The organism is Bacillus basilensis, assembly GCF_050630465.1.
GTDB lineage: Bacteria > Bacillota > Bacilli > Bacillales > Bacillaceae_G > Bacillus_A > Bacillus_A basilensis.
Map to the genome: position 1 here is coordinate 1 of NZ_JBNTQO010000019.1, position 57,671 is coordinate 57,671.

General features: G+C 37.0%; 55 protein-coding genes, 2 tRNA genes, 1 pseudogene and 2 other annotated features (1 of these 60 running past the window's edge). Of the genes and pseudogenes, 8 read left to right on the top strand and 50 right to left on the bottom strand.

Annotated elements, in window-relative coordinates; all coding sequences use genetic code 11:
* The 4 genes and pseudogenes from exsA to nadB all read right to left on the bottom strand — a co-directional run.
* A pseudogene (exsA, locus tag ACQVV1_RS24775) lies at positions 1-887 on the bottom strand (spore coat assembly protein ExsA); the annotation flags it as partial.
* Between the two features lie 226 nt (positions 888-1,113).
* Positions 1,114-2,220 carry a quinolinate synthase NadA gene (nadA, locus tag ACQVV1_RS24780; protein WP_242252629.1) on the bottom strand — a complete coding sequence of 369 codons (1,107 nt, stop codon included), beginning with the start codon at positions 2,218-2,220 and terminating at the stop codon, positions 1,114-1,116.
* 30 nt (positions 2,221-2,250) lie between these two features.
* The gene (gene nadC, locus ACQVV1_RS24785) at positions 2,251-3,084 is read right to left on the bottom strand and encodes a carboxylating nicotinate-nucleotide diphosphorylase (protein WP_431169663.1); all 834 of its coding nucleotides are present in this window, start codon (positions 3,082-3,084) and stop codon (positions 2,251-2,253) included.
* A gap of 19 nt (positions 3,085-3,103) precedes the next feature.
* Entirely contained in the window at positions 3,104-4,633 is a 1,530-nt protein-coding gene (gene nadB / locus ACQVV1_RS24790) for an L-aspartate oxidase (RefSeq protein ID WP_242252627.1), read from the bottom strand.
* A gap of 152 nt (positions 4,634-4,785) precedes the next feature.
* Between nadB and ACQVV1_RS24795 the strand changes: the two genes are divergently transcribed.
* The 3 genes from ACQVV1_RS24795 to ACQVV1_RS24805 all read left to right on the top strand — a co-directional run bounded on the left by ACQVV1_RS24795 (position 4,786) and on the right by ACQVV1_RS24805 (position 7,202).
* Positions 4,786-5,928, top strand: a complete 1,143-nt coding sequence (locus tag ACQVV1_RS24795; RefSeq protein WP_242252626.1) for an IscS subfamily cysteine desulfurase — start codon at positions 4,786-4,788, stop codon at positions 5,926-5,928.
* Positions 5,928-6,470 (top strand): transcription repressor NadR, encoded by a 543-nt coding sequence (locus tag ACQVV1_RS24800; RefSeq protein WP_000812240.1) that lies wholly within the window; start codon positions 5,928-5,930, stop codon positions 6,468-6,470. Before ACQVV1_RS24795 ends, ACQVV1_RS24800 begins: the two co-directional genes overlap by 1 nt.
* Positions 6,471-6,554: 84 nt before the next feature.
* Positions 6,555-7,202, top strand: a complete 648-nt coding sequence (locus ACQVV1_RS24805; RefSeq protein WP_063224849.1) for an MOSC domain-containing protein — start codon at positions 6,555-6,557, stop codon at positions 7,200-7,202.
* Between the two features lie 92 nt (positions 7,203-7,294).
* Here ACQVV1_RS24805 and pheA read toward each other — a convergent pair whose 3' ends face one another.
* From pheA to hemA, 32 genes are all read right to left on the bottom strand, one after another.
* Positions 7,295-8,146, bottom strand: coding sequence for a prephenate dehydratase (gene pheA / locus ACQVV1_RS24810; protein ID WP_431169664.1), 852 nt, complete (start codon positions 8,144-8,146; stop codon positions 7,295-7,297).
* A gap of 96 nt (positions 8,147-8,242) precedes the next feature.
* On the bottom strand, positions 8,243-10,156 hold the full coding sequence (locus ACQVV1_RS24815; RefSeq protein WP_242252622.1) for an ABC transporter permease: 1,914 nt from the start codon (positions 10,154-10,156) through the stop codon (positions 8,243-8,245).
* Positions 10,157-10,205: 49 nt separating this feature from the next.
* Positions 10,206-12,128, bottom strand: coding sequence for an ABC transporter permease (locus tag ACQVV1_RS24820; protein WP_242252621.1), 1,923 nt, complete (start codon positions 12,126-12,128; stop codon positions 10,206-10,208).
* The gene (locus ACQVV1_RS24825; protein ID WP_242252620.1) at positions 12,103-12,879 is read right to left on the bottom strand and encodes an ABC transporter ATP-binding protein; all 777 of its coding nucleotides are present in this window, start codon (positions 12,877-12,879) and stop codon (positions 12,103-12,105) included. The genes ACQVV1_RS24820 and ACQVV1_RS24825 overlap by 26 nt, the downstream gene beginning before the upstream one ends.
* Positions 12,880-12,972: 93 nt before the next feature.
* Positions 12,973-14,055 (bottom strand): HAMP domain-containing histidine kinase, encoded by a 1,083-nt coding sequence (locus ACQVV1_RS24830; RefSeq protein ID WP_252209175.1) that lies wholly within the window; start codon positions 14,053-14,055, stop codon positions 12,973-12,975.
* Positions 14,045-14,752, bottom strand: a complete 708-nt coding sequence (locus ACQVV1_RS24835) for a response regulator transcription factor (RefSeq protein WP_000276717.1) — start codon at positions 14,750-14,752, stop codon at positions 14,045-14,047. Before ACQVV1_RS24835 ends, ACQVV1_RS24830 begins: the two co-directional genes overlap by 11 nt.
* Before the next feature lie 138 nt (positions 14,753-14,890).
* Positions 14,891-16,177, bottom strand: a complete 1,287-nt coding sequence (obgE, locus tag ACQVV1_RS24840; RefSeq protein ID WP_063224843.1) for a GTPase ObgE — start codon at positions 16,175-16,177, stop codon at positions 14,891-14,893.
* Positions 16,177-16,725: a sporulation initiation phosphotransferase B gene (locus tag ACQVV1_RS24845; protein ID WP_001003579.1), complete on the bottom strand. Its 549-nt coding sequence runs from the start codon at positions 16,723-16,725 to the stop codon at positions 16,177-16,179. Before ACQVV1_RS24845 ends, obgE begins: the two co-directional genes overlap by 1 nt.
* A 63-nt stretch (positions 16,726-16,788) precedes the next feature.
* A complete protein-coding gene (gene rpmA, locus ACQVV1_RS24850) occupies positions 16,789-17,079 on the bottom strand; it encodes a 50S ribosomal protein L27 (protein ID WP_000944957.1) in 291 nt (96 codons plus the stop codon).
* Between the two features lie 3 nt (positions 17,080-17,082).
* The gene (locus tag ACQVV1_RS24855) at positions 17,083-17,427 is read right to left on the bottom strand and encodes a ribosomal-processing cysteine protease Prp (RefSeq protein ID WP_001973720.1); all 345 of its coding nucleotides are present in this window, start codon (positions 17,425-17,427) and stop codon (positions 17,083-17,085) included.
* A gap of 11 nt (positions 17,428-17,438) precedes the next feature.
* Positions 17,439-17,747 (bottom strand): 50S ribosomal protein L21, encoded by a 309-nt coding sequence (gene rplU / locus ACQVV1_RS24860; protein ID WP_000270907.1) that lies wholly within the window; start codon positions 17,745-17,747, stop codon positions 17,439-17,441.
* A 14-nt stretch (positions 17,748-17,761) separates the two neighbouring features.
* Positions 17,762-17,839, bottom strand: a sequence feature (ribosomal protein L21 leader region).
* 77 nt (positions 17,840-17,916) lie between these two features.
* The gene (locus ACQVV1_RS24865; protein WP_242252618.1) at positions 17,917-19,305 is read right to left on the bottom strand and encodes an Rne/Rng family ribonuclease; all 1,389 of its coding nucleotides are present in this window, start codon (positions 19,303-19,305) and stop codon (positions 17,917-17,919) included.
* Between the two features lie 67 nt (positions 19,306-19,372).
* Entirely contained in the window at positions 19,373-20,233 is an 861-nt protein-coding gene (spoIVFB, locus tag ACQVV1_RS24870; RefSeq protein WP_063224840.1) for a stage IV sporulation intramembrane metalloprotease SpoIVFB, read from the bottom strand.
* Positions 20,226-20,972 carry a stage IV sporulation protein SpoIVFA gene (spoIVFA, locus tag ACQVV1_RS24875; protein ID WP_060632402.1) on the bottom strand — a complete coding sequence of 249 codons (747 nt, stop codon included), beginning with the start codon at positions 20,970-20,972 and terminating at the stop codon, positions 20,226-20,228. The genes spoIVFB and spoIVFA overlap by 8 nt, the downstream gene beginning before the upstream one ends.
* Positions 20,973-21,105: 133 nt before the next feature.
* Positions 21,106-21,903 (bottom strand): septum site-determining protein MinD, encoded by a 798-nt coding sequence (minD, locus tag ACQVV1_RS24880; protein ID WP_000503310.1) that lies wholly within the window; start codon positions 21,901-21,903, stop codon positions 21,106-21,108.
* A 2-nt stretch (positions 21,904-21,905) separates the two neighbouring features.
* A complete protein-coding gene (gene minC / locus ACQVV1_RS24885; protein ID WP_063224839.1) occupies positions 21,906-22,592 on the bottom strand; it encodes a septum site-determining protein MinC in 687 nt (228 codons plus the stop codon).
* Between the two features lie 35 nt (positions 22,593-22,627).
* Positions 22,628-23,173 (bottom strand): rod shape-determining protein MreD, encoded by a 546-nt coding sequence (mreD, locus tag ACQVV1_RS24890; RefSeq protein WP_060632404.1) that lies wholly within the window; start codon positions 23,171-23,173, stop codon positions 22,628-22,630.
* A 14-nt stretch (positions 23,174-23,187) separates the two neighbouring features.
* Positions 23,188-24,039 carry a rod shape-determining protein MreC gene (gene mreC / locus ACQVV1_RS24895; protein ID WP_242252617.1) on the bottom strand — a complete coding sequence of 284 codons (852 nt, stop codon included), beginning with the start codon at positions 24,037-24,039 and terminating at the stop codon, positions 23,188-23,190.
* A gap of 41 nt (positions 24,040-24,080) precedes the next feature.
* Positions 24,081-25,100, bottom strand: coding sequence for a cell shape-determining protein MreB (gene mreB, locus ACQVV1_RS24900; protein ID WP_000466737.1), 1,020 nt, complete (start codon positions 25,098-25,100; stop codon positions 24,081-24,083).
* 157 nt (positions 25,101-25,257) lie between these two features.
* Entirely contained in the window at positions 25,258-25,935 is a 678-nt protein-coding gene (radC, locus tag ACQVV1_RS24905; protein WP_060632406.1) for a DNA repair protein RadC, read from the bottom strand.
* Between the two features lie 46 nt (positions 25,936-25,981).
* Positions 25,982-26,557 carry a Maf family protein gene (locus tag ACQVV1_RS24910; RefSeq protein WP_242252613.1) on the bottom strand — a complete coding sequence of 192 codons (576 nt, stop codon included), beginning with the start codon at positions 26,555-26,557 and terminating at the stop codon, positions 25,982-25,984.
* Positions 26,558-26,778: 221 nt separating this feature from the next.
* Complete coding sequence (locus tag ACQVV1_RS24915; RefSeq protein ID WP_431169666.1) at positions 26,779-27,741, bottom strand: stage II sporulation protein B; 963 nt, start codon at positions 27,739-27,741, stop codon at positions 26,779-26,781.
* A gap of 165 nt (positions 27,742-27,906) precedes the next feature.
* A complete protein-coding gene (locus ACQVV1_RS24920) occupies positions 27,907-29,208 on the bottom strand; it encodes a bifunctional folylpolyglutamate synthase/dihydrofolate synthase (protein WP_431169667.1) in 1,302 nt (433 codons plus the stop codon).
* A gap of 92 nt (positions 29,209-29,300) precedes the next feature.
* Positions 29,301-31,946, bottom strand: coding sequence for a valine--tRNA ligase (locus ACQVV1_RS24925; protein WP_242252606.1), 2,646 nt, complete (start codon positions 31,944-31,946; stop codon positions 29,301-29,303).
* A 37-nt stretch (positions 31,947-31,983) separates the two neighbouring features.
* Positions 31,984-32,216, bottom strand: a binding site (T-box leader).
* Positions 32,217-32,486: 270 nt separating this feature from the next.
* Positions 32,487-33,512, bottom strand: a complete 1,026-nt coding sequence (gene ysxE / locus ACQVV1_RS24930) for a spore coat protein YsxE (RefSeq protein ID WP_242252604.1) — start codon at positions 33,510-33,512, stop codon at positions 32,487-32,489.
* A 66-nt stretch (positions 33,513-33,578) separates the two neighbouring features.
* Positions 33,579-34,592 carry a stage VI sporulation protein D gene (gene spoVID, locus ACQVV1_RS24935; protein WP_242252603.1) on the bottom strand — a complete coding sequence of 338 codons (1,014 nt, stop codon included), beginning with the start codon at positions 34,590-34,592 and terminating at the stop codon, positions 33,579-33,581.
* A gap of 79 nt (positions 34,593-34,671) precedes the next feature.
* A complete protein-coding gene (hemL, locus tag ACQVV1_RS24940; RefSeq protein WP_431169668.1) occupies positions 34,672-35,961 on the bottom strand; it encodes a glutamate-1-semialdehyde 2,1-aminomutase in 1,290 nt (429 codons plus the stop codon).
* Positions 35,961-36,950: a porphobilinogen synthase gene (gene hemB / locus ACQVV1_RS24945; RefSeq protein WP_242252601.1), complete on the bottom strand. Its 990-nt coding sequence runs from the start codon at positions 36,948-36,950 to the stop codon at positions 35,961-35,963. The genes hemL and hemB overlap by 1 nt, the downstream gene beginning before the upstream one ends.
* Positions 36,951-36,970: 20 nt before the next feature.
* The gene (gene hemD, locus ACQVV1_RS24950; protein ID WP_242252600.1) at positions 36,971-37,723 is read right to left on the bottom strand and encodes a uroporphyrinogen-III synthase; all 753 of its coding nucleotides are present in this window, start codon (positions 37,721-37,723) and stop codon (positions 36,971-36,973) included.
* A gap of 2 nt (positions 37,724-37,725) precedes the next feature.
* Positions 37,726-38,655 carry a hydroxymethylbilane synthase gene (gene hemC / locus ACQVV1_RS24955; RefSeq protein ID WP_242252599.1) on the bottom strand — a complete coding sequence of 310 codons (930 nt, stop codon included), beginning with the start codon at positions 38,653-38,655 and terminating at the stop codon, positions 37,726-37,728.
* A gap of 15 nt (positions 38,656-38,670) precedes the next feature.
* A complete protein-coding gene (locus ACQVV1_RS24960) occupies positions 38,671-39,504 on the bottom strand; it encodes a cytochrome C assembly family protein (protein ID WP_000008996.1) in 834 nt (277 codons plus the stop codon).
* A gap of 17 nt (positions 39,505-39,521) precedes the next feature.
* Complete coding sequence (gene hemA / locus ACQVV1_RS24965) at positions 39,522-40,856, bottom strand: glutamyl-tRNA reductase (protein WP_242252598.1); 1,335 nt, start codon at positions 40,854-40,856, stop codon at positions 39,522-39,524.
* Positions 40,857-41,272: 416 nt separating this feature from the next.
* On the opposite strand from hemA, the gene ACQVV1_RS24970 reads away from it, so the two are divergent.
* Entirely contained in the window at positions 41,273-41,725 is a 453-nt protein-coding gene (locus ACQVV1_RS24970; protein ID WP_242252597.1) for a MarR family winged helix-turn-helix transcriptional regulator, read from the top strand.
* 2 nt (positions 41,726-41,727) lie between these two features.
* Positions 41,728-42,144 carry an organic hydroperoxide resistance protein gene (locus ACQVV1_RS24975; protein WP_242252595.1) on the top strand — a complete coding sequence of 139 codons (417 nt, stop codon included), beginning with the start codon at positions 41,728-41,730 and terminating at the stop codon, positions 42,142-42,144.
* A gap of 32 nt (positions 42,145-42,176) precedes the next feature.
* Here ACQVV1_RS24975 and ysxC read toward each other — a convergent pair whose 3' ends face one another.
* The 7 genes from ysxC to ACQVV1_RS25010 all read right to left on the bottom strand — a co-directional run bounded on the left by ysxC (position 42,177) and on the right by ACQVV1_RS25010 (position 51,615).
* The gene (gene ysxC / locus ACQVV1_RS24980; RefSeq protein ID WP_000869114.1) at positions 42,177-42,773 is read right to left on the bottom strand and encodes a ribosome biogenesis GTP-binding protein YsxC; all 597 of its coding nucleotides are present in this window, start codon (positions 42,771-42,773) and stop codon (positions 42,177-42,179) included.
* Entirely contained in the window at positions 42,770-45,100 is a 2,331-nt protein-coding gene (lon, locus tag ACQVV1_RS24985) for an endopeptidase La (RefSeq protein ID WP_242252593.1), read from the bottom strand. The genes ysxC and lon overlap by 4 nt, the downstream gene beginning before the upstream one ends.
* A 182-nt stretch (positions 45,101-45,282) precedes the next feature.
* Positions 45,283-46,953, bottom strand: a complete 1,671-nt coding sequence (gene lonB, locus ACQVV1_RS24990) for an ATP-dependent protease LonB (RefSeq protein WP_063224858.1) — start codon at positions 46,951-46,953, stop codon at positions 45,283-45,285.
* A gap of 106 nt (positions 46,954-47,059) precedes the next feature.
* The gene (gene clpX, locus ACQVV1_RS24995; protein WP_000472281.1) at positions 47,060-48,319 is read right to left on the bottom strand and encodes an ATP-dependent protease ATP-binding subunit ClpX; all 1,260 of its coding nucleotides are present in this window, start codon (positions 48,317-48,319) and stop codon (positions 47,060-47,062) included.
* A 264-nt stretch (positions 48,320-48,583) separates the two neighbouring features.
* Entirely contained in the window at positions 48,584-49,861 is a 1,278-nt protein-coding gene (gene tig / locus ACQVV1_RS25000; RefSeq protein WP_242252591.1) for a trigger factor, read from the bottom strand.
* Positions 49,862-50,170: 309 nt separating this feature from the next.
* A complete protein-coding gene (locus ACQVV1_RS25005) occupies positions 50,171-51,169 on the bottom strand; it encodes a hypothetical protein (protein WP_242252590.1) in 999 nt (332 codons plus the stop codon).
* Positions 51,170-51,366: 197 nt separating this feature from the next.
* Positions 51,367-51,615 (bottom strand): hypothetical protein, encoded by a 249-nt coding sequence (locus ACQVV1_RS25010; protein WP_060632422.1) that lies wholly within the window; start codon positions 51,613-51,615, stop codon positions 51,367-51,369.
* A gap of 518 nt (positions 51,616-52,133) precedes the next feature.
* Between ACQVV1_RS25010 and ACQVV1_RS25015 the strand changes: the two genes are divergently transcribed.
* Positions 52,134-52,748, top strand: coding sequence for a PH domain-containing protein (locus tag ACQVV1_RS25015; protein ID WP_000473867.1), 615 nt, complete (start codon positions 52,134-52,136; stop codon positions 52,746-52,748).
* 93 nt (positions 52,749-52,841) lie between these two features.
* Here ACQVV1_RS25015 and ACQVV1_RS25020 read toward each other — a convergent pair whose 3' ends face one another.
* Positions 52,842-53,042: a hypothetical protein gene (locus ACQVV1_RS25020; RefSeq protein ID WP_000090056.1), complete on the bottom strand. Its 201-nt coding sequence runs from the start codon at positions 53,040-53,042 to the stop codon at positions 52,842-52,844.
* A gap of 581 nt (positions 53,043-53,623) precedes the next feature.
* On the opposite strand from ACQVV1_RS25020, the gene ACQVV1_RS25025 reads away from it, so the two are divergent.
* Positions 53,624-53,887 (top strand): hypothetical protein, encoded by a 264-nt coding sequence (locus ACQVV1_RS25025; RefSeq protein ID WP_242252589.1) that lies wholly within the window; start codon positions 53,624-53,626, stop codon positions 53,885-53,887.
* Between the two features lie 65 nt (positions 53,888-53,952).
* Complete coding sequence (locus ACQVV1_RS25030) at positions 53,953-54,312, top strand: DUF6572 domain-containing protein (protein WP_242252588.1); 360 nt, start codon at positions 53,953-53,955, stop codon at positions 54,310-54,312.
* Positions 54,313-54,470: 158 nt separating this feature from the next.
* On the opposite strand, the gene ACQVV1_RS25035 is transcribed toward ACQVV1_RS25030, so the two are convergent.
* From ACQVV1_RS25035 to gerM, 6 genes are all read right to left on the bottom strand, one after another.
* Positions 54,471-54,544 (bottom strand) — tRNA-Arg (locus ACQVV1_RS25035).
* Between the two features lies 1 nt (position 54,545).
* Positions 54,546-54,619: transfer RNA gene (locus ACQVV1_RS25040), tRNA-Gly, on the bottom strand.
* 109 nt (positions 54,620-54,728) lie between these two features.
* Positions 54,729-55,232: a metallophosphoesterase gene (locus ACQVV1_RS25045; RefSeq protein ID WP_000645495.1), complete on the bottom strand. Its 504-nt coding sequence runs from the start codon at positions 55,230-55,232 to the stop codon at positions 54,729-54,731.
* A 13-nt stretch (positions 55,233-55,245) separates the two neighbouring features.
* Positions 55,246-55,854 (bottom strand): XTP/dITP diphosphatase, encoded by a 609-nt coding sequence (locus ACQVV1_RS25050; protein WP_242252587.1) that lies wholly within the window; start codon positions 55,852-55,854, stop codon positions 55,246-55,248.
* Positions 55,855-55,865: 11 nt separating this feature from the next.
* Positions 55,866-56,603 (bottom strand): ribonuclease PH, encoded by a 738-nt coding sequence (gene rph, locus ACQVV1_RS25055; RefSeq protein WP_001261765.1) that lies wholly within the window; start codon positions 56,601-56,603, stop codon positions 55,866-55,868.
* A gap of 128 nt (positions 56,604-56,731) precedes the next feature.
* Positions 56,732-57,671 carry the 3' portion of a spore germination protein GerM gene (gerM, locus tag ACQVV1_RS25060; RefSeq protein ID WP_063224815.1) on the bottom strand. The gene runs 110 nt beyond the window's last position, so only the last 940 of its 1,050 coding nucleotides appear in the window; the start codon falls outside the window, past its right edge; the stop codon is at positions 56,732-56,734.

The following is a 57,671-nucleotide window of genomic DNA, read 5'->3' on the forward strand; positions in this document are numbered from 1 at the left end:
ACTATGTTCCCTACATTTTCTTTCTTTACTTGCGGTGACACTATGTTCCCTACATTTTCTTTCTTTACTTGCGGTGATACTATGTTCCCTACATTTTCTTTCTTTACTTGCGGTGACACTATGTTCCCTACATTTTCTTTCTTTACTTGCGGTGACACGATATTATCTTTTTTCGTTTGAGGAGAAATGATGTTATTAGGTTTCATTTTAGTAATTTGAGGAGCAATTAACTCGCTTCCTTTTTTAATGACGTCTGAAATTTTATATTCTTTTTTCGCTTTTATTGGTGGCTGCGGTGGCTGTGGTAACACATTCACCGAAAACTTCGTATTGTCTTTCTCTGCTGGTTTTTGTTTTTCTATAACAGGTGGTTTTTGAATAACAGACGGTTTTTCAACTGGTTTTTCTATTTGAATTGGTTTTTCTTTTTGCACTTCTTTTTGAGGCTTTACCTGTACTTCTTTTTGCGGTGTCACTTGCATTTCCTTCTGTGGTTTTACCTGTACTTCTTTTTGTGGTTTCACTTGCATTTCCTTCTGCGGTTTTACTTGCACTTCTTTTTGTGTTTGTTGCATAGCAGGCTGCTGTGTAATTGGAGCTGATTGATACGTAACTTCTTCTTCATCTTCTATTCCAAGCGGCGTTGGCGTTGCTGCAAATTCTTTTTGTTGCACTTCTTTTACGTATTGTTTTGGCGGTGCTGAGCCTGCACCAGCATGTTGTTTCACGTGAACGCCGTTTGATGGCACTTTAATTTTCATACCTGGCATGATTAAATCTGGATTACTAAGTTGTGTATTTGTTTGTTTCAGCGTATCAAAATCCACTCCGTACTTTTTCGCAATTTTCCAAAGGGTATCCCCTTTTTGCACGATATGAATTTTCAAATTTTCCCCCTCCTGTATAACTTATCTATAAGTAACAAATCTCATGAAGTAACTCTTTCTACATAACGTTAACTTCTTTTCACTTTCATCACTTCTTCAATTTTCAATATCATTTGAAGTGGAATAAGCATAAAAAAATCGCAATGATTTCTTCACAACAATGTATGCCCATTTCGTTCTCGTTATGATTATGTGTATGAAAAAAAGCAACGGGAATCCCGCTGCTTCATACACGCTCTAACATACGATTTAATGCAAGAACCGCTTCTTCAGTCACTTGTTTATCTACGCTAATAACGTTAATTTCTTCTCCTCTTTCTATCGTTTCAAGCGCCCATAATAAGTGCGGCAGATCAATTCGGTTCATCGTTAAACATGGACACATAAAGGGGTTAAGTGAAACAATCTCTTTATCTGGATGTTGTTGAATAATTCGGTTCACTAAATTCATTTCTGTACCAATCGCCCATTTACTTCCAGATGGAGCCGATTCAATCATATCAATAATATATTTCGTTGACCCTGCGTAATCCGAAGCTGCTACAACTTCGTAGCAACATTCCGGATGTACAATAATATTCATATCCGGATGATTCTTCCGTACATTTTCAATATTTTTCACTGTAAAGTTTTGATGAACCGAACAATGACCTTTCCATAAAATCACTTGAATTTCTTCTATATCTCCATCGTACTCTAATGAATCTGTATACGGGTCCCATACTGCCATTTTATCTAACGGGATGCCTAAATCGTAAGCTGTATTTCTCCCTAAATGTTGATCCGGTAAAAAGACAAGCCGTTCTTTTTGTGTAAACGCCCAAGATACCATTTGTTTTGCATTAGAAGAAGTTACTGTCGCTCCTCCATTGCGACCACAAAATGCTTTAATGGCAGCTGTAGAGTTGACATATGTTAATGGAATCATCGTATCTCCAAATAATTTCGTGAGCTCTTTCCACGCTCTTTCTGTTTGTTCGATATCTGCCATATCTGCCATCGAACAACCTGCGCGCATATCTGGCAAAATAACGATTTGATCAGCTGTCGTTAACATATCAGCTGTTTCTGCCATAAAGTGTACACCACAAAACACAATATATTTTGCTTCTTTATTGCTCGCTGCAACTTGCGCAAGCTGAAGTGAATCTCCTGCCGCATCAGAAAATTGTACCACTTCATCCTTTTGGTAATGATGTCCTGGAATAAATAATGCTCTTCCCATTTTTTCTTTAATTTCACGAACCCGCTTTTCCATAACTTCTGTTGACATCGTGTGATAACGCTCCGGTAACATCGTTTCAATCGGTTGCACTTTTTCTAAAATACTCATATTTCTTTCTCCCCCTCTAAGCCACTTTCCTTACGCCTCAATATTGAAACTAATATCAAGTGCTTTCACTGAATGTGTTAACGCTCCAAGTGAAATATAATCTACCCCTGTTTTTCCGTATTTCGATAAATCTTTAATTGTAATGCCTCCCGATGCTTCCGTAACGACGGCACTCGGTACAATCTTTGAAAACTCCCGAATCTCATCTGGCGTACGGTTATCAAACATAATAATATCCGCACCAGCAGCTACAGCCTCTCTCACTTGCTCCTCTGTTTCTGCTTCCACTTCCACTTTCACCATATGCCCTAATTTTTCTTTCACCGATGTAACAGCTTTCGTAATAGAACCAGCAAAAGCAATATGATTGTCTTTGATCATGACACCATCATATAAACCGAAACGGTGATTAAATCCGCCTCCGCATACGACTGCATACTTATCAAACATACGTAGCCCTGGCATCGTTTTTCGCGTATCACAAATTCGTGTATGGCTGCTATCTAAAGCAAGAACAGCTTTATGTGTCATTGTCGCTATCCCACTCATGCGCTGGATAACGTTTAATATAACGCGCTCTGCCGTTAATAACGATGCGATTGGGCCTTGGACAGTTGCGATTATTTCGCCTTTTTCTACAAGATCTCCATCTTTTTTATGAAGCTCCACTTCAATTCTCTCATCAATTAATTTAAACCCTTCTTCAATTACTAACCGTCCCGCAAAGACCCCTGTATCCTTCGCAAGAAACGTTCCTTTTGAAAGTAAATTATCTGGAAAAATAAGCTGAGATGTTACATCTCTTTCTCCTATATCTTCTAGAAAAAATCGATTTAACGCTTCTTTAACCTTTATCGTATTCATAAAGCCCCTCTTCCCCTCATTACACAAGTTGTAGTTTTCTTTTCACTCGAACGATCTCTTTTTTTACGCTATTTCTATCTGGATAATCACTTCGATAATGGCCACCAATGCTTTCTTCTCTTTGCAAAGCTGATACGACTATAAGCTCACAAACTGTTAACATATTAATAAGCGTTATCTCTTCATTTGTAAGAGCATCATGTTGTAATATCATATTTCGAACACCGTACTTACTAAGCCATCTCTTTGCATAAGATAAACTTTGCTCTGTTCGTACAATCCCAACATATTTCATCATGCATTCTTGTATTTCTTCTTTCGTCGGCAAATGATTCAGAACGATAAATTTCTTTTCCTTCTCAGCGAAGTTGTTCAATCTGTCTTTTGTCGCTTTAGTTAAAATATGTTGTCCTATTCTTTTTCCAAACACAAGACCTTCTAACAATGAATTACTTGCTAACCTATTTGCTCCATGAACACCATTACAAGCTACTTCACCGACTGCATATAAATTTGGAATGGACGTCTCTCCATCACAGTTCGTTTTCACACCGCCCATATGAAAATGAGCACCTGGTACGACTGGAATGCGTTTTTCATTTATATCAACACCATTCTTTTTACACAATGATGATACAGTCGGAAAACGTTCTTCGAAATTTTGGATAGACTCAATATTCAAATACACTTTTTCACCCGCCAACAGCTGTTCATGAATCGCTCTTGCCACTACATCACGCGGTGCGAGATCATAATCAGGGTGTATATCCATCATAAAACGCTGTCCTTTTCCATTTATAAGGACAGCTCCTTCACCGCGAACAGCTTCAGAAACGAGGCCACTGCATCGCTCGCTCGCATATAACATCGTCGGATGAAATTGTACAAACTCTAAATCTACGAGCTCCCCACCTGCGCGGTATACCATCGCAAGTCCATCACCCGTAATTGTCTTGTCATTAGAAGTAAAGGCATATAGACCGCCAATCCCTCCTGTTGCTAACACCGTATAATCTGCAACGTAACGCTTCAGCTTCCCTTCACTATTTCTTGTTAAAACTCCAACACATTTATCATTTTCTATAATAAAATCGAGCACCATTTCCTGTTCCACTACCGTAACGTGCGGCGCTACTTCTTGAATGAAATGCTCTAATAAATTCTTTCCTGTTGCATCGCCACCTGCATGTAAAATGCGACGCTTTCGATGTGCACCTTCTTTTCCAAGATGGGGACCTGTTTCATCTCCATCGAATTTCATTCCATTTTCAATGAGATTATTTATTTCTTTCGGCCCTTCCTCAACTAAATAACGGACCACGTCTTCATTGTTATAATGACATCCTGCTACTAACGTATCTTCCAAATGTTCATTTGGATTGTCATATGTAGCAACCGCTGCGGCAATTCCACCTTGCGCTAAATGTGTATTATTATTACGATTCGTTTCCTTTGTGATAATAATCACATTCTTTTCGTGACAAATCTCTTTCGCAACACGAAGTGCCGCAACACCACTTCCAATAATTAAGACATCTGCACTTGGCATAATTGTTGCCTCCTACTTTACACTTTTCAACTGTCTTGACACCTATATTTACATAGTTTTAAAATAATGACAAGAGTTTTTTTATAATTCTTATTTTCACTACCATTAAAAAAATAAAAGAAATGTAACTCTTACTAGAGAGAGGACCTTACATGATGATATATCTTGACTATGCAGCTACTACACCTATGAGTGAAGAAGCGTTACAAACATATATGAAAGCAGCATCGCAATACTTCGGAAATGAACAAAGTTTACATGATATTGGAGGAACAGCCTCTTCTTTATTACAAGTTTGCAGAAAAACATTTGCTGAAATGATTGGTGGAAAAGAACAAGGGGTATTCTTCACAAGCGGCGGCTCGGAATCCAACTACCTTGCGATTCAATCCCTTCTAAATGCCCGAAATAAGAAGCATATTATTACAACACCTATGGAACATGCATCCATTCGAAGTTATTTTCAATCTCTAAAATCACAAGGCTATACGATTACTGAAATTCCTGTTGATAAAAGTGGACTCATTCGTTTAGTAGATTTAGAAGCAGCTATTACAGAAGATACTGTTCTAGCAAGCATACAGCACGGAAACTCTGAAATTGGAACCGTTCAAAATATCACAGAGATTGGGAAACTCTTAAAAAAATATAACGTTTTATTCCATTCAGATTGTGTGCAAACATTTGGTAAACTTCCTATCCATGTTTTTGAGATGGGGATTGATAGTCTTTCTGTTTCAGCACATAAACTATACGGACCAAAAGGTGTTGGCGCTTGCTATATAAACCCGCAAGTTCGCTGGATACAAATTTTCCCAGGAACCTCTCACGAAAAAGGTTTTCGTCCAGGCACAGTAAACGTTCCTGGCATCGCATCTTTTTTAACGGCTGCTGAGAATATATTAAAAAATCAACAGGAAGAAAACTTACGTTTTAAGGCGTTACGATCCTACTTTTTAGAGCAATTACACACAATTCCGCTAGAAATTGAAGTAGAAGGTCATTCTACTTCTTGTTTACCACATATTATTGGGGTTACAATAAAAGGAATAGAAGGTCAGTATACAATGCTAGAATGTAATCGCCGCGGTATTGCCATTTCTACGGGAAGTGCTTGCCAAGTCGGTAAACAAGAACCTTCGAAAACAATGCTTGCAATTGGAAAAACGTATGAAGAGGCAAAACAATATGTTCGCTTCTCTTTCGGACAACAAACAACGAAAGATCAAATTGATACTACTATTCATGCACTACACACAATCGGAAATCAATTTTATAGAGGTGTTAAATCATAATGAAACAAAATGACCAAAAAAAGATTTTAGGTGAAGAAAGACGACAACTTATCCTTCAGTGGCTTCTTGCTGCAAATGAACCGTTATCGGGGAATGAACTATCTAAAAAGACGAACGTAAGTAGACAAGTTATTGTGCAAGATATTTCCTTGCTTAAAGCAAGAAACGAACCGATTATCGCGACTGCTCAAGGCTATTTATATTTAAAGCCACAAGAAAAGCAACAAGCTTTCGAACGCGTAATTGTATGCCAACATAAACCAGCAGAAGTACGTCAAGAACTTACAATGCTTGTTGACCACGGTGTTACGATTAAAGATGTAAAAGTTGAGCATCCTGTATACGGTGACTTAACAGCATCTATTATGGTAAGTAATCGCTTTGATGTAGAGCAATATTTACAAAAAATCGAAAACACAAATGCTTCCTATTTATCGCAATTAACAGATGGTATTCACTTACATACAATTGAAGCAGATTCAAAAGAAAAGTTAGATGCTGCTTGTGAGGCACTAGATAAAGCAGGGTTTCTCGTTTATTAATTAATGTAAAGCACAGGTTTTTTTATCATTCTCTGTGCTTTTTTAATGCTATAATACTGTAATCAATCGTAAAGGAGATCAACTATGGGAATTGAACTCGTTCACTTTAGCATTGGCAAACCGAAACAAATGAAATATAACGAAGATAAAGAAATGATTACTGGTATATGTAAAGAGCTTACAGAAGAAGCTTTCCTCTCAAAAGATGGCTTCATTGGTGATGATGTAGCAGATTTAAAACACCATGGGGGACCTGATCGCGCCGTTTGTGTGTACTCACACGAGCATTACGCACTATGGGAAGAGGAATTTCAAACTACGCTTCCAGCTTCCACATTCGGTGAAAACATTACTGTAACAAATATGTTAGAGCGTGATGTTTGCATCGGAGATACATATCAACTAGGTGAAGCAATCATTCAAGTGACACAAGCAAGAGTACCTTGCAGCACTATTTCAAAACGTCTCGGTATTCCTGGCATACTGCCTCGCATTGTAGCAACTGGATTTACTGGCTACCTATGCCGCGTTCTTCAGGAAGGTACTGTACGTAAAGATTCTAAAATTACATTACTAGATCGTCCATCAAACAATGTATCTGTTTTATTCTCTAACGAAATTTATTTTCATAATAGAAAAGATAAAGATGGCATTGAAAAGATTCTTGCTGTAAAAGAGCTAGCCGATATTTGGCGTGATCAGTTAGAGGATCGTCTTGCGAAGCTAAAATAAAGAATCCCACCATTATAGGTGGGATTTTATTTATCTATCAGACGGTCTAATAGCGACTGAAATTATATCGAATTAACTACTAATACTCCCCTTTACAACCAATAAGAAGAATAACTCCCCAGCACAGTAACAGAAAAGCCGAGTGCTTCGAGTTCCATCGTTACACCTGGCAACAATACATCATCGTACGCTTTATCAACATCGATTAAGAAAAAGTAATTTCCAAGACCTGTTTTCATCGGACGCGATTCGATTTTTGATAAGTTTAATTTTCTCCATGCGAAAGCTGATAACACTTGATATAGTGCCCCTGCATAATCAGCAGGTAACGTTATCATAAGCGTCGTTTTCTCTCCACGGTTTTCTCCGTTATTTGGGAGTACAGCTTTCTTTTTTTTATGCAGAATGAGGAAACGTGTATGATTGTTTTTATGCGTATGAATGCTACGTCTTACGATCGTTAATCCGTATTTTTCTGCAGCTGCTTCATTTGCAATGGCGGCAATTTTTTCTTCAGGATGTTCTTTCACATATTGCGCAGCGGCACTTGTTGACGTCATATCTCGGACGGTTACCCCTTTTAATTCTTCATTTAAAAACTTATGACATTGTGCAATAGCATGTGGATGCGAGTGCACTGCATATACTTCTTCCCACACTTCTGCATACTGCGGATGTACAAGTAAATGTTGCTGAATTGGTACTGTAATTTCTCCTACAATAGAAAGTGGTTGCTCATGCACAAGATAATCAACTGTTATATTCACTGAACCTTCTATGGCGTTTTCTAATGGTACCACCGCATAATCTACATTTCCATTTGCAGCTGCATCCATACAATCTGGAATCGTTCGATACGGTACATGCTCTGCTTCCGGAAAAAAACGACTCACCGCCATATTTGTAAATGTTGCTTCTGGTCCTAAATATCCTACTCGAATCATCGTCTTTTCCCCTCTTTTTCGTTTTCTTACTGTTATACCATACTTTTTTATATTCTTCTATGTAAATTTCGAATATTTAAAAAAGACTAGCATTCGCTAGTCTAAATGTTTTCTATATTCTCTTTGAGCAAAAAAGAAATAAATGATGCATGCAGCAATATAAAATAGAATAAACAAGCCTACTTTTCTTAATGAACCATCCATAAAGATTGTATTATGAAACGTATATAACGCAACTGCACTATGCATACTCCCTACTATAATTGGCGCAAAAAATAGCATACATAATTGCCAGCGAGAAATCTTCCATACTTCTTCCTTCGTCATTCCCAGTTTAGAGAGTGCCCCGTACTGCTTTCTATCCGTTGAAATATTATGAAACCATTTAAAATATACGATACTACATGATGTAAGGAAAAATAATATACTAATGAATGAGCCTATAAATCGCGTAATATCACCGAACGCTTTCATATTCACATAGAGTTCCATATTACTTCGAAATGCATTATTATCTTGTTTCATATGTTTCCGTAAATCTTCATTTAACTCTTTCGTATTTTCGATATTTAGTAATGTATAGCCTCTATATATCATTTTTTCAGAATCAGGAATCTGATTTGCTATACTGTCAAAGTCTTCATCATTCATGACGAAGAACAGACCATTAATATGCGAAGGATGATAGTTAAATTGTATCCCTTCCTTTTGACCATTAAATACGAACGAGTATGTTCGATTCATTACTTGGAATTGAATCTCTTTTTGATCATATATATTCGGATGATTGTATTTATTATAATAAACAAGTGTAACTGTTCCTTTTTTAGGATGATACGTTTTCTGTTTTTGTTTTCTTGCCTCTTGATTGTATTCACTTTCCTTTATAAGCGGCGTTACTTCTGTTTCCCCCTTATTGGACTGAAAAGATGCATACACTCCAACAAAACTCATATATTGAAAATCATCATACCCGTATTGGTGCAATAATTGTTCAACCGTACCTTCCGCAAAGACTTCATGAGAAGAAGTACCTTTTTCTATGTAAGAAAGTGAGTGCACTCCTTCGCCCCGCCACATATCTTGCATACCGGAAAAATATAAGAACACTGTACCTGTTGCCGTAACTACAAAAGTCGTTGCCATTGACATGAGAAAGAAAAAACGACCATTTTCTTTCATTCGATGTGACAATTGATTCACTATAAATAAATACGGATATGTATACATAATCTTTTTATTTCGTTTTATCATTTCTAATACTTGGGCAACTCCGTGTGTAAAAGAAAAGTATGTTCCGAAAAAGACAAGTATAGACACTGGAAAAAAGTATAACGCTATCGTCGTCGGCATCGCCGCTTGTAACGCTAACGTATATCCTACTCCTAAACAAATAAAGCCGAATATACAAAGCCACATTGATGTTTTCTTCTCTTTTTTATCTGTTCGAAATTCTTTCAATAACCGAATGATTTTTATATTCCATATACGTAAAGCACTTATAAAAGATAAGACAACAAATACGACCATATATGTAACAAGCGTTAATCCAATTGCTCTCACGTCAAAAATGACAGGGAGTTCTTTCGGAAGTTGAAGTAACATACTAAACACCATGAAGAAGAGCTTTAAGAAGATCATACCAAGCCCAATACCGAAAATATTAGCAAATATCCCGATCAACATTTGCTCGGTCATAATTACGCCAATTACGTTAGATTTCGTTGCTCCCATTAACATATATAATCCTAATTCTTTCTTACGTGCCTCTATGAAAATAGAAGTAGAGTACAAAATAAATATGACGAAAAAAGAAATGATAATAACATTACATATGATCAGTCCCCAGCGTACGTTTTGATACCACATCGTCTCCTGCATATACGGATGTACAATAACAGACATGTATGCAAAAGACGCAAATATTGCAAAACAACTACTTAAGAAAAATACTTTATAATTACGCCAATTTCCTTTTATATTTTGCTGCGCTAGTTGCCGAATGTTCATCTATCGTCCCCCTATAACTTACTACATAGGCAAAAAGCTAGAGGTTTCTCTAGCTTTGCACGTGTTTCAAATATCCTCTTTGTGCAATCATAAAGTAAATCGCAGAAGCTACAAAGTACGTTCCAATTACAATCGCACCTGATTTCCATAAATCAATATAAAGCATTTTCCCTAACGTATGAAGAGCAAATCCACTATGAATGGCACCGATTAAAATTGGGATAAAGAAGATAACACCCATTTGTCGAAGTGCAATTTTACGAATTTCTTTATCCGTCATACCAATTCTCTTTAACGATTTAAATTGAATACGATCTTGTTCTTTATCGTTAAACCATTTAAAGTACGTCATACTACAAGCAAAGAAGAAGAACAGTACAGCTACAAAAAAACCAATAAACATTGTAATTGCTCCTGATTCCCTTATATTTTTATAAGCGAACACCGAGTTATTTAATTCCTCTTGCTTATCTGGTGCAACTTCCTTTTTTAAATCTAACACAAGGTCTTCTGTACTTTTCCAGTCTTCTATATAATAACCGTAATATTTCGTCTTTTCTTCATCTGGTACGAGCTTTGCGTATTTCTCAAAATCTTGCTCATTTACAATGAGATATTCACTATCATTAAAAACAGAAAATGAAGTGGGCTCATTTAATTGAACAGACTGCGTTTGTCCGTTAATTTTAATTTCATACGGTTTCGTACGATCTATCTTCATCATATCGTTCGCCATATCCATTATGACCATCGTTGCACTACCTGGTGCATTATGAACTTCTCTAACTTGCTCTCTCTTTTGTTTACGTACTTCAGCGTTATATTCTTTTTCTGAAACAATCGCCATCGGCATCTCATGTTCACTGTTAAACATCGTGATTTTTTGAGTTCCAGGAAGTTTTACGTACGTTACTTCTCGCGCTTCTTCAAATCCGTGTTTTTTTATTAATTCTTTTGTTTTTCCTTCTTTGATGACATTATGCGTATGTATTCCCTTTTCCTCATACGAAATAGCATGCGGGGTACTAGTTACTGTCTTATAACTCATATCCTCAAAAAATACGTACAGTGTACCAACTGCTGAAGATACAACGGCCGTAATGATAGAAATTACAAATAGAAAACGAGCATTATCTTTCATTTTATAAATAAGGTTGCTAAGGACGAACATATTTGGGTATGTATAAAAAGATTTTTTTCGTTTTTGTAACGCCTTTAATACGACTGTACTACCTTGTGTAAACAGCAAATAAGTTCCGCCTATCGTCAGCCCTACAATCGGTAAAAACAGAATGATAAAATTCATAAATGTTACTTGGAAGCTAAGTACATATGCAACAATAATACATCCCATACCAACTACACATAACCATGTAAATGCAAAAGGTTCTACTTTTTGTTTTCTTGCTCCTCTTAATAAATCAATAATTTGCAAGCGTCCTACTGTCCAAACGCTAAACAATGATAAGATTAAAAATAGAATAAAGTATACACCTGCTGTAATCAAAACTGCTTTACTATTCCATACGAGTGGTAGTGTTTTATCTATTTTCAATATTACGCTTAATGCTTGGAAGAATAATTTTGAACAAAGCATGCCAAGCCCAATACCCACTACAATTGCAATACTGCCTAACATAAGTTGCTCTAATATAATCATTCGGCCAAGTTGAGATTTTGTTCCGCCTATTAATGTTAATAGACCAAACTCTTTTTTCCTTGCTCGCAAAAATGTTGAATTTGCATATAAAATAAAGAGTGCTGAGAAGATGACTACAATATAATTCATCGATTCTAACCCTTTTGAAATCATCTTCCTCATACTAATATTACCGCCTACAACATCTGGATGATAAATGAAGGAAGCATACATGAAAAATACGACTATCGATAAACAACTACTTATCAGAAACGCTTTATAATTACGCCAATTTCCTTTTACATTATTAAGCGCGAGCTGGCGAAAGTTCATGATATTCTCCTCCTAGCATCGCAAGTACGTCCAGAATTTCTTGGAAAAAGGCTTGTTTCGTTCTTCCTTTATGTATTTCTGAGAAAATCTCTCCATCACGTATGAAAAGAATACGTTCGCAATAACTCGCCGCTACTGGATCATGCGTAACCATTGCAATTGTCACTTTCTTTTGTTCATGTAAGTCTTGCAACGCACTCATTAATGATTTTGCCGACTTAGAATCTAAATTTCCTGTTGGCTCATCCGCTAAAATTAACGTTGGCTCATGAATGATTGCTCTCGCTGCCGCTGCACGTTGTTGTTGCCCGCCTGATACTTCGTATACTTTTTTATTTAATATTTCTTCGATGTTTAAAAACTTCGCAATTTCCATTACTTTCGCATCGATTTCATTTACAGATTTTTTCGCCATTACAAGTGGTAAAATAATATTTTCTTTAATCGATAACGTATCAAGTAAGTTAAAATCTTGGAAAATGAATCCTAAATGTGTACGGCGAAATTCCGCTAATTTTGCAGCACGCATTTGATTAATTTCTTCTCCATTTACAAGCACATGACCTGAGGTTTGTTTATCGATTGTTGCTAATAAATTTAAAAGCGTTGTTTTCCCGCTTCCTGAAGGACCCATAATTCCTACAAATTCGCCTTCTTCTATTTTAAAATTTATATCGTTTAAAGCAGTCGTCGCTACTGAACCTTTCGATTGATACACCTTCGTTAATCCCTTTACTTCAAGAACACTCATTTCTAATCCCCCTATGTGTTTTCTTCTTACATTTACTATAAGAAAAATAAGAAAAAGAAACGAGTGATTTCCCTTACAAAACGTTTTGTTATCTTACAGTTTTGTCATTTTTCTCATTAATGTATGATATTCTTCATCTTTTGCAAATTGGAACGTGAACGTTGTCCCTTCCCCTTCAGCCGATTGTACATAAATACCGTGATGTAAATTATCGCAAATTTCCTTCGTAATATATAAACCCATTCCAGTCGCTTCTCTCGTTTTACGGCCATTTATCCCCGTAAAGAATGGATCAAATATACGCTTTACATCTTGCTCTGGAATACCGATTCCATTGTCCTTAATATGTAATAATACCTTTTGATCTTTCTCTTCAATTTGAAATTGAATTTCCTTTTTCTCTGCTTCCGAAATTTTTGTATACTTAATCGCATTTATAACAATTTGCCCTATAGCAATACTTAGCCATTTTCTATCAGATGCAACCATACAAGTATCTTCTTCAAACATTACTTTTGGAAATACAGACGATTGAATGAAGGATTTTCGATTTTCATTAATAATACCTCGAATGATATCTATCACATTTACTACTTCTACTTTATAATCTTTCGCAAATTGCTCTAACCTTGCCATATGTAACGCTAAATCTAAACCATTAAGTATGCGGTTATTTTCTTCGCGGATACTTTCAACGGTTGCTCTTGCTTCACGATACTCTTTACCAAACTTCTGTAATAGTAATTCAATAACAGATACCGGTGTTTTCATTTGATGAATCCATTGATTCATAAATATCATTTGCTGTTGTTCTTTTGCATGTTGTTTATGAACTTCATTCATATATTGCTGTCTTAATAACGTAAACGATTCAACGACCATCTCTTGCTCTGCCGTATAAGAAGTATCAATAAGTAAGGAATCATGTAATGTATTTCCGCCAATAACATACTTTTCGATCCTCTTTAAAAACACACTCCGTTTTCGGTAATCGTAAATGAGATATACAGTAAAAACAACTGTCCCTAATAAAAGTCCGTATAACCATGTACTCCAATCAATAGATCGCTTTTCTAAAAGACTTTGCAACTGCAAAACGAGCCCAAATAAACAAAGGCTAACAATATAAGAAAGAATTAAAGAAAAACGATCCATGAGGTAATTTTTAACCTTCATGCCCTTCGCCCCACTCTGTAAGAAGCGCATAACCATATCCACGTTTCGTTACAATTGCATTTTTAATGCCTAACTCCTCTAGTTTCTTCCTTACACGTTTTACATTTACGGTTAATGTATTATCATCAACAAAAGCTACCTCATCCCAGAGGGCTTCTAACAATTCTTCGCGCGTTACATATTGATTTGCTTGTTTCATTAAACACTCTAATAAGTAAAATTCATTTTTTGTCAGTTCTGTTTGTTGCCCTTGCCACTCAACAACGTGCTGCGATGGGAATAACAACAATCCATTTACACCTAAACAATCACTTTCTGCTGCAGAAGCATACTCACCATATCCACGTCGAAGTGCACTTTTCACCTTAGCCATTACAATATCTAAATGGAATGGCTTCGTAATGTAATCATCTCCGCCATTCTCAATCGCCATTACTTGATCCATTTCCCCTGTTCTTGCAGAAACAAAAATAATTGGTGCATTCGATACAGTACGAATTTGACGACACCAATAAAATCCATCAAAATATGGTAAATTAATATCAAGTAACACGAGATGTGGATTTACTTTTACAAACTCATCCTTTATATGTCGTAAATCACTTGCTCTAAATGATTGATAGCCATACCTTTCTAAATGCTCTTCTAATATTCCTGCGATTTTTTCATCGTCTTCTACAATTAATATTTTATACATGTTCGTTTTCTCCCCATAAAAAATTCTTATAAAACCACTCCTTTTCTATTATAAATTGAAAATTTAATTAGTGGGTATTTTTTCCTGTACGAATCAGACTTTTACGATATAAAAAAAGACTGCCATATTTCGGCAGTCTTAATCGATAAATTCAAATTCATATTCAAGAATTTTTACAATATCTCCGTCTTTTGCACCACGTGCACGAAGCGCTTCATCAATACCCATTCCGCGCATTTGACGAGCGAAACGACGTATAGATTCATCACGTGAGAAGTCTGTCATTTTGAATGTCTTCTCAATATCGTAACCAGAAATAACAAACGTGCCATCACTTTCACGTGTAATTTCAAATTTAAGAGCTTCAGCATCAAATTTGTACATTACACTTGCTTCAGACTCATCAACAACATCGTACATCGGGAATTCTGGTGTTGTTTCTAATAAGTTCGCTACTTCAAACAGTAAATCACGAACACCTTGTTTCGTTACAGCTGAGATTGGGAAGATTTTTACTTCGTCTCCCACTTTCTCTTTAAAGCCTTGTAAGTTTTCTTCTGCATCTGGCATATCCATTTTGTTTGCTACAACAACTTGTGGACGCTCTGTTAAACGCATATTGTATTCTTTTAATTCATTATTAATCGTTACGTAATCTTCATATGGATCACGGCCTTCTAAACCAGACATATCAATAACATGCACGATTACACGTGTACGCTCGATATGGCGTAAGAATTGGTGTCCAAGTCCAACGCCAGCATGTGCGCCTTCAATTAGTCCAGGAAGGTCAGCCATAACGAAGCTACGGTTATCACCAGTTTCAACAACACCAAGATTCGGAACGATTGTTGTAAAGTGATACTCTGCAATTTTCGGACGTGCTGATGATACAACAGATAATAATGTAGATTTACCTACACTTGGGAATCCAACAAGTCCAACGTCTGCTAGTACTTTAAGTTCTAGAATGACATCACGCTCTTGACCTGGTTCCCCGTTCTCAGCGATTTCTGGCGCTGGGTTCGTAGCTGTTGCGAAACGTGAGTTACCACGGCCACCTCGGCCACCTCTTGCGATTACAGCTGTTTGTTCATGCGTTACTAAATCGGCAAGAATTTGACCTGTTTTTTCATCTTTTACTACTGTTCCTGGTGGAACTTTTACGATTAAATCTTCAGATTTACGTCCGTGCTGACCTTTACTCATTCCATGCTGACCGCGATCAGCTTTGAAATGACGTTGGTAGCGGAAGTCCATTAATGTACGTAACCCTTCCTCAACAACAAAAACAACATCTGCACCTTTACCACCGTCGCCACCTGCTGGGCCACCTTTAGGAACATACTTCTCACGACGATACGCAACCATTCCGTTACCACCGTCGCCGCCTTTTACATATATCTTGACCTGATCTACAAACATTATTTCACCACACTTTTTTCAATTGGTTGTAATATAACTGAGACTTCTTCGTCTCTTACTGTATAAGAAATGGAATACCATTTATTGTTTTGGTTCGCAAGCCAATTCTGTAGTTCTTCTACACTCGTTAGCTTACCACGAAAATCAAAAAAGAAACGAGCATTCTCCGCGTCACATTCAATTGTGATACAAACATAATTTTCAACATATACGTCTAAACTATGCTGAAGCATTGAGAAAAATTGATTCGTCCATGTACATACAGTCTCATCTAAGTGAGATAAGTTATGTAATTTCCCTAATACTTCGTACTCCAATAAGCACGGCTGCTGTTTCCAATTATATGTTAAAATCCACTCTGAAAATAAAGGCATAGATAGCCCTATCAGATTGGATTCTTGTCTCGCTTCTTGGACAAAACGATCGATGAGACTATGAATTTCTTCCACTTTTCCAAGGGAAAGGTTTCCTTTCACCATCTGCATACGATTGAGCCAATCATGTCTTGAATGACGCAATGCATCTATAATTGTCCATTTTTCATTCATTTAGATACCCCTTAATATAGAAAAACTCTAACCTGCACTCAGGTTAGAGTTTTCCGTGAGTTCTTATGCTTCTTGAGCAACAGGATATACGCTCACTTGTTTGCGGTCACGGCCAAGACGCTCAAAGCGTACTACGCCGTCAACTTTCGCGTATAAAGTGTCATCGCCACCACGACCAACGTTAACACCTGGATAAATTTTTGTACCGCGTTGACGGTAAAGAATTGAACCACCTGAAACCGTTTGACCATCTGCGCGTTTAGCACCAAGACGTTTTGACTGAGAGTCACGACCGTTCTTTGTACTACCTACACCTTTCTTAGATGCGAAAAACTGAAGATCTAATCTTAACATACGTTACACCTCCTGCACTTTTTCTATTAAACGGATATACTTTCCGTAATCAAGTTCGATCGTCTTAAGCGAAACAACCAATCCTTCTAAAAGCGTTTGTGCTTTTTCTGCTGCATGAACGTCTAAATCATTAGGCAATTCATACGTTAAGAATCCACCATCACTTCCGAGTTCAATAGTTGCCTGCACATTACAAAGTTCTTCCACTGCATTTATAGAACCAAACACAACCGCTGTAGTTCCAGCACAGACAAGGTCTTGTCCATGTGGCGCATAATCGGCATGTCCAGTCATTTTAAATGATTGGATACTTCCTAATTTCGTGCGACTTATCGTAATTTTAATCATGTTAACCTGGATTAAGCGTTGATAGCTTCAACAACTAGCTTAGTGTAAGGTTGACGATGACCTTGTTTCTTACGATTGTTCTTTTTCGCTTTGTATTTGAAAACGATGATTTTCTTAGCGCGACCTTGTTTTTCAACTTTCGCAGTAACTGTTGCACCTTCTACAACTGGGCTACCAACTTTAACGTTTTCGCCACCAACGAAAAGAACTTTGTCAAAAGTAACAGTTTCACCAGCTTCAACATCTAATTTTTCAATGTAGATTGCTTGACCAGCTTCAACTTTAATTTGTTTTCCACCTGTTTCGATAATTGCGTACATACTTGCACCTCCTCTTAATTACTAAGACTCGCCAAAAACGAGGTAGACATAAATGCCTTTAGGGAACCTGTCTTGTGCGGTTGTAGCATATAGCCGTTTAGGTGCTATAAACTATAACATAAAGATGTTATCATGAATCATAGACGGTTGTCAATAAATGTTCTGCTAACTATTTTTTCCGTTCTATAATTTCTTTTTTACTTCCAAAACGGATAATTGCATACTTTTCGATCATATCATCTTTGAAATAAATTTCAAATGGAATATTTTTTTGTAATTCTTTTTGTAAAAATTGTTTTTGCAGTTCTTTAGGTGCAGCAATTAATACCGCCTCATCTTCTATACTTCCATATGTAATTAGCTCTCTCTCTAGCTCATACGCAATTGTTTCATATGACATCACATACCCCGTCGCTTTGCACGGTACACACTCTTCTAGTAATACGTCACGTAAAGAATGTTTTTTACGTTTGCGTGTCATCTCTAAAATCCCTAACTCTGTAAACCCAAGCACTCTTGTATATGTACGATCATGTTGCATAGCAGCGATAAGACATTCTCTTATTTTTTCTTTATCTTCTCTTCTTTTCATATTAATAAAATCAATTAATATCATACCACCGATATCACGCAGTCTTAATTGACGTGCAACCTCTTCAGCTGCCACTTCATTTGTACGAAGGACTGTATCTTGTAAATTCTGCTTTCCAGTAAACTTACCCGTATTCACATCAATTACAGTCATCGTCTCCATTTGCTCCACAATTAAATAAGCACCATTTGGAAGCCACACAATTTTTTGAAGTGCTTTCTCAATTTCACGCTCTATTCCAAAATGGTTAAACATTGAAGACTTTTCATTATAAAAAGACACTTTTTCTTTTCCGACTTTTTCTTCTAACTCTTTTACTATACTTCTTGTATCTACAATTACTTTTTCAATCGTTTCAATTGGATTCTCTTGAAATACCCGATCTAAAAAAGTGGCCGGGCGATGAAGTAGTAACGGTGCCTTTCCCTGGTCCTCTTTTCTTTTTAACTCTTCATATAACTGCTGTAACCTTTGCATTTCAGCTTGTATTTCTTCAATTTCTCCTTTTTCAGAAGCAGAGCGGAAAATGTAACCTCCCGTCCCTTCCACTTCAATTTGGAGTAGTTGTTGCCTTCTTTTATTGTTTTTTATTTTCCGAGAAACCGCGCGCATTTCATCATATGGCATATAAACGACATATTTCCCGGTAAATTCTATGTTCGCTGTCAATTTTGGCCCTTTCATATCAATTGCCTCTTTCACAACTTGTACGAGCACCGCTTGTCCTTCATGTATACGATAAGAAGATGGTACATCATCGTATGAAAGATACGCATGTTTTTCTAAACCGATGTTTACAAAAGCTGCGTTCATTCCAGCTATTGTTCTTACAATACGTCCAACATAAATATGCCCAACAATCTCTTGTTCTTCATTTCGTTTCCATAAAAACTCAACAATTTTTTTCTTCTCTTCAATTGCAACGCGTTTTTCCGATCCAGCATAGTTCATATATAACGTTTTCAAAATTATTTCCTCACTTTATAATCTTCTTTGCTTTTACAATAATAAAAGGTTAGTGCTAACGTCAACACTAACCGATTAATTCTTCAACAGATGATGTTGTTCGTTTTTCAGTAAAATACGCATAGAGCAATTCATTTTCATCCAATGTGTAATGTTCTTTATATTTTCCATGAACGATAATAGAGTGCTTATACCCTCTACGAAATTTTGTGAAGATCGTATATAAACGATCTTCCGTTTTCACCTCAATAGGTGCAATCTTTTCAATTCCCCTTTTGTTCCCATAATAACGTTCTAATAAAAAACGCATAAAGGCATATCGTCTTTGTTTCCATTCTTGATATAACGATACCGCTAAAAATATGAGTAGTACCCACATCATAATATTGTTACTATTCCAAAGTAACTGCCACCCTAGTATGACACTAAAAAAAACACATGATAATTTCATCATCTTTTCATGTGCTTGTAAATAAGGAAAACGATATGATAATACGTTAAACAATACTTTCCCACCATCAAGCGGCCAAATAGGGAGTAAATTAAACGCTAAAATAATTATATTATTCCACATAAAGAAATAATATAAATCCGCATCAAGCCAACCAACTTCAAACAACATATAGCCTACCGCCATCATCCAAATATGTTGAATAGGTCCTGCAATTACGACAACAAGCTCCTCTTTCAATGACTTATTCCCATGTTCCTCAAGCTCAGCTACACCACCAAACGGTAAAAGTTGAATCTTTTTAATACGCCAATTATAGTGTGCCGCTGCAAAAGCATGCCCGAGTTCATGGATGAGAACGATACAAAATAACAGTAGTAACTCTTTAAAACGTGCCGTGAAAATACCAATGACAATAACAACCCAAAACAACGGATGCACTGAAATCTTCGTTAAAATATCTCTATATTTAATCAAATGAAATCACCTGAATCGGATCGATAAATTTTTCATTCTTTTTTATCGCGAAATAAAACTTACCATTTTTATTATTTGCATCATTGTTCACTGTTCCAATTTTTTGTTTCTTTGAAACGTAATCATATAATTTCACTGACATATCATTTAAATTTGCATACCATGACTCCGTTCCATCCGCATGCTGAATTTGAACTGTATTACCAAGTTCCTCTTTCTTGCCTGCAAAAACAACTAATCCTTCATTCACTGACTCAACAGTTGCATTTGTAGCTGTTTGAACAAATACACCTTGGCCATTTTTTTGAAACCCTTGCATCACCTTTCCGGAAGCAGGAATTGCATAATCTTTTTGCTGAATGGTTCCTTCTTTTTTCTCATTAGGCGAATAGAATACGAGAGGTTTTCCAAACTGCTTTTCGTACCATTTCGCTACAGTAGCAAACTGAAATTCTTCCTTCATCACTTTTTCTGTAACAGCTTTAGCACCGCCGAAAGAAGGAGGGGCATTCTTATATAAAATAGCGACAGAAAGAACTAATATTGCTGATAATAAAACTTTAAAGAAAAATACTTCTTTTCGAAACAAAGGATGAATTTCCTTTTCTCCATCTTCAATAAATACTGTTTCACTATCAAAATTACCTCCAGCAAAATACTGCTCTTCCTCCATCCTTTCTTGCTCTGCCTTCCTCTTCGCAATCCGTTTTTTAATTTCTTCTACACGTCTATTCTTCATACTGTCTCCTTTCTTTCGTTAAGCTAATTTAAATAGAAACAGTTGTATACAGTTTGTACATATGTATGAGCTAGGAAAGGAAGATATTCGTGTGAAGAAAAAAGAAAGCACTCCGCAAATATGCGAAGTGCTTTTAACGGATTCCAAAGAAGTTTTTCATCTTTGTAAATACCGATACCTTTTCTTGTTCAAATGCTTGTAATGGGACATTCTCACCCAACAAACGTCTTGCAATATTACGATAAGCTAACGCTGCTTTTCCGCTCGGTTGCAACGCTACAGGTTCACCTGTATTTGTAGCACGAATAACTTCATCATCATCTTCTACAACACCAAGAAGCTCGATTGACAATGTACGTACGATTTCATCAACATCTAACATATCCTGTTCATGAAGCATATGACTACGCACACGGTTAATAACAAGTTTCGGTGGTTCAATATCCTCTTTTTCTAAAAGCCCGATAATACGATCTGCATCGCGCATTGAGGATACTTCTGGCGTCGTAACAACGATTGCTTTATCCGCACCAGCTACCGCGTTTTTAAATCCCTGCTCAATCCCCGCAGGACAATCAATTAATATGTAATCATAATCTTGACGTAATACTTGTATTAATTCATCCATTTGTTCAGGTGTTACCGCTGATTTATCACTCGTTTGTGCTGCAGGTAATAAATAAAGATCATCAAAACGTTTATCTTTAATAAGAGCCTGAGGTAAACGGCAACGCCCTTCAACGACATCAACAAGATCAAATACAATACGATTTTCCAGCCCCATTACTACGTCTAAGTTTCGAAGACCGATATCTGTGTCAATTAAGCACACTTTCTTTCCAGATAACGCTAGGGCTGTACCAATGTTCGCAGACGTTGTAGTTTTACCTACTCCGCCTTTTCCAGATGTAATTACTATTGCCTCTCCCACAGCTATACAATTCCCCTTTCTAACTTTGTTAAATTAGGTCTAAGATGAGTGAGAAGTTGCAGTCGATCGACAACAATGTGATTGTTCTCATTAATATACGCACATTCTGCCGCCTCCGCTCCGTCTTCTTTCTCTTCCGGAGCCCGCATTGCCACATCACTAATTCGAAGTTGCATCGGGTTCATAACAGATGCAGCGATTACAGCATCCGAATCCCCATAATACCCAGCATGCGCAATTCCTCTTAATGATCCTACGACAAAAATATTCCCCCCAGCGATAACCGTTCCGCCTGGATTAACATCTCCAATTAACAATAAATTTCCTTTTACATGTAAAACTTGTCCAGAGCGAACAATTTTGGAAATAGGGACAATTTCTGTTTCTTCTTTCCAAGCTATTGCTTCTGCTTTCGTGATAACATCACTTTCAATCGAATCCACAACAAGATTCTTTTTATTACGAATTAACGTACGAATCTCTTCTTGTTGGACTTCTGTTAAATAACGATTTCCCACTTTCACATGCACTTCAATTAAAGAGCGCCCATCACCATCATAGTAATGTGTAGAAAGCTTTTCATCCAATTCCTCCAGTAATTCAGAGAATGAACAACAATCATCTAAATGAAGCGTTATTCCGTCTTTTGTCCCTTTTATTGTTACATTTTGTTGCTTTTTTTCTTCCACTAAAGTTCACCCCACCGATTCAATTCGACATAAAATTAGAAAATCCTTTTTTCTTTTTCTTCCATCGCTTTTGAAAGACGCACTAAATATCGTCTCAGTGGGAAACAAACTATTAATAAGAAAATTGCATTTAGCAATAAAGTAGAAAGGAGACGATCTGTGAAAAAGACATACGCCGACATATGAGTACGTCCTAACAAAGTTAAAAATCCATACACATAATACTCTAATGCTACAATGCTAGCTAGTACGATAGAAGCAACAATAAATAAATTCAATTGTAGTACCTTCATCACACTATAAACTAAATAAGCTAAAATCGGATACGCAAAAATATATATACCGACAAGTTCTGTGTATACGGTATCAAATAAGAAACCAAATAATAGTCCGTAATAAATCCCTTGGACCGGACTATAGTACACAGTAACAAAACATAACACAATGATAAAGAAATGAGGTGCTGCTATACTGTCTTTCCAAAAAACCTCTGTTGGAACAATAGTAGCAAACATATTTTCAAATAAAAAAACAAAAAGGAGCAAAAGAGGAAGAGCTGCTCTTTTTAAAATCTTCATCATCTCTTCTCCCCCTCCTATTCTAATGGCGCTGAAGGCGTTTCACGTTTAGCAACCATAATATGCTCTACGTCATTTAAATCAGCGGCTGGCTTTACATAAGCCGTTTTTGTTAAACCGTATGGATCCGGCTGCACATCAACGATTGTTCCAATTACAAGACCTCTTGGGAAAATATCACCAAGTCCAGATGTTACAACTAGTTGATCCTTATCTACCGGTGCATCAGAACCAATCTTTGTGAAAAGAAGTAAGTGCTTTTCTTTGTCGTAACCTTCAATCAATCCAAAGATTTTCTCATTTCCTTGTACGATAGCAGAAACGCGATTTGTTCGGCTCATAGAACTTAGCAACTCTACTGATGATGTAAACTGAGATACACTTTTCACTCGTCCAACTAAACCTTGTGAAGTTACTACAGCCATATCTTTTTTAATTCCTTGCTGTGCTCCTTTATCAATTCCAATTAAATCGTACCATTTATCTGGATTACGAGAAACAACAGTAGCAGGGATTTCAGTGTAATCACTATTTAACTTTGTTTTACCAGTTAACTCTTGCAATTTCCTTTTATCATCTTCTAATTGTTTTACTTGACTTGATAACTTTCCGTAATTATCTAATTTTGCTTTTAATTCTTTATTCTCTTCATACGTGCGCTTTACATCCTCTACATTTTCGAAGAATCCAGCTACGTATTTCGCTGGCTTTTGGAATACACGTTCTACAACACCGACAGTGTCTTTAACAAACTGCTCTGGCCATGTTAAACTGTTCCGTTCTTTCAATGAGATTCCAATCAATGCCACGAGAAGAATAATACTAACTAACAAAACAATTAATCTTTTGTTTAAGAAAAACTGTGGCACGTTCACACCCTCTTAATTTCATTGATTTTTATTTTGCAATATTATCGAGCAGCAGTTTTGAAAAGATCGATATTGTCTAATGCTTTACCCGTTCCAATTGCTACGCAATCTAATGGGTCTTCTGCAACAAGAACTGGCATATTTGTTTCTTCGCTAATAACTTTATCTAAGTTACGTAGTAATGCTCCGCCACCTGTTAATACGATACCACGGTCCATAATGTCTGCCGCTAATTCAGGTGGAGTTTTCTCTAACGTATTTTTAACAGATTCTACAATTGCATCTACTGTATCTTTTAATGCGTCTGCAATTTCTTCTGGCTGAATTAGTACTGTTTTTGGTAAACCACTTACTAAATCACGACCGCGAATTTCCATAGGCTCAATACCTTCTGGCTCGCCTGCAGAACCGATTTCTAATTTTAATGCTTCAGCTGTTCTTTCACCAATCATTAAGTTGTAGCTTTTCTTAATGTACTGAATGATTGAATCGTCCATATCATCACCAGCAACACGAACTGATTGACTTGTTACAATACCACCTAAAGAAATGATTGCAACTTCTGTTGTACCGCCACCGATATCAACAACCATGCTACCAGTTGGTTCCCAAACAGGTAAGTTCGCACCAATTGCCGCTGCAAATGGTTCTTCGATTGGATAAGCATCACGAGCACCCGCTTGACGAGTCGCATCGATTACTGCACGTCTTTCTACAGCTGTAATACCAGACGGTACACATACCATTACGTAAGGCTTACGTGAGAAGAATCCATTTGATTTTTGAGCTTGTTGAATGTAGTATTTCATCATTGTTGCTGTTGTTTCGTAATCAGCAATTACACCGTCTTTCATCGGGCGAAGTGCCACAACGTTTCCTGGTGTACGACCAATCATTTGTTTTGCATCGCTACCTACAGCAACGATTTGTTTCGTATCAGTTTGTAACGCTACTACTGAAGGTTCACGTAAAACTACACCTTTTCCTTTTACATATACAAGCGTGTTCGCAGTTCCTAAATCTATTCCAAGATCGCGAGTAAAGCCACCAAATCCAAACATATTATTTATCTTCCTTTCTTGTTTTCACGGACTCATTTTTTCTTACTTTATATTATAAAAACAGTACGTTTTTTATATCTTTATCCTTTTTGTAGATAAATTTCTACAAAAAACTCATAAATCACATTATAAAACAAAATAAGTAAAAAGCATAGTCTTAAATATGACCTTTTTCCTTTAAACTCACGAATTTATGGTCGCCTATTATAATATGATCAAGCACTTCAATTCCGATAATTCGGCCGCATTCTACTAACCGTTTTGTTACTTCAATATCTTCACGGCTCGGCGTGGGGTCTCCTGAGGGATGGTTATGAAGACATATGATAGAGGCTGCTGCACGGCGAAACGCTTCTTTAAAAACTTCCCTTGGATGTACGATTGATGTGTTTAAGCTTCCAATGAAAATTGTTTGCCTATGTATAACTTGATTTTTTGTGTTCAAATATAAACATACAAAATGCTCCTGCTGAAGGAAACGCATTTCTTCCATCATATATCTTGCACAATCTTCCGGACTTCGTATGCTATATCTATTTTGATATTCTAAACGGACCATTCTTCTACCTAGTTCAAAAGCAGCCATGAGCTGTGATGCCTTCGCAATCCCAACACCATGTATACTAACTAACTCTTCTAACGTTGCGTCTTTCAACATACGTAAACCATCAAAGTGATGCAAAATTTTATCTGATAACTTTAAAACTGTTTCTTCTTTAGAACCTGTTCTGAGTAACACTGCAAGAAGCTCTCGGTTTGATAAACTCCCAGCCCCTTCCAATAATAAACGCTCCCGTGGCTGTTCTTCCCTTACAACATCACGAATACCGTTCATCTCTCCACCCCTTTATTTGTTCTCTCAAAGAAAATCCCATGCACTTTTACGCATGGGCTATATCAGTATCAAATTGTTTTAACTCCCGAACAAGACGTGCAATTGGTAGGCCGACTACACTATAGTAATCCCCTTGAATATGTTGAACGAAAATAGACCCTTTTCCTTGAATCCCATAGCTTCCTGCTTTATCAAGAGGTTCCTTCGATGCAACGTATGCATCAATCTCTGCTTCTGTTAATTCCCAAAACGTAACTTCTGTACGCTCATAAAAAGTGACTGTTTTGTCTTTTGCTATAATTGCAACACCCGTATATACTTCATGTGTTTTCCCTGATAATAATTGCAACATTTCTTTCGCCTCAGCCTCATTAGATGGCTTTCCAAGAATACGTGACTCATATGTAACAATTGTGTCTGCACCTAACACAATGTAATTACTATTATTTTCTGCTACCGCGGATGCTTTTTGCAGAGCAAGGGACATCACAATATCCGCAGGTGATGAATACGCACCTATCGTTTCTTCTACTTCACTTACTACAATTTCAAATGGCACACCTGCTAATTCAAGTAATTCCTTCCTGCGAGGTGATCCTGAAGCTAAAATAATTTTTCTCATATTTTCTCCTCCCTTTCTCACATGAAGCAGAATAATTTACAACAATCGTATCAAAGAAATAGTTTGTCCACAAATGAAAGAAATATTATTTTCTCTAAACAAAATAATACTTCTTTACTAAAATACGATTATATTCCTGCCATAGAGAAAGCACTTTGCTCTAGATTCAAAAGAAAAGAAAGAAGTACCTATACTTCTTCCTTCGTCATTTCATTATCCTATTATTTTACCTTTTGTGAAACAATTTTTTCGTACGAGAGTATACCATCAATAATAACTTGATTTAATTTCACCAAGGATTCCTTATCACTTTTTCCGCCCTTCACTGTTTGCACAGCAACTGACGTATACATATACAATTTCTTTGCTTCTTCCTGCTTCATACTTTTCCCTTCTTTTTCAATCGCTTTCCACTCTTTTTCAATCGCATCTATATCTTTTGCATTATTTTTTCCACTGGCTTGTACGCTAGAAGCATATTTTGCTAAATGAGTATATAATGGCTGTACTTGTGTTAAAAACGCCCCAACTTCTTTATCGTCTTTTAGTAACGCTTTATCTGTTATATCCCAGCTCTTTTTCAATACGGAGACATTCTCATTTTTATACTGCGTCATTAATTGATTTATGCCTTGTTCATCGCTAGCAATACCAACAACTAACGCATACTTATCACCGCTCGGTTTTAAAGCTGCTACGCCTCCATTACCTTTCCACTCTTCAAGAGCAGCCTGTCCCTTTTCCTCGGAAGAATAAATTCCTCCTTGAACAAAAAATAATTTCATTGGATCTAATGCCGTTCCTGTCTGCGCTTTTTGTTTCTCCTCTTTTAGTGCTGGTTTTTGTTCTGCCGTTCCCCCGACCTTTGATTCTTCATTTCGCATCTGCTTCGAAGCTGTTACTTCGCTTCCCCCTGTTGCACCTTGCCCTTTAAGTAACTGTAGCATCCCCATCCCAAACGCCGTCCCAATAATAATCGCAGTTGCAACGATTGCAATTAACGTATTGTTCCACTTCTTTCGTTTTTTTTCCGTAGATACTAATTTCGCTTTTTGAAACGGAACAACGTTTTTCGGTCTTTCACTTTCTACTACCATCCATTCAAATTCATCTTTCTTCTTCTCCTCATACTTCGCTTCTGTTCCATTCACTTTCACTGAGATCGTTCGTGATTGCTTGTCCATACACTCACACCTCACCTCTTATCGTTGTCCGCATCATATCATATTCATTTCACAAAAAAACGAGATATTTGTCAGAGGAATTCGCCAAATAACCCTATATATTTATCTTATATGTATGCATTTGACTTCATTTGTAGAACAAAAAAACCAGATAGCAAAGACTATCTAGTTTTTCTCGCGAATATATTTTCGAACTTCCGAAATGAAATAAAGAGAACCTGTTATGATAAAAACATCATTTTCTCCAATCATTTCAACCTTCTTATCAATTGCCTCTTTCCAATTTTCAAAAACTAATTTTGACTCTTTCTTTGAATATGATGCAAGCTTGTCAGCAGAAATAGCACGCTCAAAGGCGAATGTTGTAAAAATAATTTCATCAGCAATGGTTTCTAATTGCCCTACCATATTAGGCAATTGCTTATCACCAAGGGCAGTAAATAAAACTATTACATTTTTATCTTTGTAATGTGATTCTACCGTTTTCACAAGGCTTTCAATACCTTCCGGATTATGAGCACCATCTATAATAATATCTGGATTACTTTGCAATTGTTCAAAGCGCCCAATCCAATACGCTTCCTGTAATCCAGTTCTTATTTCTTCTTCCTCAATTAAAAATGATAAGTATGTTTTTACATACATGACTGCCATCAGTGCAAGTGCTGCGTTTCCTACTTGGTGAGCACCTTTCATTGAGATTCGCACATCTTCAAAAGAGGCGAAAGGACAAGTGAAATTGAACTGTTCTCCATCTTCACTTGACTGTTTATGTAACGCTGTAAAATGGTTGCCCATCTCGTATAGGTTTGCATGATTTTCCTTTGCAACCTTTTGAATGACTTGCAACGCTTCCTCATCTTGCACACCAGTAATAACCGGGACACCAGACTTAATAATCCCCGCCTTTTCATATGCAATTTCTCCTAGTGTATTGCCTAAAATGTGCATATGATCGTGGCCAATATTTGTAATAATCGTGAGAACAGGATGAATCACATTCGTAGAATCAAAGCGTCCTCCAAGCCCTGTTTCAAATAAAACAACATCACAGAAATTGACTTTACCGAAATAACAAATTGCCATAACAGTAATAATTTCAAACTCAGTTGCTTCCCCTAAATCCGTCTCATCTAGTTTTTCAACGACTGGCTTTACCATCTTTACAAGTTCAGTAATCTCTTCATCTGCAATTGGTGTGCCGTTCACACTAATACGTTCGTTAAATGTTTCAATATAAGGAGAGGTAAATGTCCCTACCTTATATTTTGCGTCTTCTAACATGTAGCGCATATATGTTAACGTTGAACCTTTTCCATTTGTACCAGCAAGATGGACACATTTTATATGACGCTCTGGATTTCCGAGCTCTTCTAGCATCCATCTTATTCTTTCTAATCCTGGTTTAATACCAAACTTCAACCGACTATGAATCCAACCTATCGCTTCTTCGTATGTATGTATCACGTATGCTTTCCCCTTTCAAAAGACAACCTTCATCATTCTATTATACGCAAAGAAAAGAGACTCACCAATATAGTGAGTCTCTAAAAACATTTTTATTTCTCAAGATCTGCTAGACGTTGGCGAACTGCTTCGCGTTTTTCTAGGTAATCTTGCTCTTTCGCACGCTCTCCTTCAATAACTGCTGCAGGAGCTTTCGCTACGAAACCTTGGTTTGAAAGTTTCTTCTGTACACGTTCTACCTCTTTATCGAACTTCTCAAGTTCTTTCTCAAGACGCGCTCTCTCTTCATCAAGATTGATAAGATCAGCTAACGGTAAGAATAACTCTGCACCTGTTACGATTGCAGTCATCGCTTTTTCTGGCGCTTGTAAATCCGTTTGAATTGTTAATTCGCTTGGGTTACAGAAACGCTCAATGTAAGAGCTATTTTTCGTAAGTTGAGCAAGTACAGCCTCATCTTTTGCTTTAATTTGCATTTGAACTTTTTTGCTCATTGGCGTATTAACTTCTGCACGGATGTTACGAACAGAGCGAATGATATCAACTAGAAGGTGCATTTCTGCTGCAGCTTCTGTATCTTGTAAATCTTCGCGAACGGTCGGCCACGCTGCTACTGTAATAGATTCGCCTTCATGCGGTAAATGTTGCCAAATCTTCTCTGTTACGAATGGCATGAATGGGTGTAATAGACGCATTGTTTGGTCTAATACGTAAGCTAAAATAGAACGAGTTGTTTTCTTAGCTGCTTCATCTTCACCGTATAGAGGAAGTTTCGCCATTTCAATGTACCAGTCACAGAAATCGTCCCAAATGAAGTTGTATAATGAACGACCAGCTTCACCAAACTCATATTTATCCATGTTACGTGTTACGCTTTCGATTGTTTCATTTAAGCGAGTTAAAATCCACTTATCCGCAACTGATTTTTCACCAGTTAAATCGATTTCTTCATACTTCATATCATCCATGTTCATTAATACGAAACGTGATGCATTCCAAATTTTATTAATGAAGTTCCAAGTAGATTCTACTTTTTCCATGCTGAAACGTAAATCTTGACCTGGTGCACTTCCTGTTGATAAGAAGAAACGCATTGCATCTGCACCATACTTCTCGATAACGTCCATTGGATCAATACCGTTACCAAGAGATTTACTCATTTTACGTCCTTGCTCATCACGAACTAAACCGTGAATTAATACATCTTTAAATGGACGCTCGCCTGTAAACTCTAAACCTTGGAAAATCATACGAGATACCCAGAAGAAGATGATGTCATAACCAGTTACTAGTGCATCTGTTGAATAGTAACGTTTGAAGTCTGCTGAATCTTCGTTTGGCCAACCAAGTGTTGAGAATGGCCATAACGCTGAACTGAACCATGTATCAAGTACGTCGTTATCTTGGTTCCAGTTTTCAATATCTGCTGGCGCTTCTGTACCTACGTATACTTCACCAGTTTCTTTATGATACCAAGCTGGAATGCGGTGTCCCCACCATAACTGACGAGAAATACACCAGTCATGAATGTTTTCCATCCAGCGTAAGTATGTGTTTTCGAAACGCTCTGGTACGAACGTTACTTTCTCTTCTTCTTTTTGTTGAAGCGCTACTGCTTTTTCAGCAAGTGGAGCCATTTTTACGAACCATTGTGTTGATAAGTACGGCTCAACAACTGCACCACTACGCTCACTATGACCTACAGAATGCATATGAGGCTCAATTTCTACTAATACGCCTGCTTCTTGTAAATCTTTCACTAACGCTTTACGACACTCAAAACGATCCATGCCGTTATACTTACCAGCTTTTTCATTCATCGATCCATCTTCGTTCATTACTAAAATACGTGGTAAATCATGACGGTTACCTACTTCAAAGTCATTCGGGTCATGAGCTGGTGTAATTTTTACAACGCCTGTTCCGAAATCTTTTTCTACGTATTCATCAGCAATAATCGGAATCTCACGGCCTACGATTGGAAGTGTAACTGTTTTTCCGATTAAATGTTTGTAACGATCGTCTTCTGGATGAACCGCTACTGCTGTATCACCAAGCATCGTTTCTGGACGAGTTGTTGCAAGACGAATGTGTCCAGAGCCATCTGTTAACGGATAGTTCATATGGTAGAATGCACCTTGAACTTCTTTATGAATTACTTCGATATCAGAAAGAGCTGTGCGTGTTGCTGGATCCCAGTTAATAATATATTCACCACGGTAAATTAAGCCTTTTTTGTATAATTGAACGAATACTTTATTAACCGCATCAGATAAACCTTTGTCTAATGTGAAGCGTTCACGAGAGTAGTCTAGTCCTAAACCAACTTTCCCCCATTGTTGACGAATATGAGAAGCGTATTCTTCTTTCCATTCCCAAGCTTTTTCAAGGAATTTCTCACGGCCAAGATCGTAACGTGAAATACCTTCTTCACGAAGTTTCCCTTCTACTTTCGCTTGTGTTGCGATTCCCGCATGATCCATTCCTGGAAGCCATAATACATCGTAACCTTGCATACGCTTCGTACGAGTTAAAATATCTTGAAGAGTTGTATCCCAAGCATGACCTAAGTGTAACTTACCAGTTACGTTTGGAGGTGGAATTACAATTGTATACGGTTGTTTCTTCTCATCTCCTGTTGCTTCAAAATATTTGCCTTCTAGCCACCACTGATAAAGGCCTTCTTCAACGGACATATGATCATATTTAGTTGGTAAATTCTTTTCCGTGTTTGACATTATTTTCCCTCCTTAAAATAAAAAATGCCCCTCATCCAAAAAGGACGAGGGACATCGCGGTACCACCTTTATTTACAAACAAATCCAAGAATTTGCTTATACTCTTAATTTGATAACGGACAAATCCGTCTTTTCCTAATGAGAACTATTCCGTTCAGAAAAGATGCTCCAGGGCTACCTTCTAACATAACTATCTAGAGAATCTCCCAGCTAATGATTCTCCTCTCTGAAGACGTTTCTTGTTATACTCTTCCCCTTCAAGGCATTTATATGATTGTTAATTATTATATACAATAGTGTAAAAAACGAAACCTTATTCGTCAAGATAAATTTAATACTACAGCTTTTCGGACCAAAAAAAGAAGATAAGTAGCACCTCTACTTATCTTCTTTACCCCGCTATTTGCGGGCAGTAAGACCTCCACCTCAAAATTCAGCTGAAGCAAAGAAGTTAGGTGGGAGATCAACTGCCCGTAAATGCCCGATTGGTTCAACTAATAATCGGCGGGGGATGAACCCCCCACTGATTAAAGTTTCACTTTATCCGTTCCCTTGCTGGGCAGCTTGTAATTGCGAAAGGAAATATTCTATATTACTAACGAGCCAATGCGATTGTTGCAAGCTCTTCACTCCGAGAAGTTCATTTTCCTCATTACGACTCTCTCTTCTTTTCTTATAAGACTGGATTTGCCGAATAAATTGCGATGGATACGTCATATACGCAAACATGAGTAGTTGCTCTTCTTTCGTAAAAGGGAAATTTTTTTGGTACATTTGATACCATTCAAACCGATCACTTCGCGCAATTGGATATGTGTTTAACGACCGAGAATAAAACCCTACAATATCTTGCACAGGTGTTGCAAACTTTGATTTTTCTAAACTAATAAAATAGCCATTCCGCTCATAGTCGAATAAAAAATGATTAAGTGATACGTTACCATGTACAAACGTAATGCGTGTTGTCTCTTTTTCTTTCATCGCATCGTTCCACTCATTTAATTGCTTCGTTGCAAACTCACGCGCTCTCATTACATGATGATAGTACGTACAATATTGCAGTTCAAATGGTGACATATACCACTTCGCTTCAGATTCTACAAGAAACTCTTCTAGAATCTCGCCATCATTCTCCCAGCGATCGGATATATTTGTATAATGTTTTTCTAGATCCTCTTCTGTATACGTTTCTTCTTTTACTGTTTTTTGATGCAACGTTCCGAGAGTCTGAAACATTTTATGGTATTGATCATTATCCTCGCCGCTTCCTTCCGCACGTTCTAACCAAGGCATTAAATAATAATTATACGTCCCGTCACTTAAAATATAATTTCCATCCGTCGCATGGTAGATAGGTACATAATTTGAAAAACCTTTCTCCTTCAAATATTGAATATGATGCAGAAAGTTATTCCGCTCTAACTTTCTACCTTCTATTTTCTTGAGCGCATATGGACCTTGATTCGTATAAATTTTCGTTACGCTTCCGTGCTCTTCCATATGCTGCATATCCAATCTATATTGCCTTACAATGGGTTCATAGCGATTTCGTAATTCCATATCCATACGAATAACCCTTTCTATTCAAAACGTAGACTCCAGGAAAAGAAGTGAGTGAAAACACTCACTCCCTTATTTCGCCTTTGCCCTTGAAACGGGAATATAAATAATTTGCCCCGTAGTTAAATATATATCTTCCGATTGATTTACACGATATAAGTTTTGTACAGACGTATCATAACGTTCTGCAACAGATTCAATTGTATCCCCTTCTTGCACGAAATACATTCTTAACTTCGTAAATTCTTCTTCCGGTTCTTTCGTAAATAATTGTGTTAAATAAAGCGCATTTTCATCTCGCTGTGAGTACGCTTCTTCTTGCTCTTCCTGCTTTTTCGCTTTTTCTTTCTTGAAATCTTTTCGTCCGAACAATTCAAATTGTGGCGTCGTTTCTTTCTCCTCTTCACGCTCCACAAATTCATGTTCTTCTATTTCCTCTTCTTCTAATTCCTGTTCTTTTCTTTCCTCTAATTGGAACGGTTCAAATGCGTAATCTTCCCATTCATCCGATTCCTTATAGACTGGTTCTTCTATGTGCGGCGTTGGTCTATTTTCATCCTCTTGTGCTGAATCAGCTTCTAACTCAGCATACGCCGTTTCTTCCTCTTCATCCTCTTCTTCCTCGATTCTTTCTTCATCACATAAACCTGTAATAGATATATCCGCTAGTAATTGTAAGCAACCATTTTCCTTTAATTCGTAATCAAATTCTTCGATGGATACATATAGTTCTTCAATTACTTTCACTCGATTTCTTGGAATTGATATTTCAAGCGGAAAGGAATGAACAAGTTCATTAACCCCATCTTCCCTTGTTTCGACATAATCAATTGACTTCGCTGGTGATAGATCTCTTAATGAATGGGCTGAATCATCTTGCCGTGCAACGTACTCTCCCGTTAAATCTAATTGCCCTCTCACGATAACTTCATGATCAAGCTCTTCTATCTCAACGTCTGGATCTAACGAAATTGACAAAAGTTCTTCGACTTCCTGTCCTTTTTGGAACCAAACAGATTCTTTTAATGAAAAACGTAATGAATGATCTGTTGCCACTTCTTTTCCCCCTCCCAAACTATATGTCATTACAGATTTATGTATGGAAAGCTGACTTTATGAATAAAAAAAATCGCTCCCCTTATGGAGAGCGATTTTCTTTCATCAATTAAGCCTTTAATTTTGACATTGCAATTTCAGCCGCTGCAATCGTCGCCTCAATATCTGCATCACTATGTGCTGTCGATAAGAATAAACCTTCGAATTGAGATGGCGGTAAGAATACACCTTGTTCCACCATTTCACGATAATAAGCTGCAAAGAATTCTAAGTTTGAAGATTTTGCTGCATCGTAATTAATAACTGGTTCATCTGTAAAGAAGATACCTATCATAGAACCCGCACGGTTAATATAATGCGGAATACCATGTTTTTCAGCTGCTTTACGTAAGCCAGCTTCTAACATTTCAGCTTTACGCTCGAATTCTACATATGATTCTGGTGTTAACTGCACTAACGTTTCATAACCGGCTGCCATTGCAAGTGGGTTACCTGATAAAGTACCCGCTTGGTAAATCGGTCCGCTCGGTGCAACTTGGCGCATAATTTCTGCTTTACCACCGTATGCTCCTACTGGTAATCCACCACCGATTACTTTACCTAAACAAGTTAAGTCAGGTGTTACACCGTAATAACCTTGTCCACAATTGTAAGCAACTCGGAATCCTGTCATTACTTCATCAAAAATAAGCAATGCACCATTTTGCTCTGTTACTTCACGAAGACCTTCTAAAAATCCTGGTTGCGGAGGAACAACACCCATATTTCCTGCCACTGGTTCTACAATTACACAAGCGATATCATCACCGAATTGTTCGAAAGCGTATTTCACACTTTCTAAATCGTTATACGCTACTGTAATCGTATTTTTCGCTACACCTTCTGGTACACCAGGGCTATCTGGTAAACCTAGTGTTGCCACACCAGAACCCGCTTTAATTAACAACGAATCACCATGGCCGTGGTAACAACCGATGAATTTCAAAATTTTATTACGGCCTGTATAACCACGAGCTAAACGTAGCGCACTCATTGTCGCTTCTGTTCCAGAGTTAACCATACGTACAATCTCAATTGATGGTACGCGCTCAATAACAAGTTTCGCTAATTTATTTTCAATTTCCGTTGGTGCACCGAAGCTTGTACCTCTTTCAGCAACAGCTTTTAAAGCTTCAACAACATGATCATTTGCATGGCCATGAATTAAAGGACCCCATGATAATACGTAATCGATGTATTCATTTCCATCGATATCATATACTTTAGAGCCTTTTCCACGCTCCATAAACAATGGATTCATACCGACAGACTTAAAGGCACGAACTGGGCTATTTACGCCACCAGGCATTAAATCTTGTGCTTCTTCAAACGCTGCAATCGACTTATCAAACTTTTTCATTATTTAGCGCCTCCTTCTTGTAACCATCTTGCTGCATCTTTTGCATGATACGTAATAATTAAATCTGCTCCTGCACGTTTCATGCTAATTAATTTTTCAAGTACAACTTCTTTTTCATTAATCCAACCATTTTGCGCTGCCGCTTTAATCATTGAATATTCACCGCTTACGTTATAAGCAACGACTGGTAAATTAAAGTTATTTTTCACATCACGAATGATATCTAAGTAAGAAAGAGCTGGCTTTACAATTAGGAAATCTGCCCCTTCCATTACATCTGATTCTGCTTCACGGAATGCTTCCATACGGTTCGCTGGGTCCATTTGATATGTTTTACGATCACCAAATTGTGGTGCACCGTGTGCCGCATCACGGAATGGCCCGTAAAATGCTGATGAATATTTCACAGCGTACGACATAACTGGTACATGTCCAAAACCATTTTCATCTAATGCGTGGCGAATTGCTGTTACGAATCCATCCATCATGTTTGATGGCGCAATAATGTCCGCTCCTGCTTTCGCTTGGCTTACAGCTGTTTTCGCAAGAACTGCAAGAGACTCGTCATTTAAAATAATACCATCTTCAATTACACCGCAATGACCATGGCTTGTGAATTGACATAAACATGTATCCGCAACTACCACTAGCTCAGGGAAATCACCTTTAATTTGCTTAATTGCACGTTGCACAATTCCATGATCACAATATGCTGATGATCCAACTTCATCTTTTTCAGCAGGTAAACCAAATACAATAACAGAGCGAATACCTAAATCAACAACCTCTTGCATTTCAGCTTGCAATAAATCTAATGAAATTTGATATACGCCTGGCATAGAAGGCACTTCATTACGAACATTTTCGCCTTCTAATACAAAAATAGGGTAAATAAAATCTTCCGTATGTAAAAACGTTTCACGCACAAGCGCACGCATATTACCGCTTTGTCTTAAACGACGATGACGATTAAATTGTAAAGAGTTCATAGATTTCTATCCCCATTCTTTTATTTTATAGATTCACAAACGCATTGTAGTAATGCTTCTACAGTGTACTCTTTCGGCATAATAACATGCGGAAAATAAAGGCTCGCCTCTTTTTCCGTAATAGGACCTATACAAGCAATTGTACATTTTTTTGTCCATTCTCTCCAGTTTGTACCCTCAAGTAAACGAACAAAACTAGTAACAGTTGAAGGACTCGTAAATGTAATAATATCTACTTTCTCTGCTTCTAACGCTTCTATAAGCTCTCGCTTTTTCTCTACATTTTCTTTCGTACCATATACAATTAGCTCATCTAGAGAAACACCAATTTCGCGAAGTGCAACTGGAATGACATCTCTTGCTAAATTCCCTTTCGGAAATAAAACGCATTCGCTTCCACTTAGTTTTTTTACAAACTCTTCTGCAAATACTTCTGCAACAAATGAAGTTGGAACAAAGTCCACTACATAGCCTCGCTTTTCTAACTCTAACTTTGTTTTTACGCCTACTGCAGCAATTTTAGTCGTTACGGGTAGCCTCTTTCTCAAACTATCCAGAAAAAAAGCCACCCCATTTTTACTCGTAAAAATAACCCAGTCATATGAATGCAACTGCCCTGCTATATGTTGAATTTGCCTATAAGACATACCTTCCATACGCAAAAGCGGAATTTCCAATGGAATTCCGCTCTTTTCTTTCACCGCTACACTCATTTGTTTTGCTTGATGCTGGGCACGTGTAATCAATACCGTTTTGCCAGCGAGAGCGTTCATATTTATTGTTGCCCCTTATTCTCAGCAAGAATGAGTTCTTTTGCGCCTTGTTTAATTAAACGGTCCGCGGCCTCTAACCCTACTTCCTTTGGATCATTTCCTACCACTGTCTCTTTCAATAAAACAGAACCGTCCATAGACCCGACAAGAGCTGTTAATTCGATTGCATCGTTTTCTGTAAGAGTTGCATATCCAGCGATCGGAACTTGGCATCCACCTTCAAGTTTATGAAGAAATACTCGCTCCGCTGCCACTGTTCTTTCTGTTACAGCATCATTTATATGTGATAACAGCTGCAATAAATCTGTATCATCCTCACGGCACTCAATCGCTAATGCACCTTGTCCTACAGCAGGTACACATAACGTCTCATCTAAATGTTCTGTAATAACTTCATCATCCCAGCCCATTCTTTGTAATCCAGCTGTTGCTAAAATGATTGCATCGTAATCTTCTTCTTTTAATTTACGTAAACGTGTATCGATATTTCCACGAATCCACTTCACTTGTAAATCTGGTCTCGCAGCTAATAATTGTGCACTACGTCTTAAACTACTCGTACCTAAAATAGCGCCTTCTGCTAACTCTTTAAACGATGCTCCGCTTTTTGAGATAAAAGCATCACGAGGGTCCACACGCTTCGGTGTACAACCGATCATTAATCCTTCTGGAAGTACGGCCGGCATATCTTTCATACTATGTACAGCCATATCAATTTCTTTCGTAAGTAACGCATGTTCAATCTCTTTAACAAACAAGCCTTTTCCGCCTACTTTTGAAAGAGTAACATCTAAAATAACATCGCCTTTTGTGACGATTTCTTTCACTTCAAATTCATATGGTAAACCTAGCGCTTTTAACTGATCAATAAACCAGTTCGTTTGCGTTAGTGCTAATTTACTCTTTCGTGACCCTACAATAATTTTGCGCATAATTTTCTCTCCTCATTATAAATACCAAAAGTGGAAGTTGGATAAACTGCTTAATAGAAAAATATTAATTAGCATTACGAGAAATGCCCCGATGTTCCACTGCACTATTTTCTTCCCTTGCAACACATCTGCCGCTCGTAAATATAGGCCAGCACAATATACAAATAGAACGACAAAAGACCCGATCACTTTCGTATCATACCAATGGAAATTGTCCAATTTTGTATATCCCCATATGCATCCTAATAAAATAGCTAGTAAGAAAAATGGAACAGAAAATAAATTTAATCCGTAAGACATCGATTCTAGCTTCGGTAAATTCCCTAACCTTCTTAATCTCGCATTCCATTTCTTCTTCTTTAATAGGCGATATTGCAATAAATACATAATAGAAAAAATGAACGATACAGTGAATGTTGCATAAGAGATAATAGCCATACCGACATGTACATATACAAGTTCCGAAACCAATTGCTCTGCAAGTACTGGTGACATCTTTCCGAGCGGCGTAAAAATAGAAAAAGCGCTTACGCCAAATGCGACAACATTTGTAAAAAAGACTAAAAAATCGATTCTCATAAATCGATTAATGACTAACGACATCGTAATCAATAGCCAAACATAAAAATAAATCCCTGATAATAAAGTTAAAAGAGGGTTCGTTTCTGAATCTGTAGCCCTAAGCAACATAAAAATAGAATGCAGAACCCATACAATCGAAAGTAACCAAAAAGCAAATCGGTTCGCCTTTCGGTTACTTTGGAAATAATCTATAAAATATAAACTAATGCTACAAGCATATAAAATAATTGCAATATGATAAATAATACTGTTATTTAAAAAACTCATCCGATCATCCTTCCAAGTTATAAAGATGGAACGGATGGTGTCCACACTCTTTTATGTTCTACTTCTTCCGCACAACTTTCTACATCTTCCATTTCTAAATCAAAGATTTTTGCAAATAACGCTAATTTTTCGTCTGCCCCCTCTTCAGCAGCTATTTCTTTTGCTACTAAAATTGGGTCTTTTAATAATTGATTAATAATACTTTTTGTATGCTTACTAATTACTTTTCTCTCACGATCACTAAGATTTGGTATTTTTCGTTCTAAGCTTTCCATCGTTTCGCTTTGAATGGCAAGTGCCTTATCACGAAGAGCTGATATTAACGGAACGACACCAAGTGTACTTAACCACGTTTTAAATAAAACAATTTCCTCTTCAATCATAAATTGAATTTTCTCTGCTTCTTTCAAACGTTCAGCACGGTTCGCTTCCACTACTCCTTGCAAATCATCAATGTCATATAAGAAAGAACCTTCTAGCTCATCAATCGCCGGATCAATATCACGTGGCACTGCAATATCAACCATAAATAAAGGACGGCCAGAGCGCATTTTCTCTACCTTTGTCATCATCTCTTTCGTAATGACATACTCTGATGCCCCAGTTGAACTAATTAAAATATCTGCTTCTAATAATGCACATTGTAATTCACTTAAAGGTTTTGCATGTCCCATATATTTCTCAGCCATTATTTCTGCTTTTGAAAGCGTCCTATTCATGACTGTTACTTTACGAGCACCACTTCCATATAAGTTTTGCAGTGCAAGTTCACCCATTTTGCCAGCACCAAGAATAAGTATGTGACAATCTGTTAACTCGCCGAATATTTTCTTCCCAAGCTCAACAGCAGCATAACTAACAGACATCGCACTTTCACCAATTGTCGTTTCTGAGTGAGCACGTTTTGCTAATGTAATGACTTGCTTAAACAATTCATTAAAGATTGTGCCTGTCGCTTTTACTTGTTGCGCTTCTAAAAAGCTATCTTTTATTTGACCTAAAATTTGCGTCTCTCCAACTACCATAGAATCTAAACCGCACGTTACGCGGAATAAATGATCTATTGCACCATCTTGTTCAAAAATAGTTAAATATGGTGCGACTTCTTCTATTTCAAGCTGAAACCAATCAGCTAAAAACTTCTTAATATAATACCGTCCCGTGTGTAATTGATCGACAACAGCGTAAATCTCAGTGCGATTACAAGTTGATACAATGACATTCTCTAACACGCTCTTTTGATTTTGTAATGTCGTCATTGCTTGCTCTAGCTCTGCTGCCTGAAATGTGAGTTTCTCACGAAATTCTACAGGGGCTGTTCGATAATTTACACTAACAACAAGAATATGCACGCAGCATGTCCCCCTTCACCCGTTTTATCACTTTATCTACTATCATAATACAACTTTCCTCTTATGAATCTGACAATCGTGTGAACAACCGATTATTTTTTTATTTATTCTCCGTATGTAATAAAGGAGATTCAGTAAAACTAATAAAAACTTCCTACTTTATAATGATTATAAATTAATAACTCTATTTGTACGTTACCAAAAAAAGCACTCATAATCAAGTGATGGAAACTATTCCATATGAATTATAACATCATCTTTCCTATCTTCTTTCATCATGAAGGAAAATATGTATGATTGTTCCAAAATGTAGCAAACACTTTCTCAATACAATGTATTTGACATTGTATTTCTTTTTCGTTATATTGGTTTTACAAAATTAAATTGTGCACAACTTAATTAGAAGGGAGTTATGTATGACAGAGGACTCTTTACATCTAGATAACCAACTTTGTTTTTCTATTTACGCCTGTTCTAAAGAAGTTACCCGCTTTTATCGACCATATTTAGAAGAGATGGGTATTACGTATCCCCAGTACATTACTTTACTCGTACTATGGGAGCAAGATGGACTCACAGTCAAAGAAATTGGAGAACGTCTATTTTTAGATTCCGGTACGTTAACGCCTATGTTAAAACGAATGGAATCATTACAACTTGTAAAACGCGTTCGTTCCAAAGAAGACGAGCGAAAAGTTTGTATTGAATTAAAAGAACAAGGTAAAGATTTAAAAGAAAAGGCTTGTTCATTACCGACAACAATGGCAACAAATTTAGGAATTACAGAACAAGAATATCGTTCTTTATTAATTCAATTAAATAAACTAATTGAAACAATGAAAACAATTAATGATAGAAAAGGGGAATAAACATGGATAAATTATATACTGCTTCAGTAACTGCTACAGGTGGAAGAAACGGAAAAATAGTCTCAGATGACGGCATATTAAATCTTGATGTGAAAATGCCGAAAGCACTAGGTGGTGCAGGCGGAGAGGCAACAAACCCAGAACAACTATTTGCTGCTGGTTATGCCGCTTGTTTTGATAGTGCTTTACAACTTGTCATTCGTACAAAACGTGTGAAAGTAGAAAGTACAGAAGTAACTGCTCACGTTTCTATCGGAAAAGATACGGATGGTGGTTTCGGCCTATCTGCTGTACTTGATGTACATGTCGCTGGCGTTTCACATAGCGAAGCACAAGAACTTGTAGAAGCTGCTCATGGTGTATGTCCTTACTCTAAAGCAACACGAGGAAATATTGAAGTTACGTTAAATGTACGCTAAAAATGTATAAAGAAAAAAACGCGCGACATTCGTCACGCGTTTTTTGTTTTTGTCATTTTATGAATTGCTTTCCATGCTTCTTCTTTTCCAAGTCCTGTTTCAGAAGAGAATAGAACAATTTCATCGCCAATTTCAACAGCAAGCGTTTCTTTTACAACTTTTAAATGCTTTTGCCATTTTCCTTTCGGAATTTTATCGGCTTTCGTTGCAATAATAATTGTTGGGATTTCATAGTGCTTTAAGAAATCATACATCATTACGTCATCGTTTGTTGGTTGGTGACGTAAATCAACTACTAATACAGCTGCGTCTAATTGCTCACGCGTTGTAAAGTACGTTTCAATCATTTTGCCCCATGCTGCGCGCTCTGATTTAGATACTTTCGCATATCCATAACCTGGAACGTCAACAAAATGCATCATCTCATTGATTAAGAAAAAGTTCAACGTTTGCGTTTTTCCTGGTTTAGAAGAAATACGTACTAACTTTTTACGATTTAAAATTTTATTAATAAAGGAAGACTTCCCGACATTTGAACGACCTGCTAATGCAATTTCTGGTAAATCACTGTCTGGATATTGTTCTGGTTTAACAGCACTAATTACAATATCTGCTTTTGTTACTTTCATTGTTTCACTCCTACTAATGCGTGCTCCAATACTTCATCTAAATGAGATGCAAGCACAAACGTAAGGTTTTCTTTTACGCTCTCTGGAATATCATCTAAATCTTTCTCATTTTCCGCTGGTAAAATAATCTTAGTTAAACCTGCGCGGTGAGCACTTAATGTTTTTTCTTTTAAACCACCAATTGGTAATACACGGCCACGAAGTGTAATTTCACCTGTCATCCCCACTTCTTTACTTACAGGAATACCTGTTAGTGCAGAAATAAGTGCCGTTGCCATCGTAATACCTGCTGACGGTCCATCTTTTGGAACTGCTCCTTCTGGAACATGAATATGAATATCATTTTTCTCATGAAAATTCGGATCAATCTGAAGCTCTTCTGCACGAGAACGAATATAACTAAACGCAGCTTGTGCTGATTCTTTCATAACATCCCCAAGTTTCCCTGTTAAAATTAATTTCCCCTTACCTGGCGCTACAGAGACTTCAATCGCAAGTGTATCCCCGCCTGCTGCTGTATACGCCAAACCTGTCGCCATACCAACTTGGTCTGTTTTTTCAGCTTGCCCATAACGGAATATGTGCTTACCAAGTAAATCAACAACATTTTTTTCCGTTACAACAATGCGCTTGCGTTCTGCTGTAACGATAATTTTTGCTGCTTTACGGCAAACTTTTGCAATTTGGCGCTCTAGCGTACGAACACCAGCCTCACGTGTATAATAACGAATAATTTCAAGAAGTGCTTCATCACGTACTTGTAAATTACCTTTTCGTAAGCCATGCTCTTTTAATTGTTTCGGCAATAAATGTTCACGAGCAATATGAACTTTTTCAAGTTCTGTATAGCCAGCAATCGAAATAATTTCCATACGGTCAAGTAATGGACCTGGAATACTTGAAAGTGTATTTGCAGTTGCTACAAACATAACTTTCGATAGATCATATGGTTCTTCAATATAATGATCACTGAAGTTATGGTTTTGTTCTGGATCTAACACTTCAAGTAATGCTGCAGATGGATCTCCACGGAAATCGTTAGACATTTTATCAATCTCATCTAATAAAAAGACTGGATTAACTGATTTCGCCTTTTTCATACCTTGAATAATACGTCCTGGCATCGCTCCAACATACGTACGACGGTGACCACGAATTTCAGATTCATCACGTACACCACCAAGGGAAACACGGACAAAATTACGATTTAATGATGTTGCAATTGAACGCGCTAACGAAGTTTTTCCGACCCCAGGAGGTCCTACTAAGCAAAGGATAGGTCCTTTTAATGAATTCGTTAACTTCTGTACCGCTAAATATTCAAGCACGCGCTCTTTCACTTTCTCAAGACCGTAATGATCTTTGTTTAAAATCTCTTCAGAATGAACAAGATCAATCATATCTTCTGTTGTTTCTGTCCACGGAAGTGCTAATAACCAATCCATATAATTGCGAATAACACCGCTCTCCGCAGAACTTGCTGGTAACTTTTCATAACGGTCTAATTCTTTCAGTGCAGCCTTCATTGTTTCTTCAGGCATTCCCGACTGTTCAATTTTCTCACGAAGTTCTTCAACTTCCCCGCCCTTACCTTCTTTATCGCCAAGTTCAGTTTGAATCGCCTTCATTTGCTCACGTAAGAAATATTCTTTTTGCGTGCGCTCCATTGAACGTTTCACTTTTTGTCCAATTTTCTTTTCTAAACTAAGTAACTCTTGTTCATCTTGAATAATTGAAATAAGTGTATGTAATCGTTCCTTCACAGATATAATCTCTAAAATTTCTTGTTTCTGCTTCGTCTTAATTGGCAAGTGAGAAGCGATTAAATCAGCTAATCTTCCTGGCTCTTCTACATCAGCTACCGTTGCAAATGTTTCATTTGAAACTTTTTTCGAAACTTTAATATATTGTTCGAAATGCTCCAGTAACGTACGCATAAGAGCTTTCTCTTCTAGATCATCTTCCACTTCTTCCGTTACCGTTTTGATAGAAACTTGCACTACATTTTCTTCTTCGATAAACTCTACTACTTCTGCTCTATGTAAACCTTCTACAAGGACACGAAGCGTACCGTTCGGCAATTTTAACATTTGCTTCACTTTCGCCACTGTACCTACACTATATATGTCATCTTCTTTCGGATCATCGATATTCATTTCTTTTTGCATTGCTAAAAAGATGATATTTTCATCCATTGCCGCCTGCTCTAGTGCTTGTATCGATTTATCACGTCCTACATCAAGATGCAGAACCATCGTTGGATATACGAGAACGCCTCTTAATGGTAGGAGGGGTACGATTCTTTCATTCGTATTCATACTAGACATAGCACCTCCATAATAAATTAAACTCCTGTTCAACTATTTTATATTACAATACATCTAGATGCAATTGCAGAGATTTTCCGCAATTGTAAATCCCTCGTTTTTTTCCCTTATAAAAAGAAAAAAAGACTCCGCTTAAGCATACAAACTTAAACGAAGTCTGGCAAATGTTATTATCTTCATTCTCACATTGATTGTGCATCTGTTTCGTCCACAGCAGTATGTATATCAAGCTCTCGATGCATATTTTCCTGCATAAATGTTAGCTCAAATACTTCATTTAACTTACGAACAGGAATGATTTCAATTCCTTTTATTGTGTATAAAAACGGTTGCATGTTTTCAGCAGGAATGATAACTTTCTTAGCACCTGCTTTTTTCGCGGCTTTTATTTTTGCATACACACCACCAATAGGTTTCACCTCTCCGTGTATACTTATCTCACCGGTCATCGCTACTTCATTATTCACATACGTACGATGCACTGCTGAATATACACCTGTTGCCATAGCAATTCCTGCCGAAGGCCCATCAATCGGGATCCCGCCTGGAAAATTAATATGTATATCGTACCCTTCTGGCAACACATCTAGAGAACGAAGTACTGTTAATACATTATCTACAGAACCTTTCGCCATACTTTTACGGCGAATTGATTTCGTTTGACTACCAATACTTTCCTCTTCAACAATTCCGGTAACATTTACCGATCCTTTATCTTTCGCCTTGATTGCTGTTACTTCAATTTCTAATAACGCACCTGTATTTGGTCCGTACACAGCAAGTCCATTTACAAGACCGATTCTCGGAATAGGATAAATACGCTTTTCATACTTCGGTGTAAGCTGACTAGAGTGAACAACCCACTCTATATCTTCATCTTTAATGAAAGAACGCTCTTCATTTATTGCCATTCCAGCTGAAATTTGTACAAGATTAATCGCTTCTCGTCCATTTCTTGCATACATCCCGATCATTTCAATACCATTCTCACCAATTTGCATTTCCACTTTGTCAGCTGCATTCTTCGCTACTTTTTGAATTTCTTCTGTATCTAACTCACGGAAAAACACTTCTAAACAGCGCGATCGAATAGCAGGAGGAATCTCCTCTGGCGAACGTGTCGTCGCCCCAACTAAGCGAAAATCGGCTGGTAAACCTTTTTGAAAAATGTCATGTATATACGTTGGAATCATCGTATTCTCTTCACTATAGTATGCACTTTCCAAAAACACTTTCCGATCTTCTAGCACCTTTAACATCTTGTTCATTTGAATCGGATGTAGTTCACCAATCTCATCAATAAATAAAATACCACCGTGTGCATCTGTTACCGCACCTTTTTTCGGTTGCGGAATACCCGCTTGCCCCATTGCACCAGCACCTTGATAAATTGGATCATGCACCGAACCGATTAAAGGATCTGCAATACCACGTTCATCAAACCGAGCTGTCGTCGCATCCAATTCAATAAATGTTGCATTTGTGCGAAATGGAGATTTCGGATTTCGTTTCGCTTCTTCTAATACGAGACGTGCTGCCGCTGTCTTCCCGACACCTGGCGGGCCATATATAATCACATGCTGTGGATTCGGACCACAAAGAGCCGCTTTTAACGACTTAATCCCGTCCTCTTGCCCTACAATATCTAAAAAGGATGTAGGACGTACCTTTTCCGCAAGCGGCTCTGTTAAAGAAATCTCGCGCATTTTACGAAGCTGTTCTAATTCTTTTTTCGATTCTCGATCAATTGAAACTTTTTGTGTTCGCTGATTTCGAAGTAAATGCCAAAAATACAATCCGACAATTACACCAAAAACAAGTTGAACAAGTAAAAATATATTTGTCCAGCTCATCATTTATTTCCTCCCGCAATGTTTTATCTCTTAGTATTTCCGCGGAGGAACATAGCTAAACATAAAGAAAAACAGCAATTATAAAAATTGCTGTTTCTCCCTCGCATTATGCAGATGTTTTTGTATCAAGTACAGTACCGTCTTGTAACACCAATTTTGGCGGTGCATTATCAGCTACTGTTTCTTTTGTAAGAACACACTTCTCGATATCTTTACGAGATGGAAGTTCGAACATTACATCTAGCATTAAGCCTTCAATAATAGAACGAAGTCCACGAGCACCCGTTTTACGTTCAATTGCTTTTTTCGCAATTTCAATTAGTGCGCCTTCTTCAAACTCTAACTCAACATCGTCAAGCTCCAATAGTTTTTGGAATTGCTTAACAAGTGCATTTTTCGGTTTCGTTAAAATATCAACAAGAGCATCTTCATCAAGCGGTTCTAGGTTCGCAATAACTGGAAGACGACCGATAAACTCTGGAATTAAACCAAATCTTAAAAGATCCTCTGGTAATACGTGAGATAAAACATGCTTCTCATTTACATCAGCATTTTTCTTCTCAGAACCAAATCCAATTACTTTTTCACCAAGACGACGTTTAATAATTGGCTCGATGCCATCAAACGCTCCACCACAGATGAATAAGATGTTCGTTGTATCAATTTGAATAAACTCTTGGTGCGGATGCTTACGACCACCCTGAGGTGGAACGCTTGCTACAGTACCTTCTAAAATTTTCAGAAGTGCCTGCTGCACACCTTCACCAGATACATCACGTGTAATTGATGGATTTTCGGACTTACGTGCCACTTTATCAATCTCATCAATATAAATGATTCCTTTTTCCGCTTTTTCTACATCATAATCCGCTGCTTGGATTAATTTAAGTAAGATGTTTTCTACATCTTCCCCAACGTATCCAGCTTCAGTTAAAGATGTTGCGTCCGCGATTGCAAATGGAACATTTAAAATACGCGCTAACGTTTGTGCCAGTAATGTTTTACCACTACCTGTTGGCCCGATAAGTGCGATATTACTCTTCGCTAATTCTACATCATCAATTTTGCTGTTAGAATTAATGCGTTTGTAATGGTTATATACCGCTACCGCTAGTGCTTTTTTCGCGTTATCTTGTCCGATGACATACTCATCTAAGATTTCACGAATTTCTACCGGTTTCGGTACATCTTTGAATTCTACTTCTTCGTCTTTCGCAAGCTCCTCTTGTACAATTTCAGTACAAAGTTCGATACACTCGTCACAAATGTAAACACCTGGACCTGCAACTAACTTTCGAACTTGCGTTTGTGTTTTACCACAGAAAGAACATTTTAATTGCCCTTTTTCATCATTAAATTTAAACATATTTTCACACCCCTTACAAAGTGCTAACCTCTTGCCTTCGTATGTACACGATAAATGTATCGTATGTAAATACATATTATGTCACTACGTGGCGAGAAATACAAATAATATGACTAGTTATGTACAAATAAAAAGTTTTTAAAACTTTTGAAATATGTATATTCGACTTATTAAGGAAGTTTTCCTTCTTCATCGAAAAGTTTTATAAATATATTTCTATATTTATAAAACAAGGCACGATTAAAATCGTGCCTTGTTATTTTATTATGCAGCGTTTTCTACTAAGAAGTCTACAGCTTTACGAACTTTAAGATCTTCAGCTAAAGCGTCTACGCTTCCAAGAGCTTGCTTGATAGCGTCTACTGGCATACCGTACATTTCAGCCATTTTTTCAACTTCTTCAGTTACTTCTTCTTCAGTAACTTCGATGTTTTCAGCTTCAATGATAGCTTCAAGAACAAGGTTGATTCTTACGCGTTTTTGAGCGTCTTCTTTCATTTGCTCTTTTAACTTGTCAGCATCAGTACCTGTGAATTGGTAGTAAAGCTCAAGGTTCATACCTTGTTGGCTTAAACGTTGCTCGAATTCACGAACCATACGATCTAACTCAGTGTCGATCATAGCTTCTGGAATTTCGATTTCAGCGTTAGCAGCAGCTAATTCTACTACTTCGTCACGTACTTTGTGCTCAGCTTCGTGCTTTTTGCCTTCTTCTAAGTTTGTACGAAGTTTTGCTTTTAATTCATCAAGAGTTGCAACCGCTTCGTCTGCTTCTTTAGCGAACTCGTCGTTTAACTCAGGAAGTTCTTTTGTTTTGATTTCGTGAATTGTTACTTTGAATGTTGCTGGTTTGCCAGCTAATTCAGCAGCATGGTACTCTTCTGGGAATGATACTTCAACGTCTTTAGAATCACCAGATTTAAGACCAATTACTTGCTCTTCGAAACCTGGGATGAATGTACCAGAACCGATTGCTAGAGAGTAGTTTTCGCCTTTTCCGCCTTCAAATGCTTCGCCATCAACGAAACCTTCGAAGTCGATTACAGCTGTATCACCGTTTTCAACAGTTCCTTCTTCTTTAACAACTAGTTCAGCTTGACGCTCTTGTAAAGATTTTAATTCGTTCTCTACATCTTCGTCAGTTACAGTTGTTTCAACTTTTTCTACCGCTAAACCTTTGTACTCACCTAATTTAACTTCAGGTTTCACTGTTACTTTTGCAGTGAAGATAAGGTTAGCATTTTTTTCGAACTTCTCGATGTCGATTTCAGGATGAGCAACTGGGAAGATACCAGCTTCATCGATCGCTTCACCGTATGCTTTTGGTAAGATGATGTCTAAAGCATCTTGGTATAAAGATTCGATACCAAAGCGTTGTTCGAATAACGGACGAGGCATTTTCCCTTTACGGAAACCTGGTACGTTAATTGTTTTTACTACTTTTTTGAACGCAGCGTCGATAGAGTTGTTTACTTCTTTAGCATCAACTTCGATTGTTAAAACGCCTACGTTACCTTCTAATTTTTCCCATTTTGCAGCCATTTATTCTTTCCCTCCAACTATAATAATGTATGCACATACCTCTATAGATTAAGATCTTCATTATCTCTTTTTTGAAATAACAAAAGTACAAATAATCCTCTAGCAAAAGCTTTCAGATATAATGTTCCAATCTACTAATTGCCTAAAAGACAATTACGGTATATTTTGTTCGAGAATAATATGAAACATATTAAGTAAGAGAATTACACTTCTCTTCTCTTACAAACAGGCAGTTTTCTGCCTTTTGCAACCCTTACATTATAACATAGAATATGCTCGTTTCAAGAACCGAACGATTCTTTTTCATAATTATACGGGCAAATATCCTTCTCTTTCAACACGCAATAACCATTGATAGGCAATATGAAACTCTTCTAATTCAATATTATACGCTGTCATAAGCTCTTCTTCATCAATAGTCAATCCGAAACGCTTTCTACCAATTCTCTCTAAAACAGCAGCCCAAATCTCCACTTTATCCATTAATAGAGCGAATGGGAAAACGCTAATTTGCAATTCTTTCCAATATGTAACCATCGCATCAAATATATCAGGATAATTTTGCTCTAATCGGTTTGATAATGTATGTATAATGTTATCGGATTGCTCCTCATTATGACCTGTAAATGCTGGAATTACCTTAATCGTATTCCCAAACTTTTCTACCTCTATCTCTTCTTCTATTTGATTTTCTACCATTTTATACAAAATAGAAGTTTTCAAATAAGGGTGCTGTTTTTCGTCTATTAAAAATTTCTTTAAAATAGGTAATGCAAGATCCAAGTCTTTTAACGAAAGTTGCTGAATCGCTCTTAGCTTTTGCCCAAAGTTTTCTCCAAACATTTCATTAGTAAACTCATCCAACTCAAAATTCGAATCGACTAGTGACGTATCCACTTCATTTAACATACCTTCTGCAAATAAAGCGAGCTGTGCTAATTTTTCCTTTTGCTCAGGCATTATATCCTTCGTTTGCAATACTTTTTCAACGGTTTCAATAACGCCTTCATAATCATTTGTTTGAACTAAAATCGTCACATACGTTTCAAGAATATCACCAAATAATACAGCTCCCGCTTCAAGCAACTGTTCACATTTGTCTTTCGCTTCTTCCATATGTTTTAACTCTAACAAACAAATAACTGAAGCTAGTTCCGTTTGTTCCGTTTCTGCATTATACTGACGTAATATTTCAAAGCAGCGCAATGCATCTTCGAATTTCCGCTCTTTCAGCGCTAAAAAACCTTCATCAATATATCGCTCTGATAGCTGCGGAAACAATACGACCGTATTTTCTTTTTTATCCATACGTCCGCCTCTTTTTCTAGATTTTAATTATCTTTAAAGTAAATATATCAAATGAGTAATGAGAACACAACATCCCAAAACCCTTTGTTTGAAATATGAAAATATTTAATTTTTATATTTCAATATAAACAAATCCTTACCGAAAATTAAAAATGTACAAATAAAAACCCTCAGCAATGAAAGCAGAGGATTCATCATTATTGGAAAGCCTTTATAATAGTGGGGTATATAACAAGGGTAATAATTTGGAGAACAATAATTGCCATAACAATCATGCTAAAATAGAAGATTGGTTTACTCCGCTTCATTAAAAACATAATGATAAGCATCGTACAAGCAAACAAACTTAAGAAGAACAAACTCGTCGTCGAACTAAGTATACCACTTGGGACAAAGAACAATAACACTACACTACAAGTACCTATAATTCCAAATAACCATTCCATTCATTCACTCATTCCCTTTCCCTCTCATGGTAGTTTCCTCTAAGCGATTAAATGTTTTACAACATCAACTACATACGTTAATTTCTCATATGCTACAAACCCGAAAGCAACTGTTAAACCCGTTACGATTAATCCTTTCATCATTTCTTCCTCCTCGTTTTATCGTTGTTACCTTTATTATAGAGGATTAGTAATTCGTTACCATCGAACTACCTTACAGTTACCTTACAGAATTGTAAGATTTCAAAAAGGGATAGAAAAACACCTCATATCGTTTGAGGTACTTTCACGGAATTTCTCTATAATCACATGCAAAATTAACTTTTTTCTCTTGGTTATTTTTCGGAAAATCCACTCTTAAACTAATAGATTTACTAAATAATTTTGGATTGAAATAATTATTCGTTCCTTTTCTCAACTTCCCTTCAAATATTTTTAATTATAAGAAAACACTTTATCGAAATCATGTTAATATATTTTTATACAATTAAGAATTTAATTTAAAAGGGGGATTATGTATGTTTAAAAAAATGGCTGCAGATGTTTTAGGATTAAGCGATGTAGGTTCTGTCATTACACCGAAAGATTACGATAAAGTTGATGCCGATGATTACGTGATGCATGAAGATGGGGAGAAAATTTATTTTCTAATCAAATCAAAATCAGATGAATATTGTTTCACAAACAAAGGATTAATTCACCTAGATGGCACAAGTGCGACAAGTAAAAAACGTACATTACGCCGCTTTAGTTATAGCAAATATCAAATTAAAAACGTAGCACTTGAAACTGCCGGAACGATTGATTTAGATGTAGAAATTAAGTTTCAAATGGGCGATGAGCATTACTCAATTGATGTTCATAAAAAACATATTGAAGAATTAAAAGATTTATATAAGGCTTTACTTAAAATCGAAGAAATTTCATACGACAACGACATCACATTGCAGTATGCACATAAAAGTCTAGATATGGCATCTAATGCTTTTAGCCGTATTTCAAACGCACAAGTAAATTTGGCAGAACAATTTAAAGAAATAAACGAAATCGCCTTTAACTGGCTCGTTGATACGAAGAAACAATATAACGTGAAAGATTATGGTTTTGTCTTTGAGAAGTTTATTAATAATTAATTTAAAACAAACAAAAACCTTGTTATCAAAAGATAACAAGGTTTTCTTAGCGCCCCAGAAGAGATTCGAACTCCTGACCCGCCCATTTCCGTACTATTTTATATATTTTGATCGCAGTCTTAATATATCTTCCTCTTCGCGAATGCCTGCCGATCCCTTCCTCACATTTTTTACGACAGTCCAATTCGGGTTAGTTTCATCACCGATGTTCTGTATTGTAAAGTTGCCGTCACCATATTTACGTTGACCTTCTGCCAATTTCTCCGTTAAATCATTCTCTTTTGCTCTCGCCATCTTTGCGCCATCTCCCTTTTTTATACAACCTTCTTAAACTGTCCAACCAATCACACGTCCAGTCACAATTGGAGATTCTCGTTTTCCGCTTCTATTAATTGTAACACACTGCCGGGGATAAGTTCCGACAACGGATGCTCAATCGTACTAGAATGGTAAAAAGTTTTATAACATTGTAAGTGATTAATTAGGGGCATCTGGATATGAATTCGATTTCCATCATAAACCTATTGATTCTTTAAATTAAATACTATGAGGAACAGGGCGCATAAACGATGCTCCTTTTATTTAAGAAAAAGAATTACATATACAACTGCTTAATATCGAAGGAAAGGTTACAGATATTAAGAATGAGCTACAATTATAACCCAAACTAGACGCGAAACTTATAAGTAATCACTTCTTGTGATAATCTTTCACTCGTATTAATTATGCTATTTCATTCCTACCCCCATCTCTTACACCAAAACATCAATTTTTAGCGTCCCAGGAGAGATCCGAACTTCCGGCCCACCTATTATCTACAATATATAAGCGATTCTTTCATCGCTTGTTTAACATACACTAGCTAATGTATAGATATGGTATCATTTTCTTGTGAAAATATTATAGGAGAAGCAGTAAAAGCCCAAAGCCAGGTACAAATAGGAATAAATCAAGAAGCTGGGAAAGCCTTTGAAAAAGAAGTACATAAGGACTTCTCAAAAGAGGTAGATACAGTAGTAGAACAAATAACTTTAAAGACTGATAAAACAGGAATAAAGACAAGACTTGATTTTCTAGGAGCCAATAAAGATCTAGAAGATATAAGAATAGTTGAGGCAAAGGGAAACCATCTTTTGTAGGCGGTACGGAAATACCTCCAACTAAAGTTGAAATTAGAAGAAAACAATAGATAAGAGGTGTACTTATGTCTTTATACGAATTAGAAAAAGTTGATTTTATGGGCTACAATAAAGAAGAAAAAATAGCCTATTTAGTCATCGCTGATGAATTAGACTGGTCTGATGAGGAAAAACATATTGAATTACTGCAAGAAAAAATCAATTTGTATTTGGGCTTTATAGAAAGTGACGAGGTTTACGAAAGGTATCCTGAAGTAAAAGGGTATGGTTTTGTTATTAAGATATTCGGGAAATATCTTTTTACTGAATGGGGCAAAGAATTTTTAGAAAAGGTTGATGAGGTTCTCGTTGAAGCTGGATACGGTTTTCAATACGTGCATAAACCATTTGATGAGTCTGAACAAACAAATAATATAACTGACTAGCAAAGAGCGTTTTTAAGCGCTCTTTTTAATGCACTTTAATCTGTTGCATATACTCATTATCATATATCTCGTTATAATATTTTTAAACCTCTTGCACATACATCAATTTGTAGACAAACAAAAAACCTTGTTATCAAAAGATAACAAGGTTTTCTTAGCGTCCCAGGAGAGATTCGAACTCCCGACCGTACGCTTAGAAGGCGTATGCTCTATCCGGCTGAGCTACTGGGACATGGAGCGGGTGAAGAGAATCGAACTCTCGACCAGAGCTTGGAAGGCTCTTGTTTTACCACTAAACTACACCCGCATATGTTATTTTATTTTTCTTCGTTAGCGCTTTTGCCCTATCGACAATATTTATTATATGTATAACCATACATAAAGTCAACACCTTTTTTAAAAGAGGATAATTTTTATTATCCTCTTTTAAAAACTGCTTGTTCAACTAGCTGTCCGTCTAGTGTTTCAAAACGAACTTCCATTTGATTTTCATCCATTTCTAATAAGGCAAATGTCTTTTCTACACGCTGACGCGGTAATAAAATACTGCCTGGATTAATAAATAAAACGCCGTCGATTAATTCCGCACCTAATACGTGAGAGTGTCCGAAGCATGCAACTTGCGCCCCTACTTCTTCTGCACGGTACGCTAATGTTTGTAACGTCATTTTCACGTTATGACGATGTCCGTGCACAACTACGAAACGAATGCCGTCTACATCAGTTACAATTTCATCTTGAAAGTTAGCATAATCACAATTCCCTTTTACCACATGGAAACCTTGCAGCTCTTCATGAGCAGGCGTTAGCTCTGAATCACCGCAATGAATCATGATATCTACTTTCCCTTCATACTTCTCTTTTAACTGCTGTAATTCCTTCACAGAGCTATGACTATCGCTTACGATTAAAGCTTTCATCAATCTCTCTCCCTTATTCTCCTAAAAACCATTCAGGGATTTTTTCTTCTAGCTTACGTAGAGCACGTCCGCGGTGACTAATAGCATTTTTCTCATCTGAACTTAGTTCCGCCATCGCTTTTTTATATTCTTCCACATAAAAAATCGGATCATATCCAAAGCCGTTTTCCCCGCGGCGTTGTTCTAAAATAAATCCTTCACATGTCCCGTTTACAATGACAGGCTTTTTATCCCCTTCAGGGAAAGCAACTGCTAATGCACAGTAGAAACGAGCTTTACGCTTTTCAAACGTTACTTCATTTAATTCTTGTAAAACTTTATCAATATTCGCTTGATCATCTTTCGGTTCTCCAGCAAAACGAGCTGAATATACGCCTGGTTTCCCGTTTAAAGCATCTACAATAAGACCTGAATCATCCGCAATTACGATTGCATTCAACTGTCTACTCAAACTATCCGCTTTTAAGATCGCATTTTCTTCAAATGTTTCACCAGTTTCTTCTACTTCTTCAATATGAGGAAAATCGTGTAATGATTTCACTTCTAAATCAAATCGCTCAAATAACTCAGCAAATTCACGTACTTTCCCCATATTTTTTGTCGCTACAACAACTTGTTTCATATTTTCCACCTCTACTCTATATGAGATACGATGTCACCTAACGCTTCTTTTTGCATGTCAATCAGTTGGAAAATGCCTTGTTCTGCAGCATCAAGTAATTCATTTAACTGCGCTCTGCTGAACGTCGCTTCTTCTCCAGTTCCTTGTACTTCAACAAACTGGCCTTTTCCAGTCATAATTACGTTCATATCAACGTCTGCTTTAGAATCTTCTGCATAGTTTAAATCTAAAACAACACCTTGCTCTTCCACAATCCCTACTGAAGTTGCTGCTAAATAATCTTTCACTGGAATTTTAGATACTTTTTCTGCTTGTAATAACTTCTCGAAAGCTAATACCATTGCTACATATGCACCTGTAATAGAAGCTGTTCTCGTTCCACCATCAGCTTGAATAACATCACAATCAATCCAAACCGTTCTCTCACCAAGTGCTTCTAAGTCAACTACCGCACGTAATGCTCGTCCAATTAAGCGCTGGATTTCCATTGTACGCCCTGTTACTTTCCCTTTGCTTGATTCCCTTATTGTACGTTGCTCTGTTGCACGTGGAATCATCGCGTATTCAGCTGTTACCCAGCCCTTTCCTTCTCCACGCATAAACGGCGGGACACGCTCTTCAATTGTCGCTGAGCAAATTACCTTTGTATCCCCAACCTCAATTAACACTGATCCTTCTGGATGTTTTAAATAATTCGTATGAATATGTATATGGCGTAATTCTGTTTTCTCTCTACCATCTACTCGCATAAAAATAACCTCCTCATAACTATTTGTTAGTATAGCCAAATTTAAATGTATGATATGTATACAATAAAAGAAGAGGAACCCAAAAAGCAATTCCTCTTTCTTACTTAAGTATATCAAATTATCGACGATTAAAAACTACCTGTATTCACGTTTTCTGGACGATCTACAGGTTTTATTAATTTTCCGCCCTTTTCATCTATAAGATTCGCTTTACCATTCACTTCAATAGAAACACTTTTTACGCCTTTCTTTTCTGTTAAAGATAAAACTAATGACTTCAATACGTAATTTGAAACCATATTTTTATCTGGGTTTATAAATATATTTTCATTAAAGTTTAATGTAAGATTTCCGTCTTGTAATTTCGGATTCGTAATCAGCTTAACTCCTGGATTGAAATCATTCAGGAGCGATTGATGAATCGGTCCTTTTACAAGTTCATCTATAATGGTTGCATAATCATTTTCTTTTCCTTCTACAACGCGGCGTGTTACTGGTACGTAGTATTGCTGTTTATTATTATTTTGCGCCATAAAATAAAGGGTAACTGGTTTTGTATTTGTTACATCCGCTACTTGTTCATCATCGAAGTTGATACCGTTCGCACGGCTCACGCCTTCACCAAGCGGTGTACCACCAACAGGCATCTTCGCCAATTTCTCACCATTTATTTGGAACTGCACTTGTTTTATTTCTTTAAATTGCGTCAACGTCCATGCAATAGATTCAATGATTTGACGTTCTTCCTCTTTCGCATAGTTTTTCATTTCTTTAGAGAAATCAATGACTGCCGTCCCATCTTTTTTCAAATTTAGGGTCATCGATGTATTCGCTGGAATGACTGCACGGAACCCATTCGGTAATAAATTCGTTACCGGTCCATCTTTCACAAGGTACTCTAACGTTTGCTGAATGACCTCATTTGCTTTCGGAGTAGGTATAGCTAACGTTTGCGGCACAACATAGCCATTTTTATCAACAAGGTATAGTTCTCTATTCACCGTTTGTCCTTGCTTATCTTTCTTAGCTACTTCTTTCTTTCCACCCTCTGTATACGTAACTTGTTTT

Bases quoted from the DNA above. Each gene is read 5' to 3' on its own strand.
- nadA (WP_242252629.1), bottom strand. From the start codon at position 2,220: ATGAGTATTTTAGAAAAAGTGCAACCGATTGAAACGATGTTACCGGAG.
- nadC (WP_431169663.1), bottom strand. From the start codon at position 3,084: ATGAATACGATAAAGGTTAAAGAAGCGTTAAATCGATTTTTTCTAGAA.
- nadB (WP_242252627.1), bottom strand. From the start codon at position 4,633: ATGCCAAGTGCAGATGTCTTAATTATTGGAAGTGGTGTTGCGGCACTT.
- ACQVV1_RS24795 (WP_242252626.1), top strand. From the start codon at position 4,786: ATGATGATATATCTTGACTATGCAGCTACTACACCTATGAGTGAAGAA.
- ACQVV1_RS24800 (WP_000812240.1), top strand. From the start codon at position 5,928: ATGAAACAAAATGACCAAAAAAAGATTTTAGGTGAAGAAAGACGACAA.
- ACQVV1_RS24805 (WP_063224849.1), top strand. From the start codon at position 6,555: ATGGGAATTGAACTCGTTCACTTTAGCATTGGCAAACCGAAACAAATG.
- pheA (WP_431169664.1), bottom strand. From the start codon at position 8,146: ATGATTCGAGTAGGATATTTAGGACCAGAAGCAACATTTACAAATATG.
- ACQVV1_RS24815 (WP_242252622.1), bottom strand. From the start codon at position 10,156: ATGAACATTCGGCAACTAGCGCAGCAAAATATAAAAGGAAATTGGCGT.
- ACQVV1_RS24820 (WP_242252621.1), bottom strand. From the start codon at position 12,128: ATGAACTTTCGCCAGCTCGCGCTTAATAATGTAAAAGGAAATTGGCGT.
- ACQVV1_RS24825 (WP_242252620.1), bottom strand. From the start codon at position 12,879: ATGAGTGTTCTTGAAGTAAAGGGATTAACGAAGGTGTATCAATCGAAA.
- ACQVV1_RS24830 (WP_252209175.1), bottom strand. From the start codon at position 14,055: ATGAAGGTTAAAAATTACCTCATGGATCGTTTTTCTTTAATTCTTTCT.
- ACQVV1_RS24835 (WP_000276717.1), bottom strand. From the start codon at position 14,752: ATGTATAAAATATTAATTGTAGAAGACGATGAAAAAATCGCAGGAATA.
- obgE (WP_063224843.1), bottom strand. From the start codon at position 16,177: ATGTTTGTAGATCAGGTCAAGATATATGTAAAAGGCGGCGACGGTGGT.
- ACQVV1_RS24845 (WP_001003579.1), bottom strand. From the start codon at position 16,725: ATGAATGAAAAATGGACAATTATAGATGCATTGCGTCATTCAAGACAT.
- rpmA (WP_000944957.1), bottom strand. From the start codon at position 17,079: ATGTTAAGATTAGATCTTCAGTTTTTCGCATCTAAGAAAGGTGTAGGT.
- ACQVV1_RS24855 (WP_001973720.1), bottom strand. From the start codon at position 17,427: ATGATTAAAATTACGATAAGTCGCACGAAATTAGGAAGTATCCAATCA.
- rplU (WP_000270907.1), bottom strand. From the start codon at position 17,747: ATGTACGCAATTATCGAAACAGGTGGAAAACAAATTAAAGTTGAAGCT.
- spoIVFA (WP_060632402.1), bottom strand. From the start codon at position 20,972: ATGAAGAATAGACGTGTAGAAGAAATTAAAAAACGGATTGCGAAGAGG.
- mreD (WP_060632404.1), bottom strand. From the start codon at position 23,173: ATGATGAAGATTTTAAAAAGAGCAGCTCTTCCTCTTTTGCTCCTTTTT.
- mreB (WP_000466737.1), bottom strand. From the start codon at position 25,100: ATGTTTGGATTTGGTGGCTTTACTCGCGATCTTGGAATAGATTTAGGA.
- radC (WP_060632406.1), bottom strand. From the start codon at position 25,935: ATGAACGGTATTCGTGATGTTGTAAGGGAAGAACAGCCACGGGAGCGT.
- ACQVV1_RS24910 (WP_242252613.1), bottom strand. From the start codon at position 26,557: ATGAGAAAAATTATTTTAGCTTCAGGATCACCTCGCAGGAAGGAATTA.
- ACQVV1_RS24915 (WP_431169666.1), bottom strand. From the start codon at position 27,741: ATGGACAAGCAATCACGAACGATCTCAGTGAAAGTGAATGGAACAGAA.
- ACQVV1_RS24925 (WP_242252606.1), bottom strand. From the start codon at position 31,946: ATGTCAAACACGGAAAAGAATTTACCAACTAAATATGATCATATGTCC.
- ysxE (WP_242252604.1), bottom strand. From the start codon at position 33,512: ATGGATATGGAATTACGAAATCGCTATGAACCCATTGTAAGGCAATAT.
- spoVID (WP_242252603.1), bottom strand. From the start codon at position 34,592: ATGACATATAGTTTGGGAGGGGGAAAAGAAGTGGCAACAGATCATTCA.
- hemL (WP_431169668.1), bottom strand. From the start codon at position 35,961: ATGAAAAAGTTTGATAAGTCGATTGCAGCGTTTGAAGAAGCACAAGAT.
- hemB (WP_242252601.1), bottom strand. From the start codon at position 36,950: ATGAACTCTTTACAATTTAATCGTCATCGTCGTTTAAGACAAAGCGGT.
- hemD (WP_242252600.1), bottom strand. From the start codon at position 37,723: ATGAACGCTCTCGCTGGCAAAACGGTATTGATTACACGTGCCCAGCAT.
- hemC (WP_242252599.1), bottom strand. From the start codon at position 38,655: ATGCGCAAAATTATTGTAGGGTCACGAAAGAGTAAATTAGCACTAACG.
- ACQVV1_RS24960 (WP_000008996.1), bottom strand. From the start codon at position 39,504: ATGAGTTTTTTAAATAACAGTATTATTTATCATATTGCAATTATTTTA.
- ACQVV1_RS24970 (WP_242252597.1), top strand. From the start codon at position 41,273: ATGACAGAGGACTCTTTACATCTAGATAACCAACTTTGTTTTTCTATT.
- ACQVV1_RS24975 (WP_242252595.1), top strand. From the start codon at position 41,728: ATGGATAAATTATATACTGCTTCAGTAACTGCTACAGGTGGAAGAAAC.
- ysxC (WP_000869114.1), bottom strand. From the start codon at position 42,773: ATGAAAGTAACAAAAGCAGATATTGTAATTAGTGCTGTTAAACCAGAA.
- lon (WP_242252593.1), bottom strand. From the start codon at position 45,100: ATGTCTAGTATGAATACGAATGAAAGAATCGTACCCCTCCTACCATTA.
- lonB (WP_063224858.1), bottom strand. From the start codon at position 46,953: ATGAGCTGGACAAATATATTTTTACTTGTTCAACTTGTTTTTGGTGTA.
- clpX (WP_000472281.1), bottom strand. From the start codon at position 48,319: ATGTTTAAATTTAATGATGAAAAAGGGCAATTAAAATGTTCTTTCTGT.
- tig (WP_242252591.1), bottom strand. From the start codon at position 49,861: ATGGCTGCAAAATGGGAAAAATTAGAAGGTAACGTAGGCGTTTTAACA.
- ACQVV1_RS25005 (WP_242252590.1), bottom strand. From the start codon at position 51,169: ATGGATAAAAAAGAAAATACGGTCGTATTGTTTCCGCAGCTATCAGAG.
- ACQVV1_RS25010 (WP_060632422.1), bottom strand. From the start codon at position 51,615: ATGGAATGGTTATTTGGAATTATAGGTACTTGTAGTGTAGTGTTATTG.
- ACQVV1_RS25015 (WP_000473867.1), top strand. From the start codon at position 52,134: ATGTTTAAAAAAATGGCTGCAGATGTTTTAGGATTAAGCGATGTAGGT.
- ACQVV1_RS25020 (WP_000090056.1), bottom strand. From the start codon at position 53,042: ATGGCGAGAGCAAAAGAGAATGATTTAACGGAGAAATTGGCAGAAGGT.
- ACQVV1_RS25025 (WP_242252589.1), top strand. From the start codon at position 53,624: ATGGTATCATTTTCTTGTGAAAATATTATAGGAGAAGCAGTAAAAGCC.
- ACQVV1_RS25030 (WP_242252588.1), top strand. From the start codon at position 53,953: ATGTCTTTATACGAATTAGAAAAAGTTGATTTTATGGGCTACAATAAA.
- ACQVV1_RS25045 (WP_000645495.1), bottom strand. From the start codon at position 55,232: ATGAAAGCTTTAATCGTAAGCGATAGTCATAGCTCTGTGAAGGAATTA.
- ACQVV1_RS25050 (WP_242252587.1), bottom strand. From the start codon at position 55,854: ATGAAACAAGTTGTTGTAGCGACAAAAAATATGGGGAAAGTACGTGAA.
- rph (WP_001261765.1), bottom strand. From the start codon at position 56,603: ATGCGAGTAGATGGTAGAGAGAAAACAGAATTACGCCATATACATATT.